At 71.2% G+C, this 56,223-nt stretch carries 57 protein-coding genes (1 of these 57 only partly in view); 39 read left to right on the forward strand and 18 right to left on the reverse strand.

What is annotated here, in order from left to right:
* The 8 genes from rho to ABD211_RS15585 all read left to right on the forward strand — a co-directional run.
* A partial coding sequence (rho, locus tag ABD211_RS15550) for a transcription termination factor Rho (protein ID WP_344131460.1) occupies nt 1-1,500 on the forward strand: 1,500 nt, incomplete at its 5' end.
* 68 nt (nt 1,501-1,568) lie between these two features.
* A complete protein-coding gene (locus ABD211_RS15555; protein WP_344131463.1) occupies nt 1,569-2,063 on the forward strand; it encodes an NUDIX domain-containing protein in 495 nt (164 codons plus the stop codon).
* Between the two features lie 131 nt (nt 2,064-2,194).
* Nucleotides 2,195-2,413 (forward strand): 50S ribosomal protein L31, encoded by a 219-nt coding sequence (rpmE, locus tag ABD211_RS15560; RefSeq protein WP_344131466.1) that lies wholly within the window; start codon nt 2,195-2,197, stop codon nt 2,411-2,413.
* A gap of 91 nt (nt 2,414-2,504) precedes the next feature.
* Nucleotides 2,505-3,593, forward strand: coding sequence for a peptide chain release factor 1 (gene prfA / locus ABD211_RS15565; protein ID WP_344131469.1), 1,089 nt, complete (start codon nt 2,505-2,507; stop codon nt 3,591-3,593).
* Nucleotides 3,594-3,769: 176 nt separating this feature from the next.
* Entirely contained in the window at nt 3,770-3,991 is a 222-nt protein-coding gene (locus ABD211_RS15570; RefSeq protein WP_344131472.1) for a hypothetical protein, read from the forward strand.
* A gap of 119 nt (nt 3,992-4,110) precedes the next feature.
* The gene (gene prmC, locus ABD211_RS15575) at nt 4,111-4,980 is read left to right on the forward strand and encodes a peptide chain release factor N(5)-glutamine methyltransferase (RefSeq protein ID WP_344131475.1); all 870 of its coding nucleotides are present in this window, start codon (nt 4,111-4,113) and stop codon (nt 4,978-4,980) included.
* Nucleotides 4,959-5,624: an L-threonylcarbamoyladenylate synthase gene (locus ABD211_RS15580; RefSeq protein WP_344131478.1), complete on the forward strand. Its 666-nt coding sequence runs from the start codon at nt 4,959-4,961 to the stop codon at nt 5,622-5,624. The genes prmC and ABD211_RS15580 overlap by 22 nt, the downstream gene beginning before the upstream one ends.
* A gap of 5 nt (nt 5,625-5,629) precedes the next feature.
* Nucleotides 5,630-6,253 carry an arsenate reductase/protein-tyrosine-phosphatase family protein gene (locus ABD211_RS15585; protein ID WP_344131481.1) on the forward strand — a complete coding sequence of 208 codons (624 nt, stop codon included), beginning with the start codon at nt 5,630-5,632 and terminating at the stop codon, nt 6,251-6,253.
* Nucleotides 6,254-6,256: 3 nt separating this feature from the next.
* Here ABD211_RS15585 and ABD211_RS15590 read toward each other — a convergent pair whose 3' ends face one another.
* The gene (locus ABD211_RS15590; protein WP_344131484.1) at nt 6,257-7,741 is read right to left on the reverse strand and encodes an SDR family oxidoreductase; all 1,485 of its coding nucleotides are present in this window, start codon (nt 7,739-7,741) and stop codon (nt 6,257-6,259) included.
* 72 nt (nt 7,742-7,813) lie between these two features.
* Between ABD211_RS15590 and ABD211_RS15595 the strand changes: the two genes are divergently transcribed.
* From ABD211_RS15595 to ABD211_RS15655, 13 genes are all read left to right on the forward strand, one after another.
* The gene (locus ABD211_RS15595) at nt 7,814-9,121 is read left to right on the forward strand and encodes a serine hydroxymethyltransferase (RefSeq protein ID WP_344131487.1); all 1,308 of its coding nucleotides are present in this window, start codon (nt 7,814-7,816) and stop codon (nt 9,119-9,121) included.
* A gap of 187 nt (nt 9,122-9,308) precedes the next feature.
* Entirely contained in the window at nt 9,309-9,740 is a 432-nt protein-coding gene (locus ABD211_RS15600; protein ID WP_344131490.1) for a hypothetical protein, read from the forward strand.
* Between the two features lie 1,167 nt (nt 9,741-10,907).
* The gene (locus ABD211_RS33920) at nt 10,908-11,045 is read left to right on the forward strand and encodes an AtpZ/AtpI family protein (protein WP_425560419.1); all 138 of its coding nucleotides are present in this window, start codon (nt 10,908-10,910) and stop codon (nt 11,043-11,045) included.
* A gap of 12 nt (nt 11,046-11,057) precedes the next feature.
* The gene (gene atpB, locus ABD211_RS15610) at nt 11,058-11,837 is read left to right on the forward strand and encodes a F0F1 ATP synthase subunit A (RefSeq protein ID WP_344131496.1); all 780 of its coding nucleotides are present in this window, start codon (nt 11,058-11,060) and stop codon (nt 11,835-11,837) included.
* Nucleotides 11,838-11,918: 81 nt separating this feature from the next.
* Nucleotides 11,919-12,137 (forward strand): F0F1 ATP synthase subunit C, encoded by a 219-nt coding sequence (locus tag ABD211_RS15615; RefSeq protein WP_344131499.1) that lies wholly within the window; start codon nt 11,919-11,921, stop codon nt 12,135-12,137.
* Nucleotides 12,138-12,173: 36 nt separating this feature from the next.
* Nucleotides 12,174-12,725 carry a F0F1 ATP synthase subunit B gene (locus tag ABD211_RS15620; protein WP_344131502.1) on the forward strand — a complete coding sequence of 184 codons (552 nt, stop codon included), beginning with the start codon at nt 12,174-12,176 and terminating at the stop codon, nt 12,723-12,725.
* The gene (locus ABD211_RS15625; RefSeq protein ID WP_344131505.1) at nt 12,725-13,540 is read left to right on the forward strand and encodes a F0F1 ATP synthase subunit delta; all 816 of its coding nucleotides are present in this window, start codon (nt 12,725-12,727) and stop codon (nt 13,538-13,540) included. The genes ABD211_RS15620 and ABD211_RS15625 overlap by 1 nt, the downstream gene beginning before the upstream one ends.
* Nucleotides 13,541-13,619: 79 nt before the next feature.
* The gene (atpA, locus tag ABD211_RS15630) at nt 13,620-15,257 is read left to right on the forward strand and encodes a F0F1 ATP synthase subunit alpha (protein WP_344131508.1); all 1,638 of its coding nucleotides are present in this window, start codon (nt 13,620-13,622) and stop codon (nt 15,255-15,257) included.
* 4 nt (nt 15,258-15,261) lie between these two features.
* Nucleotides 15,262-16,209 carry a F0F1 ATP synthase subunit gamma gene (locus ABD211_RS15635; RefSeq protein WP_344131511.1) on the forward strand — a complete coding sequence of 316 codons (948 nt, stop codon included), beginning with the start codon at nt 15,262-15,264 and terminating at the stop codon, nt 16,207-16,209.
* A 1-nt stretch (nt 16,210) separates the two neighbouring features.
* Nucleotides 16,211-17,647 carry a F0F1 ATP synthase subunit beta gene (gene atpD / locus ABD211_RS15640; protein WP_344131514.1) on the forward strand — a complete coding sequence of 479 codons (1,437 nt, stop codon included), beginning with the start codon at nt 16,211-16,213 and terminating at the stop codon, nt 17,645-17,647.
* A 168-nt stretch (nt 17,648-17,815) separates the two neighbouring features.
* Complete coding sequence (locus ABD211_RS15645; RefSeq protein ID WP_344131517.1) at nt 17,816-18,913, forward strand: LCP family protein; 1,098 nt, start codon at nt 17,816-17,818, stop codon at nt 18,911-18,913.
* 69 nt (nt 18,914-18,982) lie between these two features.
* Entirely contained in the window at nt 18,983-19,267 is a 285-nt protein-coding gene (locus ABD211_RS15650) for a F0F1 ATP synthase subunit epsilon (protein ID WP_344131519.1), read from the forward strand.
* A gap of 11 nt (nt 19,268-19,278) precedes the next feature.
* Nucleotides 19,279-19,698, forward strand: coding sequence for a DUF2550 domain-containing protein (locus tag ABD211_RS15655; RefSeq protein ID WP_344131522.1), 420 nt, complete (start codon nt 19,279-19,281; stop codon nt 19,696-19,698).
* On the opposite strand, the gene ABD211_RS15660 is transcribed toward ABD211_RS15655, so the two are convergent.
* Nucleotides 19,699-20,271 (reverse strand): cob(I)yrinic acid a,c-diamide adenosyltransferase, encoded by a 573-nt coding sequence (locus ABD211_RS15660; RefSeq protein WP_344131525.1) that lies wholly within the window; start codon nt 20,269-20,271, stop codon nt 19,699-19,701. It abuts the gene before it with no gap.
* Between the two features lie 73 nt (nt 20,272-20,344).
* Here ABD211_RS15660 and murA point away from each other — a divergent pair, with 73 nt between their 5' ends.
* Entirely contained in the window at nt 20,345-21,649 is a 1,305-nt protein-coding gene (gene murA / locus ABD211_RS15665; RefSeq protein ID WP_344131686.1) for a UDP-N-acetylglucosamine 1-carboxyvinyltransferase, read from the forward strand.
* Nucleotides 21,650-21,653: 4 nt separating this feature from the next.
* Here murA and ABD211_RS15670 read toward each other — a convergent pair whose 3' ends face one another.
* Nucleotides 21,654-22,151: a hypothetical protein gene (locus ABD211_RS15670; RefSeq protein ID WP_344131528.1), complete on the reverse strand. Its 498-nt coding sequence runs from the start codon at nt 22,149-22,151 to the stop codon at nt 21,654-21,656.
* A gap of 123 nt (nt 22,152-22,274) precedes the next feature.
* Here ABD211_RS15670 and ABD211_RS15675 point away from each other — a divergent pair, with 123 nt between their 5' ends.
* Nucleotides 22,275-23,126, forward strand: coding sequence for a 3-hydroxyacyl-CoA dehydrogenase family protein (locus tag ABD211_RS15675; RefSeq protein ID WP_344131531.1), 852 nt, complete (start codon nt 22,275-22,277; stop codon nt 23,124-23,126).
* Nucleotides 23,127-23,363: 237 nt separating this feature from the next.
* On the opposite strand, the gene kduD is transcribed toward ABD211_RS15675, so the two are convergent.
* The 8 genes from kduD to ABD211_RS15715 form a co-directional block, all read right to left on the reverse strand.
* The gene (gene kduD, locus ABD211_RS15680) at nt 23,364-24,128 is read right to left on the reverse strand and encodes a 2-dehydro-3-deoxy-D-gluconate 5-dehydrogenase KduD (protein ID WP_344131689.1); all 765 of its coding nucleotides are present in this window, start codon (nt 24,126-24,128) and stop codon (nt 23,364-23,366) included.
* Nucleotides 24,128-24,952, reverse strand: coding sequence for a 5-deoxy-glucuronate isomerase (gene iolB, locus ABD211_RS15685; protein WP_344131534.1), 825 nt, complete (start codon nt 24,950-24,952; stop codon nt 24,128-24,130). The genes kduD and iolB overlap by 1 nt, the downstream gene beginning before the upstream one ends.
* A 20-nt stretch (nt 24,953-24,972) precedes the next feature.
* The gene (locus tag ABD211_RS15690; RefSeq protein WP_344131537.1) at nt 24,973-26,148 is read right to left on the reverse strand and encodes a glycoside hydrolase family 88 protein; all 1,176 of its coding nucleotides are present in this window, start codon (nt 26,146-26,148) and stop codon (nt 24,973-24,975) included.
* Between the two features lie 39 nt (nt 26,149-26,187).
* Nucleotides 26,188-26,856, reverse strand: a complete 669-nt coding sequence (locus ABD211_RS15695) for a hypothetical protein (RefSeq protein WP_344131540.1) — start codon at nt 26,854-26,856, stop codon at nt 26,188-26,190.
* 3 nt (nt 26,857-26,859) lie between these two features.
* Nucleotides 26,860-27,678, reverse strand: coding sequence for a carbohydrate ABC transporter permease (locus tag ABD211_RS15700; protein ID WP_344131543.1), 819 nt, complete (start codon nt 27,676-27,678; stop codon nt 26,860-26,862).
* A complete protein-coding gene (locus ABD211_RS15705) occupies nt 27,678-28,583 on the reverse strand; it encodes a carbohydrate ABC transporter permease (protein ID WP_344131545.1) in 906 nt (301 codons plus the stop codon). Before ABD211_RS15705 ends, ABD211_RS15700 begins: the two co-directional genes overlap by 1 nt.
* 62 nt (nt 28,584-28,645) lie before the next feature.
* Nucleotides 28,646-29,947: an ABC transporter substrate-binding protein gene (locus tag ABD211_RS15710; RefSeq protein WP_344131547.1), complete on the reverse strand. Its 1,302-nt coding sequence runs from the start codon at nt 29,945-29,947 to the stop codon at nt 28,646-28,648.
* A 40-nt stretch (nt 29,948-29,987) separates the two neighbouring features.
* Nucleotides 29,988-31,907, reverse strand: coding sequence for a DUF2264 domain-containing protein (locus ABD211_RS15715; RefSeq protein WP_344131549.1), 1,920 nt, complete (start codon nt 31,905-31,907; stop codon nt 29,988-29,990).
* A gap of 351 nt (nt 31,908-32,258) precedes the next feature.
* On the opposite strand from ABD211_RS15715, the gene ABD211_RS15720 reads away from it, so the two are divergent.
* Genes ABD211_RS15720 through ABD211_RS15730 form a run of 3 tightly spaced genes read left to right on the forward strand, consistent with a single transcriptional unit; the run spans nt 32,259 to nt 36,406 of the window.
* A complete protein-coding gene (locus tag ABD211_RS15720) occupies nt 32,259-34,163 on the forward strand; it encodes a heparinase II/III domain-containing protein (RefSeq protein ID WP_344131551.1) in 1,905 nt (634 codons plus the stop codon).
* Nucleotides 34,156-35,259, forward strand: coding sequence for a substrate-binding domain-containing protein (locus ABD211_RS15725; protein WP_344131554.1), 1,104 nt, complete (start codon nt 34,156-34,158; stop codon nt 35,257-35,259). Before ABD211_RS15720 ends, ABD211_RS15725 begins: the two co-directional genes overlap by 8 nt.
* A gap of 49 nt (nt 35,260-35,308) precedes the next feature.
* Nucleotides 35,309-36,406, forward strand: coding sequence for a LacI family DNA-binding transcriptional regulator (locus ABD211_RS15730; RefSeq protein WP_344131557.1), 1,098 nt, complete (start codon nt 35,309-35,311; stop codon nt 36,404-36,406).
* A 3-nt stretch (nt 36,407-36,409) separates the two neighbouring features.
* Here ABD211_RS15730 and ABD211_RS15735 read toward each other — a convergent pair whose 3' ends face one another.
* The 3 genes from ABD211_RS15735 to ABD211_RS15745 are packed head-to-tail and all read right to left on the reverse strand — an operon-like array spanning nt 36,410 to nt 38,771.
* The gene (locus tag ABD211_RS15735; protein ID WP_344131561.1) at nt 36,410-37,225 is read right to left on the reverse strand and encodes an ABC transporter permease; all 816 of its coding nucleotides are present in this window, start codon (nt 37,223-37,225) and stop codon (nt 36,410-36,412) included.
* Nucleotides 37,222-38,073 carry an ABC transporter ATP-binding protein gene (locus ABD211_RS15740; protein WP_344131564.1) on the reverse strand — a complete coding sequence of 284 codons (852 nt, stop codon included), beginning with the start codon at nt 38,071-38,073 and terminating at the stop codon, nt 37,222-37,224. Before ABD211_RS15740 ends, ABD211_RS15735 begins: the two co-directional genes overlap by 4 nt.
* Before the next feature lie 53 nt (nt 38,074-38,126).
* Nucleotides 38,127-38,771, reverse strand: coding sequence for a DUF4126 domain-containing protein (locus ABD211_RS15745; RefSeq protein ID WP_344131566.1), 645 nt, complete (start codon nt 38,769-38,771; stop codon nt 38,127-38,129).
* A 76-nt stretch (nt 38,772-38,847) separates the two neighbouring features.
* Here ABD211_RS15745 and nucS point away from each other — a divergent pair, with 76 nt between their 5' ends.
* Nucleotides 38,848-39,507: an endonuclease NucS gene (gene nucS, locus ABD211_RS15750; RefSeq protein WP_344131569.1), complete on the forward strand. Its 660-nt coding sequence runs from the start codon at nt 38,848-38,850 to the stop codon at nt 39,505-39,507.
* Between the two features lie 185 nt (nt 39,508-39,692).
* Here nucS and ABD211_RS15755 read toward each other — a convergent pair whose 3' ends face one another.
* Together ABD211_RS15755 and ABD211_RS15760 are read right to left on the reverse strand one after the other, a co-directional pair.
* Nucleotides 39,693-41,198: an aldehyde dehydrogenase family protein gene (locus ABD211_RS15755; RefSeq protein ID WP_344131572.1), complete on the reverse strand. Its 1,506-nt coding sequence runs from the start codon at nt 41,196-41,198 to the stop codon at nt 39,693-39,695.
* A 28-nt stretch (nt 41,199-41,226) separates the two neighbouring features.
* Nucleotides 41,227-41,958 carry an SDR family NAD(P)-dependent oxidoreductase gene (locus ABD211_RS15760; RefSeq protein WP_344131575.1) on the reverse strand — a complete coding sequence of 244 codons (732 nt, stop codon included), beginning with the start codon at nt 41,956-41,958 and terminating at the stop codon, nt 41,227-41,229.
* A gap of 92 nt (nt 41,959-42,050) precedes the next feature.
* On the opposite strand from ABD211_RS15760, the gene ABD211_RS15765 reads away from it, so the two are divergent.
* The 5 genes from ABD211_RS15765 (at nt 42,051) to ABD211_RS15785 (ending at nt 46,526) form a co-directional block, all read left to right on the forward strand.
* Complete coding sequence (locus ABD211_RS15765) at nt 42,051-43,235, forward strand: phosphotransferase family protein (RefSeq protein WP_344131578.1); 1,185 nt, start codon at nt 42,051-42,053, stop codon at nt 43,233-43,235.
* Nucleotides 43,232-43,693, forward strand: a complete 462-nt coding sequence (locus ABD211_RS15770) for an SAM-dependent methyltransferase (protein WP_344131580.1) — start codon at nt 43,232-43,234, stop codon at nt 43,691-43,693. The genes ABD211_RS15765 and ABD211_RS15770 overlap by 4 nt, the downstream gene beginning before the upstream one ends.
* Nucleotides 43,694-43,757: 64 nt before the next feature.
* Nucleotides 43,758-45,404, forward strand: a complete 1,647-nt coding sequence (locus ABD211_RS15775) for a 3-hydroxyacyl-CoA dehydrogenase family protein (RefSeq protein WP_344131583.1) — start codon at nt 43,758-43,760, stop codon at nt 45,402-45,404.
* A 10-nt stretch (nt 45,405-45,414) separates the two neighbouring features.
* Nucleotides 45,415-45,741, forward strand: a complete 327-nt coding sequence (locus ABD211_RS15780) for a hypothetical protein (RefSeq protein WP_344131586.1) — start codon at nt 45,415-45,417, stop codon at nt 45,739-45,741.
* Nucleotides 45,738-46,526 carry an alpha/beta hydrolase gene (locus tag ABD211_RS15785; RefSeq protein WP_425560421.1) on the forward strand — a complete coding sequence of 263 codons (789 nt, stop codon included), beginning with the start codon at nt 45,738-45,740 and terminating at the stop codon, nt 46,524-46,526. Before ABD211_RS15780 ends, ABD211_RS15785 begins: the two co-directional genes overlap by 4 nt.
* 220 nt (nt 46,527-46,746) lie before the next feature.
* On the opposite strand, the gene ABD211_RS15790 is transcribed toward ABD211_RS15785, so the two are convergent.
* Nucleotides 46,747-47,799: a WecB/TagA/CpsF family glycosyltransferase gene (locus ABD211_RS15790; RefSeq protein WP_344131592.1), complete on the reverse strand. Its 1,053-nt coding sequence runs from the start codon at nt 47,797-47,799 to the stop codon at nt 46,747-46,749.
* A gap of 168 nt (nt 47,800-47,967) precedes the next feature.
* Here ABD211_RS15790 and ABD211_RS15795 point away from each other — a divergent pair, with 168 nt between their 5' ends.
* The 4 genes from ABD211_RS15795 (at nt 47,968) to ABD211_RS15810 (ending at nt 52,727) form a co-directional block, all read left to right on the forward strand.
* Entirely contained in the window at nt 47,968-48,849 is an 882-nt protein-coding gene (locus ABD211_RS15795) for a glycosyltransferase family 2 protein (RefSeq protein ID WP_344131595.1), read from the forward strand.
* 187 nt (nt 48,850-49,036) lie between these two features.
* Nucleotides 49,037-49,975, forward strand: a complete 939-nt coding sequence (locus ABD211_RS15800; RefSeq protein WP_344131598.1) for a YveK family protein — start codon at nt 49,037-49,039, stop codon at nt 49,973-49,975.
* 71 nt (nt 49,976-50,046) lie between these two features.
* Nucleotides 50,047-51,345 (forward strand): O-antigen ligase family protein, encoded by a 1,299-nt coding sequence (locus ABD211_RS15805; protein WP_344131601.1) that lies wholly within the window; start codon nt 50,047-50,049, stop codon nt 51,343-51,345.
* A gap of 77 nt (nt 51,346-51,422) precedes the next feature.
* Nucleotides 51,423-52,727 carry a hypothetical protein gene (locus tag ABD211_RS15810; protein ID WP_344131604.1) on the forward strand — a complete coding sequence of 435 codons (1,305 nt, stop codon included), beginning with the start codon at nt 51,423-51,425 and terminating at the stop codon, nt 52,725-52,727.
* A gap of 45 nt (nt 52,728-52,772) precedes the next feature.
* Here the strand turns inward: ABD211_RS15810 and ABD211_RS15815 are convergent, their stop codons facing one another.
* Nucleotides 52,773-53,396 (reverse strand): acyltransferase, encoded by a 624-nt coding sequence (locus ABD211_RS15815; RefSeq protein ID WP_344131692.1) that lies wholly within the window; start codon nt 53,394-53,396, stop codon nt 52,773-52,775.
* Between the two features lie 220 nt (nt 53,397-53,616).
* Here ABD211_RS15815 and ABD211_RS15820 point away from each other — a divergent pair, with 220 nt between their 5' ends.
* The 3 genes in view from ABD211_RS15820 to ABD211_RS15830 are tightly spaced (each overlapping or abutting the next) and all read left to right on the forward strand, a layout consistent with a single transcriptional unit that may run on beyond the window.
* Nucleotides 53,617-54,741: a Gfo/Idh/MocA family protein gene (locus ABD211_RS15820; protein WP_344131607.1), complete on the forward strand. Its 1,125-nt coding sequence runs from the start codon at nt 53,617-53,619 to the stop codon at nt 54,739-54,741.
* Nucleotides 54,738-55,733, forward strand: coding sequence for an NAD-dependent epimerase/dehydratase family protein (locus ABD211_RS15825; protein WP_344131610.1), 996 nt, complete (start codon nt 54,738-54,740; stop codon nt 55,731-55,733). Before ABD211_RS15820 ends, ABD211_RS15825 begins: the two co-directional genes overlap by 4 nt.
* Nucleotides 55,730-56,223 carry the beginning of a DegT/DnrJ/EryC1/StrS family aminotransferase gene (locus tag ABD211_RS15830; RefSeq protein ID WP_344131613.1) on the forward strand. The gene runs 646 nt beyond the window's last position, so the window shows 494 of its 1,140 coding nt (coding positions 1-494); it begins with the start codon at nt 55,730-55,732; its stop codon lies beyond the right edge, outside the window. The genes ABD211_RS15825 and ABD211_RS15830 overlap by 4 nt, the downstream gene beginning before the upstream one ends.

Genomic DNA, 56,223 nt, shown 5'->3' on the forward strand with positions numbered 1-56,223 from the left:
GCCGCCGACGAGGCCCGCGAGAACGGCGGCCGCACGGCCGTCCGCGAAGACCCCGACCGTGGTGAGGGCCGCGCTGAGCGCGCCGAGCGGGGCGAGCGCCCCGAGCGCGGCGACCGGCGTGAGCGCGGCAACCGTGGCGACCGGAGCGACCGTGGCGAGCGCGGGGAGCGGGACAACCGCGACAACCGCAACGAACGGGACACCCGCGGCGAGCGGGACAACCGCGACAACCGCGGCGCCAACGACGACGATGACGACGAGGGCGGTCGTCGCGGTCGGCGCAGCCGGTTCCGCGACCGTCGTCGTGGCCGGGGCGAGCGCGGCGAGTCGACCGGTGGCGGCGGCGCCGAGCCGCAGGTCAGCGACGACGACGTGCTCGTGCAGGTCGCCGGCATCGTCGACGTGCTCGACAACTACGCGTTCGTGCGCACGTCCGGCTACCTCGCCGGCCCCAACGACGTCTACGTCTCGATGTCGCAGATCAAGAAGTACGGTCTGCGCCGCGGCGACGCCGTGACCGGTGCCGTGCGCGCGCCCCGCGAGGGCGAGCAGCGCCGCGACAAGTACAACCCCCTGGTCCGCCTCGACACCATCAACGGCATGGACCCGGAGGAGGCGCGTCGCCGCCCCGAGTTCTACAAGCTCACGCCGCTCTACCCCCAGGAGCGGCTGCGCCTGGAGACCGAGCCGCACATCCTCACCACCCGGATCATCGACCTGGTGATGCCGATCGGTAAGGGTCAGCGCGCGCTCATCGTCTCGCCGCCGAAGGCCGGTAAGACGATGATCCAGCAGGCCATCGCGAACGCGATCAGCCAGAACAACCCCGAGTGCCACCTCATGGTCGTCCTCGTCGACGAGCGGCCGGAGGAGGTCACCGACATGCAGCGGTCGGTGAAGGGCGAGGTCATCGCCTCGACGTTCGACCGCCCGCCGCAGGACCACACCACCGTCGCCGAGCTGGCGATCGAGCGGGCCAAGCGCCTGGTCGAGCTGGGTCACGACGTGGTCGTCCTGCTGGACTCGATCACCCGCCTGGGCCGGGCGTACAACCTGGCCGCCCCGGCGTCGGGTCGCATCCTGTCCGGCGGTATCGACTCCACGGCGCTGTACCCGCCCAAGCGCTTCCTCGGCGCCGCCCGCAACATCGAGAACGGCGGCTCGCTCACCATCATCGCCAACGCGCTGGTGGAGACCGGTTCGATGATGGACACGGTCATCTTCGAGGAGTTCAAGGGCACGGGCAACGCCGAGCTCAAGCTCGACCGGAAGATCGCCGACAAGCGCATCTTCCCGGCGGTGGACATCGACCCGTCGAGCACGCGTAAGGACGAGATCCTGCTCGCGCCCGAGGAGTACGCCATCACCCTCAAGCTGCGCAAGGTGCTCCACTCGCTGGACTCGCAGGCCGCCATCGAGCTGCTGCTCGACCGGCTCAAGCAGTCCCGCACCAACGTCGAGTTCCTCATGCAGATCGCCAAGAGCACGCCGGGCGAGTAATCACCCGTCACACCGAGGGGGCGCGCCGACCGGCGCGCCCCCTCGGTGTTTTCTCTAGGGTGGGGCGCATGTCGAGCATCTCGTGGGCGGAGTCGTACCTGGGTCAGCTGCGGGCGATCGCGGGGGAGCGGATCCTCATGTTCATCGGCGCCCGCGCCGTCATCCGCGACGACGCCGGCCGGGTGCTGCTGATCAAACGGTCGGACAACGGGCACTGGTCGCTGCCGGCGGGCGCGATGGAGCTGGGCGAGTCGATCACCGAGTGCGCCGTCCGCGAGGTGTTCGAGGAGACCGGGCTGACCGCCGGTGAGGTCGAGCCGTTCGCCCTCTACACGGGTGTGGACTACACGTTCACGAACCAGTGGGGCCACACGTACCAGCTGTTCGTCACCGCGTTCCGGGTGCCGCGCTGGTCGGGGGAGCTGATCAGGGTCACCGACGAGACCACCGACGCGGTGTTCTACGACCCGGGCGAGCTCCCGGAGCCGCTGTCGGCGACCGTCCGGGAGGCGCTGGCGGACCTCGCGACGTTCGAGACCAGCGGCCGCCTGGTCATGAAGTAGCACCCCGTTCACCCGGGAACAACACCGCGTGGCAGACTGTTAAGTCGGCCAGGTACCGGTTCACGCCCAGACATCGCGTCGAGCTGACGCGAGGCGACCCGGCGACCTTCATGAGAGGACCAAGGCAGCACATGAAGCCCGACATTCACCCGCAGTACTCCGTGACCAACGTCACCTGCTCCTGCGGCAACACGTTCACCACGCGCAGCACCGCCAAGAGCGGCGCGATCCACGTCGAGACCTGCAACGTGTGCCACCCGTTCTACACGGGCAAGCAGCGCGTCCTCGACACCGCCGGCCGCGTGGCGAAGTTCCAGCAGAAGTACGCCAAGGTCAACAAGGCCAAGTAGCCGCGCCAACGGCGTCCGCCACCGCGCCCATGTCGGCGCGGGGCGGGCGCCGTTTGTGATGTCGTAGGAAGATCAGGAGAGGGGGTACAGCATGAGCACTGATCGTTTGGCGACGCTGCTGGACGAGTACGCGGACCTGGAGAAGCGGCTCGCCGATCCGGCGATCCACGCCGACCAGGCGACGGCGCGGCAGGTCGGCCGGCGTTTCGCGGAGCTGACCCCCATCCACAAGACCGCCGCCGAGCTGACCCAGGCCCGCTCCGACCTGGCCGCCGCGCGTGAGCTGGCCGCCGAGGACGCCGAGTTCGCGGCCGAGGCCGACGCCCTGGCCGAGCGCATCCCCGGGATCGAGGAGAAGCTCGCCGAGCTGCTCATGCCGCGCGACCCCAACGACGGCAAGGACGTGATCCTGGAGATCAAGGCGGGCGAGGGCGGCGAGGAGTCGGCCCTGTTCGCCGGCGACCTGCTGCGGATGTACCTGCGCTACGCCGAGCGGCGCGGCTGGGTCACCGAGGTGCTCGACTCGCAGGAGTCGGACCTGGGCGGCATGAAGGACGTCGCCGTCGCGATCAAGACCAAGGGCGTCCCCGACGGCGGGTACGGCGTCTGGTCGCGGCTGAAGTGGGAGGGCGGGGTGCACCGCGTGCAGCGCGTGCCCGCCACCGAGTCGCAGGGCCGCATCCACACCTCGGCCGTCGGCGTGCTGGTCACCCCGGAGGCCGAGGAGGCCGAGGTCGAGATCGACCAGAACGACCTGCGCGTCGACGTGTTCCGGTCCAGCGGCCCGGGCGGCCAGTCGGTCAACACCACCGACTCGGCGGTGCGCATCACCCACCTGCCCACGGGCGTGGTGGTGAGCTGCCAGAACGAGCGTTCGCAGCTGCAGAACAAGGACCGCGCGATGCGGATGTTGCGGGCGAAACTGGCCCAGCTCGCCGAGGAGCAGGCGGCCGCCGCGGCCTCCGACGCCCGGCGCGCGCAGGTCCGCACGGTGGACCGCTCGGAGCGCATCCGCACATACAACTTCCCCCAGAACCGCATTTCGGACCACCGGATCAACTTCACGGCGTACAACTTGGATTTGGTGCTCGCGGGTGACGCGGACGGGGTGCTCGACGCCCTGACCGAGGCGGACCGGGCGGCGCGCCTGGCTGGCGAGACGGAGCTGTCCCGCCGCTGATGTGCCTGTTGAGGCACGTGTAATCAGTGTGGCGAAATAGGGTGTTACGGAAGAAGACACCGGAATCTGACCTGCCGTTGACGCCAGGGACACGGACTCGAAACACCCATCCCCGAACATTTGTGGCGGGTAACCGTTCACGCCCGCTGGGACCGGAAGCCACTGGGGGCCGAACCATGAGCACACCTCTGGGTATGCAGACCAGGACCGTCGACATCACGGCGCCGCCCCGCGCGGTGCTGAGCGCGACGGTCCGGGTGCTCTACCGGGTGCTGGGCGAGGAGCGGTTGGGCACGTCGCGCGGCAACGCGTGGGAGGCGGTCTGCGCCGACCGCGAGCGCGCGGTCGCCCGGGCTGACGTGCAACGCATGCTCGCCGCCGCGCGCGCACTCCGCTGACCGGTGCGGTCAGCCGAGCACGCGGCGGTGTGGGGGACTCGTCAGGACGGCCAACGTCGTCCGGCCTGACGATCTCCGCACGGGGGCCGGTGGTCATCACCGGCGTGCATGATGGGAGGGTGTCCGTCTCCGCCACGATCGCGCACGCCACCGCCGCACTTGCCGAGGCCGGGGTGGTGTCCGCGCGCACCGACGCGGAGCTGCTGGCCGCACACGTGCTGGCCACAACCAGGGGTCGGTTGCTGCTCGCGCCGGACCTCACCGAGGAACAACACCGCGAGTACGCGTCGCTGATCGCGGCGCGCGAGTCACGCGTACCCCTCCAGCACCTCACCGGCCGGGCTGCCTTCCGGCACCTCGATCTGGCTGTGGGACCCGGCGTGTTCGTCCCCCGGCCCGAGACGGAGCTGCTCGTCGAGTGGGGGCTGGCGTGGCTGCGCGGGCACACCGCGGATCCCGTCGTGGTGGACCTCTGCGCCGGCTCCGGCGCGATCGCGCTGTCCGTCGCGACGGAGCACCCGGGCGCCGACGTGTACGCCGTCGAACGCGACCCGGCAGCGCTGGCATGGTTGCGGCGTAATGCCGCCGAAGCGCCGGTGACGGTCCTGGCGGGCGACGTCATCGACCCGGCGACGCTCGCCGACCTCGACGGTCGGGTCGACCTGGTGCTCTGCAACCCGCCCTACGTGCCGCTCACCGCGGCCGGCCAACTGTCGGTCGAGGTGACCGAGCACGACCCCGCGGTCGCCGTGTTCGGCGGGCCGGACGGGCTCGACCTGATCCGCCCCCTGGTGGGCCGGGTGGCCGCGCTGCTCGCGCCGGGCGGCGCGTTCGGTGTCGAGCACGACGACACGCACGGCGGGGCGGTTCCCGCGCTGCTGCGCGCCGACGGGCGCTTCGAGCGCGTACGGCTGCACCACGATCTCGCGGGACGCCCCCGGTTCACCACCGCGCGACGCGCCGGCGGATGGCAGGATGGCGCACCGTGAACCTCTACGACTGCCGCACCCTCGCCTGGCGCGACCAGGGGGTGACCGCCGCGGCCGAGGCCGTCCGCCGCGGCGACCTCGTCGTGCTGCCCACCGACACCGTCTACGGCATCGGCGCGGACGCCTTCAAACCGTGGGCGGTCACCGCGCTGCTCAACGCCAAGGGACGCGGGCGGCACATGCCCCCGCCGGTCCTCATCGGCTCCCGGCACACCCTCGACGGCCTCACGCTGAACCTGCCCGCCGTGGCCCGCGACCTCGTCGAGGCGTTCTGGCCGGGGGCGCTCACCATCGTGGTCGAGCAGGCGCCCAGCCTGCAGTGGGACCTCGGCGACACGGGCGGCACCGTGGCCGTGCGGATGCCCGCGCACCCGGTGGCGCTGGAGGTGCTGCGCGAGACCGGCCCGATGGCCGTGTCCAGCGCCAACAAGACCGGCGAGCCGGCCGCGCTGACCGCCAAGGCGGCCCAGGACCAGTTTCAGTACGCCGTCTCCGTGTACCTGGAGGCGGGGGAGAGCGTCGACCAGACGCCATCTACGATTGTGAATTGCGTAACACCGGTTCCGACGGTGCTGCGCGAGGGCGCGCTGCCGATCGAGAAGCTGCGCGAGGTGGTCCCGAACATCAAGCTGCCGGGGGAGTAGACGACGTGGCGCCGTTCACCGTCCTGCACGTATGCGTCGGCAACATCTGCCGCTCGCCGATGGCGGAGCGACTGTTCGAGCTGGCCGTACGCAAGGAGATCGGTGACCGGGCCGCGGAGCTCTACCGCAGCCACGGGGCCGGTACGGGCTCGTGGCACGTCGGCGAGCCGATGAACGCCCCGGCCGAGCGGGAGCTGCTGGCCCGCGGCGGCGACCCGTCCGGCTTCGTCGCCCGCCGGATGACCAAGGCGATGATCGACGAGTCGGACCTCATCCTGTGCGCCACCGCCGAGCAGGTCTACCACGCCGTCGAGCTGCGCCCCGACGCCGCCGGCAAGGTCTTCGTGCTCGGCGAGTTCGGGCGCCTCATGCGCGGTGTCCACCTTGACCGGTTGCCGCCCAACGACGGCACCGCCGAGGCCGCCTACGACCGCGCGTACGCCCTCGTCGTGGCCGTGGACGCGGCCCGCGGCGGCGGCGCGGTGTGGGGCGGCGACGGCCGGCGCGCCAGCTCGCGCCCCAGCGACGACCTCGACGATCCGTGGGGTCTCGCGCCGGCGGAGTTCGCCCGGGTCGCCGACGAGATCGAGGAGACCGTGCTCCCGCTCGCGGCCATCCTCACGAGCTGACCCTCACTCGTCCGGCGGCTCGCGCTCGGCGGCGGTCGCGATGTTGCGGGCCATGCCGCCGAACACGACGGCGTGGAACGGCCACACCATCGCCCAGTACGCGTGCCCGGCCAGCCCGTGCGGCAGGAACACGGCGCGCTGGCGGTAGCGGGCGCGGCCGTTCTCCGGCTCGGCGCGCATCTCCAACCAGGCGCGGCCGGGCAGGCGCATCTCGGCCCGCAGCCGCAACAGGCTGCCCGGCACGATCTCCTCGACCCGCCAGAAGTCCAGCGCCTCGCCGACCATGAGCCGCTGCGGGTCGCGCCGGCCCCGGCGCAGGCCGACACCGCCCGCGAGCCGGTCCAGCCAGCCGCGCGCCGACCAGGCCAGCGGGAACGAGTACCAGCCGTGCTCGCCGCCGATGGCCTCGATGACCCGCCACAGGGCCGCGGGCGGGGCGGCGACCGCCCGGTCCCGCGCGTCGGTGTAGACGGTGCCGCCCGACCAGTCCGGGTCGCTCGGCAGCGGGTCGCTGGGCAGCGGCGCGGCCGGCGCCCACGGCCAGCTCGCGTCCGACCAGCGGGTCTCGACGTCGGCGTCGCGCACCTTGGCCAGCGCCAGCCGGACCGCCTCCGCGAAGCCGGTGAGCCCTTCCGGCGGGTCCGGCACGTACTCGCGGATGTTGTGTTCCTTGGCGATCGCCTCGTGGATGAGGCTCGCCACCAGGGGACGGGCGATCGCGCTCGGCACGGGGGTGACCAGGCCGACCCACAGCGCGGACAGCTCGGGGGTGAGCGCGGGGACGTCGAGGACCAGGCGGGGCGGCAGGTCGGCCACCTCGGCGTACCGGCGCATCATGTCGGCGTAGGTCAGCACGTCGGGGCCGCCGATGTCGAAGGCGCGGTTGACGTCCTCGGGGATCCGCGTCGGGCATTCCACCAGGTAGCGCAGCACATCGCGGATGGCGATCGGCTGCACCCGGTTGCGCACCCAGCGCGGGGTGACCATGACGGGCAGGCGTTCGGTGAGGTAGCGCAGCATCTCGAAGCTGGCCGAGCCGGACCCGATGATGACCGCGGCCCGCAGCACGACCGCCGGCACCGGGCCGGCCAGCATGATCCGGGCGACCTCGTCGCGCGAGCGCAGGTGGTCGGACGCCTGCTCGCCGTGGCCCGGGTCCGGGCCGCCCAGGTAGATCAGCCGGCGCACGCCCGCGTGCGCGGCGGCGTCGGTGAACACCTCGGCACCTCGTCGGTCCAGCCGGACGAAGTCGCGGTGGCCGAGCGTGTGCACCAGGTAGTACGCGACGTCGCAGCCGCGCAGCGCGTCGACGAGGCCGTCGGGGTTGGTCACGTCGCCCTTGACGATCTCCACCTGGTCGGCCCACGGCTCGTCGCGCAGCCGGCCCGGATCACGGACCAGGCAGCGCACGTCGTGGCCCGCGGCGAGCAGGCGGGGCACCAGCCGGCCGCCCACGTAGCCCGTCGCGCCGGTGACGAGACAGCGCATACCCACGATCATGCCCGGTGCGCGGCCCCGTCGCCCGGGCATCCGAACGCTACGGGCCATAGACTTCCGAAGGTGGAGACCTTCTGGGGCCCGGACTTCGCCGCGCTCGAGGCGGAGGATCCGGAGATCGCGGCCGTGATCCTCGGCGAGCTGTCCCGCCTTCGGCGCGGCCTGCAGCTGATCGCGAGCGAGAACCTGACCTCGCCGGCCGTCCTGGCGGCGCTCGGCTCGACGCTGACCAACAAGTACGCCGAGGGGTACCCGGGCCGCCGCTACTACGGCGGCTGCGCCGAGGTCGACAAGGCCGAGGAGATCGGCATCGCGCGGGCCAAGGAGCTGTTCGGCGCCGACCACGCGAACCTGCAGCCGCACAGCGGGGCGAGCGCCAACCTCGCCGCGTACGCCGCCCTGGTGCAGCCCGGCGACACCGTCCTCGCCATGGACCTGCCCCACGGCGGGCACCTCACCCACGGCTCGAAGGTCAACTTCTCGGGCGCCTGGTTCCGCACCGTCGGCTACACCGTCCGACCCGACACCGAGCTGATCGACTACGACGAGGTCCGCGACCTCGCCCTGGCCCACCGCCCCAAGATGATCATCTGTGGCGCGACCGCCTACTCCCGCTTGATCGACTTCGGGCGGTTCCGGTCGATCGCCGACGAGGTCGGGGCGTACCTCATGGTCGACGCCGCGCACTTCATCGGCCTGGTCGCCGGCGGGGTCATCCCCTCGCCCGTGCCGCACGCCGACGTTGTCTGCGCCACTACCCACAAGGTCCTGCGCGGTCCGCGCGGCGGCATGATCCTCTGCACCCAGGAGCTGAGCACGCGGGTGGACAAGGCCGTCTTCCCGTTCACCCAGGGCGGCCCCCTGATGCACGTCGTCGCGGCCAAGGCCGTGGCCCTGCGCGAGGCGGCGCTTCCTTCCTATGCCGAGTACGCCCGACAGGTCGTCGCCAACGCGCGCGCCCTCACCGACGGGCTCGCGGAGGCCGGCATGCGCCCCGTCTCCGGCGGTACCGACACCCACCTCGCCCTCCTCGACCTGCGCGAGACGGGCGTCACCGGACGCGAGGCCGAGGAGCGCTGCGACGTCGCGATGATCACCCTCAACAAGAACGCCATCCCGTACGACCCGCAGAAGCCCATGGTCGCCTCGGGCATCCGTGTGGGCACCCCGTCGGTCACCACCCAGGGCATGCGCGAACCCCAGATGCGCGAGATCGCCACGCTCATCGCCCGGGCGGTTGGCGCGGATCCGGCCTCCTCGGGCGGGGCCCGGGAGCTGGCCGCCGTCGCGGACGATGTCGCCACGCTGGTGGCGGCCTTCCCGGCGTACCCGAAGCCGGCCGTACCCGAGCCGGCCACGGCCGCCCGGTGACCGCCGCCATGCGCGGTGGCCCCGCGGCGACGGATCCGGCCGAGGACCCCGTCAACGAGCGACGTCCGGGCTATGGCGGGTCTTTGGGCGACGGTGGGTCTTTGGGCGACGGTGGGTCTTTGGGCGACGGNGCGGGCGGTCGGCGGGCGGTGGGGCGTCGGCCGCGTCGGGCCGGGAGCGGGGGGCGGTGCGGCAGCGGATCCCGCACCTGCCCACGGCCCTGTGGGCCAGCGGCGCGCTGCTCGTCGCGTCCGTGATCATCGGGTTCGTCTACGGCGGGTCGGTCGCCGCGGCGGGCGCGGCACTGGGCGTCGCGCTGGTGGCGCTGAGCTACGTGGCGTCGACGCTCGCGATCGCCTGGGCGGACTCCGTCCGGCCCCAGCTCGTCCTCGCCGTCGGGCTGGTCACCTACACGATCAAGTTCACATACATCGGGCTGGGCATGGCGGCGCTCGCCGCCGCCGACTGGGCCGGGCTGCCGGCTATGGGCGTCTCACTCATAGTCGCGATCGTGGTCTGGAACGCGGCCCAGATCTGGTACGTCGTCCGCCACCCCGTCCTCCCCGAGCCCTCGGCGGATCCTCCGGACGCCGACCCCGACCCGCCCGCCACCACCTGACCCAGGTCCGCGCCCAGAGCAGGCCCGGAGCGGGTCGGACACCCCGAGTGGGTCGTCCGGCCTGAGCGGGTCCGCGCTGCACGCCGGGGCGCGCACGCGGTTTAGGCCGGATGTGGATCGTCGCCACCTGCGCACTGTTGGCGGGGGCGCCGCGCGGAGCAAGCCGCCAGATGTGCACATGCGCCGAGGTTCTGACGTTCGGACCTCGCCACATGTGCACTTGTGGTGGGGGGCTAGCAGTCGGACCTCGCCACATGTGCGCACTTGGCGGGGTCGAGGCGTCCGTTGGCCGCCACATGTTCACATCTGGCGGCTTGCCCCGAGCAGCGCTCCGCCAGATGTGAACATGTGGCGAGGTCGGGAGGCTCCGCGCCCGCCATCTGTGCACATCTGGCGAAGTGCCAGGCGGGGCAGGCTGCCACATGTGCACATCGGGCGGAGTTCGCCGCGACTCGGTCTGCCATGGGGTCGCCTCTGGTGAGGGTCGCCGTGACTTGGGCCGCCATGGGGTCGCAGTGAGGGTCGGGGTGGCCGGGTCCGCCATGGGGTCGCCTTTGGCGAGCCGGCCGGCGCAGTTGCTCCGCCGTTGGGTCACCTGGGGTGGGCGCCTGGTCGGTTGTGCCGTTGTCGGGTCGCACCTGTGCGGGACGGCACGGGAGGTTGGCCCGCCAAAGGTCGCCTGTAGTGGCGCCGTCGGGCGGTGGGCGGGTGCGGACGTGTAGGCGATGTGAAACCAGCCGCTGGGATGCGCGGAAGGTGCCAGTATTCACTTGAAGTTCACTTGTCAGGCTACTTTTTCAGTAAATATCGCCCATCGACCAGCGTTTACCCGGCAGGGCCACTGACCAGGGGGCCTCACATCGGCCAAAGTCAACGTAGGGAGCCGCCATGTATGTGGATACGCTCAGTCCACCGTGCGTGTTCATGACCCGACACAGCAAGTTTCGCGCGTGAGTGGACACATTGGCCCCAGTGAGGAGTAACGTATGGGTTCCCTGGTTTGGATACGGATGCCACCTCCGCGCGCAGCGCGCGGGGGTCGACGCATAGCACCGTTCAGCCGGCTGATATCTTTTCCGCGTCATGGCCGGTGACCAGACTCCCCCGGATCGCGACCCGCAAGGGGCCAGCGCGGGATGGACTGCTCTCGCTTACCTCATTGGCGGTATGACCGTCTGGGGGTTCGTGGGGTGGCTCGTCGACGTTTGGCTCAACACGGGCGGCATCGCGATCGCGGTGGGGCTCATCGCCGGTCTGGCCGGAGCGGTCTACCTGATCGCCCGACGGTTGGGCGGCATGACATGAGAGGGGCACCCGGTGCCGATCGTCGCTGAGGGCGGAGTTCCGTTCCCACCCGGCGTGGAGGAGTTCTACCTCCCGAGCCTGGTCGAGGGCGCGTACCCCTGGCTGACGAAGTTCACGCTGCTCGTCTGGCTCGCCGTCGCCGCCCTTATCGTCTTCTTCCTCTGGTCGTACCGGAACCCGCAGCTGATCCCGACGAAGCGACAGTGGATCGCCGAGTCGATCTACGGGTTCACCCGGGACGGCGTTGCGAAGGACATGATCGGTCACGATGGCGTGCGCTTCGCGCCGTATCTGACGACGTTGTTCTGCTTTATCCTGCTGACCAACCTCTTCGGCCTGATCCCGCTGATCCAGATCTCCCCGAACTCGCACATCGCCTTCCCGATCGTGCTCGCGGTCATCAGTTACGTGCTGTTCATCTGGGTCGGCATCCGCAAGCACGGCGCGGGCAGGTTCTTCAAGAACGCGCTGCTGCCGCCGGCGCCGTGGTTCGTCATGCCGCTGCTGATCCCGATCGAGTTCTTCTCGACCTTCATCGTCCGGCCGGTCACGCTGGCGCTGCGACTCTTCGCCAACATGTTCGCCGGCCACATGATCCTGCTCGTCTTCACGCTCGGCGGCTTCGCGCTGCTCGGCGCGAACTCGATCGCGATCAAGGCCGTCGCGCCGCTGTCCTGGGCCATGGCGATCGCCCTGTACTTCCTCGAGGTCATCGTGGCACTGCTGCAGGCCTACGTCTTCGTGGTGCTCACGGCCAGCTACGTCCAGGGCGCGCTCGCCGACGAACACTGAGTCGGCGGGCCAGCCCGCAGACGTCATATGTCCCACCGTCACGCGTGAGAGTCACGCGCGATATCCAGGAGGAATCAAGTAATGGTTAACGCCGAAGTGGTAGGCAGCCTCAGCGCCGTCGGCTATGGCCTCGCGGCCATCGGTCCGGGTATCGGCGTGGGCATCATCTTCGCCGCGTACATCCAGGCGACCGCCCGCCAGCCCGAGTCGTCGCGTCTGACCATCCCGTACCTGTGGATCGGTTTCGCCGTGGTCGAGGCCCTGGCCCTGCTGGGTATCGCCTTCGGCTTCGTCTTCTAGTAAGCCGGCCCGCCCCCTTACATCCCGGAGGTTTGCATGCTTCACCTCTTCGCTGAGGGAGAAGTCCCACACGAGCCGAACCCGATCATCCCGATCTGGCAGGAGATCGTTGTCGGGTCGGTGGCCTTCGCGCTGCTCTGCTTCGTACTCATGAAGTTCGTCTTCCCGCAGATGGAGAAGACGTTCAAGGCCCGGGTCGAGGCGATCGAGGGCGGCATCCGGCGCGCCGAGGAGAAGCAGGCCGAGGCCGACGAGCTGCTGGAGCAGTACAAGGCCCAGCTCGCCGAGGCCCGCACCGAGGCCGCCCGCATCCGTGACGAGGCCCGTGCCGACGCCACCGGGATCCGCGACGACATCCTCACCAAGGCACGCGAGGAGTCCGACCGGATCATCGCGGCCGGCAAGGAGCAGCTCGCGGCTGAGCGGCAGACCATCGTCCGCGAGGTGAAGGCCGAGCTCGGCACGATCGCCGTGGACCTGGCCAGCCGCATCGTGGGCGAGGCGCTCGCCGACGAGGCCCGCCGCAAGGGCACCGTCGAGCGGTTCCTCACCGAGCTTGAGACCACGCCCGCCGGAGGGTCGCGCTGATGCAGGCCGCCAGCCGGGAGTCGTACGCCGCCGCGGCGGAACAGCTCGAGTCGGTCGTCGCCGCGGCGTCGCCCGCCGAGCTGTCCGCCACCGCGGACGAGATCCTCGCCGTGGCCGACGTGCTGCGGCGCGAGCCGCGCCTGCGTCGGGCCTTCGCGGACCCGGCGCGGTCCGGCGAGGACCGGGCGGGTCTGCTCGACGCGATCCTCGCGGGCAAGGTCTCCGACCGCGCCGCGCAGCTGCTGCGCGGCCTGGTCGCCGGCCGCTGGTCGAGCCCGGGCGAGCTGCTCGACGCGACCGAGCAGCTGGGTGTGGAGGCGCTGCTGGCCAGCGCGGACAAGGCCGGCGACCTGGGCGAGGTGGAGGACGAGCTGTTCCGGTTCGGGCAGCTCATCGACGCCAACCCGGGTCTGGCCACCGTCCTCGGTGACCCGAACGCGCCCGTGGCGCAGCGCGCCGAGCTGGTCAACGACCTGCTCAAGGACAGGGCGAAGCCGGCCACGGCGCGGCTGGCGACGCTCGCGCTCGCGGGGTTCGGCGGCCGTGGCCTGGCCGGGTCGCTGACCCGACTGGTCGAGGCCGCCGCCGAGCGGCGCGACCGGCAGGTTGCCTACGTCACGACGGCGGTGCCGCTGAGCGAGGCGGACGAGAGCCGACTGGGCGCCCGTCTGGCCGCGATGTACGGTCGGGAGATCTCCCTGAAGGTCTCCGTCGACCCGTCCATCGTGGGCGGGCTGAGCGTGCAGGTCGGCAACGACCTCTACGACGGCACGGTCTCCCGCCGCCTCGCCGAGGCGCGCCACGCGCTGACCTGACCGAACCCACGAACGAAACCGATATCCGACGCAGGCTGACGGGTTCATAGCCCAGCCCCACACCATAAGGAAGTTGAGGATGGCCGAGCTGACCATCTCCTCGGATGAGATCCGGGGCGCGCTGGAGCGCTATGTCTCGTCCTACACGCCGGAGATCTCCCGCGAGGAGGTCGGCGTCGTCACCGAGGCCGGCGACGGTATCGCCAAGGTCGAGGGCCTTCCCTCGACGATGGCCAACGAGCTGCTGGAGTTCGCCGACGGCACCCTCGGCCTCGCGCTGAACCTGGACGTCCGCGAGATCGGTGTCGTCGTCCTCGGCGAGTTCGCCGGCATCGAGGAGGGCCAGCAGGTCAAGCGCACCGGCCGCGTTCTCTCCGTGCCGGTGGGCGACAAGTTCCTGGGCCGGGTCGTGGACCCGCTGGGCGCCCCGCTCGACGGTCTCGGCGACATCGAGAACGAGGGCTTCCGCGAGCTGGAGCTGCAGGCGCCCAACGTCATGGCGCGCCAGTCGGTGAACGAGCCGCTGCAGACGGGCATCAAGTCGATCGACGCGATGACCCCGATCGGCCGCGGCCAGCGCCAGCTGATCATCGGCGACCGCAAGACGGGCAAGACCACGATCGCGCTGGACACGATCCTCAACCAGCGCGCCAACTGGGCGTCGGGCGACCCGAAGAAGCAGGTCCGCTGCATCTACGTCGCCATCGGCCAGAAGGCCTCCACCATCGCCTCCATCCGGGGCACGCTGGAGGAGGCCGGCGCCATGGAGTACACGACGATCGTCGCGGCTCCGGCGTCCGACCCGGCCGGCTTCAAGTACCTGGCGCCGTACACCGGCTCGGCCATCGGCCAGCACTGGATGTACGCCGGCAAGCACGTCCTGATCGTCTTCGACGACCTGACCAAGCAGGCCGAGGCGTACCGTGCCGTGTCGCTGCTGCTGCGCCGCCCGCCGGGCCGTGAGGCGTACCCGGGTGACGTCTTCTACCTGCACTCCCGCCTGCTGGAGCGCTGCGCGAAGCTCTCGGACGAGATGGGCGCGGGCTCGATGACCGGTCTGCCGATCATCGAGACCAAGGCGAACGACATCTCGGCGTTCATCCCGACCAACGTCATCTCGATCACCGACGGCCAGATCTTCCTGGAGTCCGACCTGTTCAACCAGGGCGTCCGTCCGGCGATCAACGTCGGTACGTCGGTGTCCCGCGTCGGTGGTTCGGCCCAGGTGAAGCCGATGCGTAAGGTCGCGGGCTCGCTGCGGCTGAACCTCGCGCAGTACCGCGAGCTGGAGGCGTTCTCCGCGTTCGCCTCCGACCTGGACAAGGCCTCCCGGGCCCAGCTGGAGCGCGGTGGCCGCCTGGTCGAGCTGCTGAAGCAGCCGAACTACTCGCCGTACCCGGTCGAGGAGCAGGTCGTGTCCGTGTGGGCCGGCACCGAGGGCAAGCTGGACGACGTCCCGCTGGGCGAGGTCCGCCGCTTCGAGACCGAGTTCCTGCAGTACCTGCGGCACTCGCACAAGAACGCGCTCGACACGGTCGCCGGCGGCACCTGGGACGACGACGTGGTCGCCGCGCTCGACAAGGCCATCGTGGACTTCAAGCAGATGTTCCTCGGCAAGGACGGCCAGATCGTGATCAACGAGCCGGCCGCCGAGGCGCTGGAAGCCGGTGCGGAGACCCGCGAGACCGTCAAGCGCGTCGTTCCGCCGAAGAAGTGATGCCATGGCAGCCCAGGTAGGTGCCCTTCGCCGACGCATCCGGTCGGTGAAGTCCACCAAGAAGATCACCAAGGCGCAGGAGCTCGTCGCGACGAGCCGCATCGCCAAGGCCCAGGAGCGGGTGGCCGCGTCGCAGCCCTACGCGACCGCGATCACCAACGTGCTCACGGCCCTGGCGAGCAACGCCAACGTCGACCACCCGCTGCTCGTGCCGCGGCCGGTCGTGCGGCGGGCGGGCGTGCTTCTCATCACGAGCGACCGCGGCCTGGCCGGCGGCTACAACGCCAACGCCATCCGTACGGCCGAGCAGCTCATCGCCCGGCTCAAGGCGGACGGCAAGCAGGTCATGCTGTACACGGTGGGCCGCAAGGGCCTCACGTACTACCGGTTCCGCAACCGGCCCGTCGAGGCGAGCTGGACGGGCTTCTCGGAGCAGCCGACCTTCGCCAACGCGCGGGAGATCGGCGAGACGCTGATCAAGGCGTTCGTGGCCGGTGCGGACGACGTCGACGACGTGGACGGTCCGCACCACGGCCCGGACGGCATCTGGGGCGTGGACGAGCTGCACGTGGTGCACACGCAGTTCCGCTCGCTCATGACCCAGACGCCGCAGGCGAACTTCCTCGCGCCGCTGCAGGTCGAGACGACGGAGTCGGCGGAGCACCACGCGCTGCTGCCGGCGTACGAGTTCGAGCCGGACCCGGACGCGCTGCTCGACGCGCTCCTGCCGAAGTACATCAACACCCGCATCTACGCGGCGTTGCTGGACTCGGCGGCGAGCGAGTCGGCGGCCCGCCGGCGCGCCTGCAAGAGCGCCACGGACAACGCGGAAGAACTGATCAAGAAGTACACGCGCGAGATGAACTCCGCGCGCCAGGCCGCGATCACCCAGGAGATCAGCGAGATTGTCGGCGGGGCGAACGCGCTCGCTGCCGCGGGAAGTGAAGTGTGAGATGACTGCAGCTGTAGAGACCAAGACCGGCGTCGGCCGTGTCGTCCGGGTCATCGGCCCGGTCGTCGACGCCGAGTTCCCCCGCGACGCGATGCCGGAGATCTTCAACGCCCTGCACGTCGAGGTGACCCTCTCCGAGGGCGTCAAGACGCTGACCCTGGAGGTCGCCCAGCACCTGGGTGACAACCAGATCCGCGCGATCTCGATGCAGCCGACGGACGGCCTCGTCCGGGGCGCGGAGGTCCGCGACACGGGCAGCGCGATCTCGGTGCCGGTCGGCGACATCACGAAGGCGCACGTCTTCAACGCCATCGGCGACTGCCTCAACCTCAAGGAGGGCGAGAAGCTCGAGGTGTCCGACCGGTGGACGATCCACCGCCGGCCCCCGGCGTTCGCCGACCTCGAGCCGAAGACCGAGATGCTGGAGACCGGCGTCAAGGTGCTCGACCTGCTCGCCCCGTACGTCAAGGGCGGCAAGATCGGCCTGTTCGGCGGCGCGGGCGTGGGCAAGACGGTGCTCATCCAGGAGATGATCATCCGCGTTGCCAACAACTTCGGTGGTACGTCGGTGTTCGCCGGCGTGGGTGAGCGCACCCGCGAGGGCAACGACCTCATCCACGAGATGACCGAGACGGGCGTCATCAACCAGACCGCGCTGGTCTTCGGTCAGATGGACGAGCCGCCGGGCACCCGTCTGCGGGTCGCGCTCGCCGCGCTGACCATGGCGGAGTACTTCCGCGACGTGCAGAACCAGGAGGTGCTGCTCTTCATCGACAACATCTTCCGGTTCACCCAGGCGGGTTCCGAGGTGTCGACCCTGCTGGGCCGCATGCCGAGCGCCGTGGGTTACCAGCCGACGCTGGCCGACGAGATGGGCGAGCTGCAGGAGCGCATCACCTCCGTGCGGGGCAAGGCCATCACCTCGATGCAGGCCATCTACGTGCCGGCGGACGACTACACCGACCCGGCGCCGGCGACCACGTTCACCCACCTGGACGCCACCACGAACCTGGAGCGGTCGATCTCCGACAAGGGCATCTACCCGGCGGTTGACCCGCTGGCGTCCTCGTCCCGGATCCTCGCCCCCGAGTACGTGGGCGTCGAGCACTACGCCGTCGCGACCGAGGTGAAGCGGATCCTGCAGCGCTACAAGGACCTGCAGGACATCATCGCGATCCTCGGCATGGACGAGCTCTCCGAGGAAGACAAGATCACGGTGGGTCGCGCCCGCCGCATCGAGCGCTTCCTGTCCCAGAACACCTTCGCCGCGAAGATGTTCACGGGCGTCGAGGGCTCCTTCGTGCCGGTCAAGGACACCGTCGAGGCGTTCAAGAAGATCTCCGAGGGCGAGTACGACCACGTGCCCGAGCAGGCGTTCTTCATGTGCGGTGGCCTCGACGACCTCGAGCGCAACTACCACAAGCTGACCAACAGCTAAAGATCAATCCAGTACGGCTCAGGGCGCGCGGTCCGCGGATCGCGCGCCCTGACCCGTGTGGACGGTCACCCTTCCGGCCGGGCGCCCTCCCGGCAACCGGAGAAACCACCGACGCGGTAACCTTTCGGCTCGGTGCCGACCCCCCGGCACCGTCTGGGGAGGTTTCACGTGTCCCGTCGCGTGCGCGTCATCCTGTTCGCCGCCGCCGCACTCGTGCTCGTTGTGGCCAGCGTCTCGTTCGTGGGTTGGAAGCTGGTCGACAACGCCGACAAGGCGGTCCCGCAGACCGACCTGTTCGGGTCGGCGTCGGCGTCGGCGACCCCGCCGGCCGGCGTACCCGCGAGCCCGGCGCCCGAGCCGGGCGCCGACATCAAGGGTCCGCTGAACATCCTGCTCGTCGGCATCGACTCCCGCGAGAACATCAAGACCTGGCAGCCGCACGCCGACACGGTCATGATCATGCATGTCGCCAAGGACCTGAAGAGCGCGTACCTGACCTCGTTGCCCCGCGACCTGGTCGTCCGGGTCCCGGCGTTCAAGAAGGCCAACTTCCCCGGCGAGACCACCAAGCTCACCCACGCGATGAGCTACGGCGCCCGGGTGCCCGGCACCAGCATCCCCAAGGTCGAGCAGGGCTTCGAGCTGCTGGCCAGGACGGTCAGCGACTACACGGGCATCAAGCGGTTCGACGCCGGTGGCATCCTCACCTTCAACGGCATCAAGGACCTCGTCGACGCGCTCGGCGGCATCGACCTGTACGTCGACCAGAAGGTCACCTCGATCCACCGCAACACCAAGGGCGGGGCGCTGAGCCGGGTGGGCGGCACCCCCCAGACCTACAAGGTGGGCAAGCAGGTGATCAACGGCTGGCAGGCGCTCGACTACTCCCGCCAGCGCTACATCGCGGGCAGCGACTACGCCCGTCAGCGCCATAACCGCCAGTTGGTCAAGGCGATCATGGCCAAGCTGTTCAGCAGGGACCTGGTCACCAACCCGGCCAACCTCGACAAGGTCGTGAACGCGTTGGGCAAGACGCTCACCTTCGACGGCCGCGGCCACCGCCTGGTGGACTTCGCCTTCGCGCTGAAGAACCTCCAGCCGGAGAATGTGACGCTCGTCGGTCTGCCGGGCAACGGCGTCTACAGCGGCGGCAGCTACCGGGGCGAGGCGCTGGGCCCCATCCGCAAGGCGTACTTCGCCGCGCTGAAGTCGGACACCCTGGACGAGTTCGTTGCCGCCAACCCGAAGCTGGTCAACAAGAAGTAGGCCGATTGCAGGTCAGCACCTGGCGCCTATTAGACTTGGCCGCACCACGACAGGTTAGGGAGATCCACCGTGTCGAAGCTCTTCCACGTCGAGCTCGTCGCCGTAGAGGCGAAGGTCTGGTCCGGTGAGGCCGAAGCGGTCTTCGCCCGGACGACGGAGGGTGAGCTGGGCGTCCTCGCCGGTCACGCCCCGCTGTTCGGTCAGCTCGCGAACCCCGGCCAGGTCCGGATCAAGGTCGGCGACGGCCAGGAGCTGCGCTACGAGGTCGACGGCGGCTTCCTCTCCGTCACGGCGGACGGGGTCACCGTCCTCGCGGAGACCTGCGCCCCCGTCACCGCGGCCGCAGCGCACTGATTGCCCCGCCGATGAAGATCTTCGAATGGGTCTGCATCGGCGTCGGGATCGCCCTTGCGGCGCTGATGGTCCTGTTCATCCGTCGCGAGGTCATCTCCCGTGGCGGCGGGACCATCGACATGAGCCTGCGGCTCAACACGTTCGTCCCGGAGCGGGGCTGGTCACCCGGCCTCGCCCGGTTCGCGGGCAACGAGCTGCGGTGGTACAGGATCTTCAGCTTCGCCATCCGCCCGCGCCGGGTGCTCAGCCGGGCGCAGTTGACGGTCGAGCGCCGGCGGGCGCCCGAGGGCGAGGAACTGCTGGCCCTGCCGCCCGGCTACGTGGTCGTCCGGTGCGCCGGCGGCGCCGAGCCGGTCGAGATCGCCCTCGCGGAGTCGACCCTGACCGGCTTCCTCTCCTGGCTGGAGTCGGCGCCGCCCGTCTCCCGGTAGCTACCGGTCGCGGCCGGGCACCCAGAGGACGTCGCCGTCCGGGTTGGCCACCCGCGACAGGATGAACAAAAGGTCGGACAGCCGGTTGAGGTACGTCACCGGCAACTCGCTCGTGTGCTCCGGATCGGCCTCCCGCAGGGCCCACGCCGTCCGCTCCGCGCGGCGGGTGACCGTGCGGGCCACGTGTAGCAGGGCTGCCCCCGGGGTACCACCCGGCAGGATGAACGAATCGAGCTTGCCGACCCGGGTGTTGAACTCGTCGCACCAGCCCTCGAGCCGGTCAACGTACGTCGGGGTGATCCGCAGCGGAGGCCACTTCGGGTCCGGGGCGATCGGCGTACTTAGATCTGCCCCCACATCGAACAGATCGTTTTGTACGATCCGCAGCGGGGCGGTGACGTCCTCGGCGAGCTGGCCGATCGCGAGGGCGACACCGATCGCGGCGTTCGCCTCGTCAACATCGGCGTACGCGGCGATGCGCGGGTCGGTCTTGGCGACCCGGCTGCCGTCACCGAGCGCGGTGGTGCCGGTGTCGCCGGTTCGGGTGTAGATACGGGTGAGGTGGACGGCCATGGGCTACAGCCTAGGTGGCGTCGCGCTGGCGGGTCAGCCGCTGGGTGCGCGACCCTGGGACGACGACCCTACGATGGGCGCCGTGGACGTCATCCGGGTGACCGGCGGGACGCGCCTGGCCGGCGATGTGCCGGTCGTGGGCGCGAAGAACTCCGCCCTGAAGCTCATGGCTGCGGCGCTGCTGGCGCCGGGGCGCAGCACCTTGTCCAACGTGCCCCGGATCACCGACATCGCGCTCATGGCCGAGGTGCTGCGCAGGCTCGGCTGCCGGGTGGACGCCACGGACGCCGACGGCCTGGGCGCCGAGCTGGCCATCGAGGTGCCGGCCGAGGGCCTGGGCGCCGAGGCCGACTACGACCTGGTGCGTCGGCTGCGGGCGTCCATCTGCGTGCTGGGGCCGCTGCTGGCCCGGTGCGGGTCCGTCCGGGTGGCCCACCCCGGCGGCGACGCGATCGGCTCGCGCGGCCTGGACATGCACATCGGCGGGCTCGCCCGGATGGGTGCCGAGATCAGCGGCGAGCACGGGTTCATCATCGCCACCGCCGAGCGCCTGCGCGGCGCCACGATCTGGTTGGACTTCCCCAGCGTCGGCGCCACGGAGAACCTGCTGATGGCCGCCGTGCTCGCGAAGGGCACCACCGAGATCGACAACGCGGCCCGCGAGCCCGAGATCGTCGACCTGTGCGACATGCTGACGGCGATGGGCGCGCAGATCGAGGGCGCGGGCACGTCGACGCTGACGATCACGGGCGTCGACGAGCTGCGCCCGGTCGCCCACCGCACGATCGGCGACCGCATCGTGGCCGGGACCTGGGCCTTCGGGGCCGCGATGACCCGCGGCGACGTCACCGTGACCGGGATCAACCCCGTCTCGCTGGAGATCGCGCTGGACAAGCTGGCGACCGCCGGCGCCGTCGTGGAAACCGCAAAAGATCAATTCAGGGTACGCATGGACGAGCGGCCCACGGCGATCGACATCGTGACGCTGCCGTATCCGGGCTTCGCCACCGACCTGCTGCCCATGGCGATCGGCCTGGCGGCCGTGAGCGACGGCGCCTCCATGATCACTGAGAACATCTTCGACGGCCGCTTCATGTTCGTGCAGGAGGTCGTCCGCCTCGGCGCCGAGATCCGTACGGACGGCAAGCACGCCGTGGTCCGCGGTCGGGACCGGCTCTCCGCCGCCCCTGTGCGCGCCACCGACATCCGCGCCGGCGCGGGCCTGGTGATCGCGGGCCTGTGCGCCGACGGCGTCACCGAGGTGTCGCACGTGCACCACATCGACCGGGGTTACCCGGACTTCGTCGACGACCTGCGTCGCCTGGGCGCGCGGGTCGAGCGCGTGGCCGCGCCCCCGGAGCCCGAGTTCGGCCTGTAGGGGTTCAGGCGGGCCAGCCGACGACGCGGCGGGCCCGGAACAGGTCGTCGTGGAACACGAGCACCCGCGTCTGCCCGTCCGAGCCGGTGGCGCGCGTGGCCCGGATGTCGGCGGCCGCGAGCAGGGTGACGGCGGCATGGGCCGCCTGCTCACTCTCCACGGTGGCCACGACGCTGAGCAGGCCGTAGTCGTCATGGACGGGCGCGAGCCGGGGCGCGGCCTGATCGTCCGCGACGGTCGTCCCGTCCGCGACGGGAGCGGCGGCGAGCGGCGCCTCCGGCAGCGGCGTCTCGGTCAGTGCCGGGTCGGGCACCGGGGCCTCCGGGGCGGGGCCGCCGGTGAGCAGCCCGTCGGCGATGCCGGGCCGGGCGTCGACGTCGTCGAGATCGTCGGGCTCCGCCACGTCGGAGAAGGCCCACTTGAGGACGAGGGCGAGTACGCCGACCAGGGCCAGGGCCAGGAACGGCGCGAGGAGATAACTCCAGCCGTGCGTGAGGGGCACGCTGTCAGTGTGCCACCGCAGGTGGGGCGGGGTGCCCTGAACGGGCGTTCCGGCTGGGTCGGTAGGGTCGGCGCGAGGCCGCCGTGCTCCGGGCCGGCGACCGGGTCTGGAGGGAGAGGGCGGATGGCGGGACATGTCGCGGTCGTCGGGGCGGGTCTCATGGGTTCGGGCATCGCCCAGGTGGCGGCCCAGGCGGGCTGGCGGGTGACGCTGCGCGATCTCGACGATGCCGCCACGGCCCGCGGCCTGGCGGGTGTGCGCGCCTCGCTGGAGCGCTTCGCCGCCAAGGGCAAGATCGCCGCCGACGACGTGGACGCCGCGCTCGCCCGGATCACCACCACGACCGACCTGGACGCCGTGGCCGAGGCCGACATCGTCGTCGAGGCGGTGTTCGAGCGGCTGGAGCTCAAGCAGGAGGTCTTCCGCTCGCTGGACCGGATCTGCCGGGACGGCGCGGTGCTCGCGACCAACACGTCCGCCATCCCGGTCACCCAGATCGCCGCCGTGACGGCCCGGCCCGAGGCGGTCGTGGGCACCCACTTCTTCTCGCCCGTACCCATGATGGCTCTGTGTGAGCTGGTGCGTGGGTACAAGACGAGCGACGCGACGCTCGCGACCGCCCGCGCGTTCGCGGAGGAGATCGGCAAGACGTGCATCGTGGTCAACCGCGACATCGCCGGCTTCGTCACCACCCGCCTCATCACGGCCCTGGTGATGGAGGCGGTCAGCCTCGTCGAGAACGGCGTGGTCACCCCGGAGGACCTCGACACCGCCTGCAGGCTCGGCTTCGGCCACGCCATGGGCCCGTTGGCCACGACCGACCTGACCGGCGTCGACGTGCTGCTCAACGCGACCCGCAACATCCACACCGACACGGGCGACCCGAAGTTCTTCCCGCCGGAGCTGCTGCAGCGCATGGCCGCCGCCGGCGACCTCGGCCGCAAGACGGGCAAGGGCTTCTACGAGTACGCCTGACGTTGCGTTGGGTGACGGTGACGTCGCGTCACTTGGGTGCGCGCCACCGGCACGTCACCCTCCCCACTTTGCTCTGCTTCCTCATAGGAATCGGGTGCTGAGCTGCGTCGCTCTAGATGATCTAGAACGGCGTTCGTGACTCAGCGTGTGTGATTCCTATAGGGAAGCAGAGCAAAGTGGGTGGGAGAGCATGCCGGGATCGCTGGGCTTAGTTGCGGACGGTAATCGACCGGCCGGTCAGCGGGCGAGCCAGCCGCCGTCGACGGGGAGGACGGCGCCGTGGACGTAGCGGGCGGCGTCGGACGCGAGGAAGACCGCCGCGCCCGTGAGGTCGTCCGGGTCGCCCCAGCGGCCGGCGGGGATGCGCTCGCGGATGGCGCGCTCGCGGTCGACGTCGGCCCGCAGCGGCGCGGTGTTGTCCGTGGCGATGTAGCCGGGGGCGATCGCGTTGACGTTCACACCGCGGGCGGCCCACTCGTTCGCCAGGGCGCGGGTCAGGCCCACGACGGCGTGCTTGGCCGCCGTGTACGACGGCACCCGGATGCCGCCCTGGAAGGACAGCATCGACGCGATGTTGATGATCTTGCCGGCGCCCCGGGGGAGCATGTGGCGGCCGGCCGCGCGGGACAGGTGGAACACGGCGTCCAGGTTGACCCGGAGCACCGCGTCCCAGTCGTCGGGGGAGTGGTCGGCTGCGTCGGCGCGACGGATGGTGCCGGCGTTGTTGACGAGGATGTCGAGGCCACCGAGGTTGGCGGTGACCGTCGCGACCGCGTCCGCCAGTTCGTTCGGGGTGGCCGTGGCCAGGTCGGTGTGGACCACAAGCGTGCGCCGGCCCAGGGCCGCCACCCTGGCGACCGTCCCGCCCGGGTCGCCGCGCCCGAGCAGCGCCACGTCGGCGCCGGCCTGCGCCAGAGCCGTCGCGAGCGCCTGCCCGATGCCCCGGTTGCCGCCCGTGACCAGAGCGACCCGGCCGTCGAGCCGGAAGCTGTCCAGCACCATCACAGGCCCACGCTGCGCAGGGTGGGCACGGTCTTCCCGACCCAGGACAGGTTGACGTCCTCGTGGGCGCCCTGGGTGCGCTGCGTGCCGGCGAGGAACCAGAGGTAGTACGTCGTGTAGCCCGGCGCGCTCACCACCGTGTGGTAGCCCTCCGGCATCATGTGCATGCCGTGGTCGCGGACCGTGAAGTTCTCCTCGTACCCCTCGTCGGTGTACATCCGGCAGATGCCGAACCCGTCGGACGGGTTGACGCGGAAGTAGTACATCTCCTCGTGGGCGGCCTCGGCCGGCAGGTTGTCGTGCTTGTGCCGGTGCGGCGGGTACGTGCTCCAGTTGCCGGACGGGGTGTAGGTCTCGCCGACGATGAGCCGGTGCGCCGGCAGGTCCGGCTGGGAGATCTCGGTGAGGATCTGGTGGTAGTCGCGCCCGAAGTTGGCCGCGCCCCACCGCCCGGCGGCCACGCGGTCCGGCGCGATCACGTAGGGCCCGACTGCCAGGTCGCTGGGCGCGCTGGGCAGCGCGATCTCCACATCGGACAGGGCCGAGACGGTCACCTCCGCGCCGGCTGGGAGGTAGACCGAGTGCGGCCTGCCGTCGAAAACGTTCGCCCGGCCGCCCACGCTCTCGAAGCGGTGCCCGCCGACCGTGAAGGTCGCGGTGCCGCCCAGGATCACCGCCAGGATCTCCCGGTCGCCGGTGGCGCCCGACCAGGACTGCCCGGCGTCGAGGCGCAGCAACGTGAAGTCCAGTAGCGCGCACGGGTTGAACGGCAGCGTGTTGTGGCCGGTGCCGGCCGGAATGAAGCAGTGGTATCGGTAGTCCACGGGTCGCCTTTCAGGGTTGGTCACCACGGGCTGGTCCAGTCCGGCACGGTCGCGCGGGTCAGCGCCTCCAGGTAGAAGTAGTCGCCCCACAGGGTTCCCTCGTCCACGCCGACGTTCTTGGGCTTGTCGTACACGCCGTGCCGCAGCAGCGCCGTCGCCCCGACGCCGCCGGGCGTGGCGTAGTGGGCCATGAGCGAGTCGAGGATGCGGGCGGCCGCGGCGCGGTAGCGGTCACCGTCGTCCACGTGGTCGGCGAGTTCGGCCAGGCCGCACGCCGCGATCGCGGCGGCCGAGCTGTCGCGCTCCTCGCCGCTGCCGTCGCGGTAGACCAGATCCCAGTACGCCACGTGGTCGGCGGGCAGGTGGGCGAGGAAGTAGTCGGCGCAGGTGCGCGCCGCCGCGAGCAGCGACGCGTCGCCCGTGTGGCGGTAGTTGAGGCTGAACCCGTAGATGCCCCACGCCTGGCCGCGGGCCCAGCACGAGTCGTCGGCGGCGCCCTGTTCCGTCTCGCCGCGCAGCGGCGCGCCCGTCACGGGGTCCCAGTAGTACGTGTGGAAGGTCGTGCCGTCCGGGCGCAGGATGTGCTCGCGCAGCTGGGCGACGTGCCGCCGCGCGGCGGCCGCGTACCGTCCGTCGCCGGTCCGCTGCCCGGCCCAGAACAGCAGCGGCGTGTTCATCAGGCTGTCGATGATGGTGCGGCCGCGCTGGCGTACGTCGGACAGGTCGCCCCACGCCTGGATGATCCCGGCGGGCTCCAGGAACCGGGTCATCAGATGGTCGGCGGCGGCCAGGGCGGCGTCGCGGGCCCGCGCGTCGTCCGTGCGCCGGGCCGGGGTGACGCACGCCAGCGTGTAGAGGAACCCCAGGTCGTGCGTGTCCAGGTCGACGCCGCCGGCGACCCGGGTGGCGAAGCTGTCCACATGGGACCGGGCGGCGACCTCGAACCGGCGCTCGCCGCTCAGGTCGTGGGCGAGCCACAGCATGCCGGGCCAGAAGCTGGTGGTCCAGCCCGTGTTGGCGCCCTCGGGCTGCCCGGCGGCGGGTGGCCGCGGCGGGTAGACATCGCCCGCGGTGGTGTCCGCCGGGTACCGGTCGCCGAAGGCGCGGAGGTTCGCGTCGACGGTCCGCAACGCGACCGCCACCGCGGCCGCGACCGCCTCGGCATCAGGGCTGGGACGGACCTCGGTCGCCGTCATGAGTGCTGATCTCCCTCGTGGTACGTGCAGGTGCGAAGGTCAGGCGGGCTGGGGTGCCGGGTCGAGCGCGACCCGCAGGCAGGAGCGGCTGTTGGCCCAGACGACGTACAGCAGCGGCGCGGCGGCGAGCCCGAGCGCGAGCGCCGGCCGGGCCGTCACGAGCTGCGCGAGCAGGGCCAGCACCAGCAGTGACATGGCCGTCAGGTACCACCGGCGCACCGCCAGGTACGCGCACGCGCGGGCCACGTCGCGCAGCCGGGCGGCGGGCCGCTCGGCCAGCGTCACGAGCCCGAGCAGCCCGGTCGCCACGGTGAGGATGCCCAGCATCGCCAGCAGCGGCAGCGTGAGCGCGCCCACCCGGTGCCCCCAGGCCCAGCGCGCGTCGACGCCCAGGACGACGAGCACGGCGCTGACGCCGGCCCCCCAGAGCACGGCCCGTCGGCCGGTCGCGCGCCACGTCCGGCCGAAGGTGCGCAGCACGGCGGTGGACCGGCCGGACGAGTACGCCGACATGACGGCGAAGACGCCGCACACGCCCGGCGCGCACAGCGGCGCGAGCAGCGCGTACAGGGGCCAGGACCGGGCGGTCTCCGTGGTGAACAGCGCCGCGACGAGCGGCAGGCAGCCGAGGACGAGCAGCAGGTTGCTCATCAGGGCGACGTAGACCCCGTCGAAGATCGCGTGCAGGGTGTCGTGTCGGACGCGCATGACTCAGCCCTTCAGTCCGGTGGTGGCGATGCCCTCGACGAAGTACCGCTGCCCGAGCAGGAAGATGACCGCGATCGGCAGCACGGACAGCACCGAGCCCGTCATGATCAGGGCGGTCTCGGCGTTGTACTGCGAGATGAAGGTCCGCAGCCCCAGCTGGATCGTGCGCAGGTCCGGGCTGCGCAGGTAGATCAGCGGGCCGAGGTAGTCGTTCCAGGTGGTGACGAACGTGAGCAGGGTCAGGCTCGCCAGGGCCGGGCGCGACAGCGGCAGCATGACCCGGCGGTAGATGCCGAACTCGCTCAGCCCGTCCATCCGCGCCGACTCGCTGAGCTCCTCGGGGACGGTCTCGTAGAACTGCTTCATGAGGAACACGCCGAACGCGCCGAACGCCTGCAGCGCGATGATCGACCAGAGCGTGTCCGACAGGTGCAGCTTCGACATGAGGATGAACTGCGGGATCATGTACGACTGCCAGGGCACGGCGATCGTCCCGATGTAGGCGAGGAACAGCACGTCGCGGCCGGGGAAGCGGACGCGGGCGAAGCCGTACGCGGCGAAGCTGCCGGTGAACACCTGCAGGGCCGTGACCGCCACCGACAGCAGCAGCGTGTTGCCCAGCCACGTCGTCATATCCGACTTGTTCCAGATATCGACGTAGTTGCGCCACACCACCGGGTCGGGCAGCCACTGGATCGGGATCGTGAACACGTCGTTGTTGTGCTTCAACGACGACATCACCATCCAGTAGAACGGCAGCAGCAGCGCGACCGCCGCCGCGATGAGACCGGCGTAGCCGGCGACGCGCCAACCACGGGCCATCAGGCGTCCCTCCGCTTGTTGACCAGGAACTGGACGACGGTGATGAGGAAGCAGACCGCGAAGAGCACGATGGAGACCGCCGACGCGTAGCCGAACTGGTTCTCATGGAAGCCCTTCTGGTAGATGTACTGCGACAGCACGAGCGTCGACTGGCCCGGCCCGCCCTCGGTGAGCAGCAGGATCAGGTCGAAGACCTTGAAGCTGCCGATGGTGAGCATCACCGTGACGAAGAACGTGGTGTGCCGCAGCGACGGCAGCGTGATCCGCCGGAACCGCTGCCAGACGTTCGCGCCGTCGATCGTCGCGGCCTCGTAGAGCTGCGCCGGGATGGTCTGCAGGCCGGCGAGGAACAGCAGCATGTAGTAGCCCATCTCGCGCCAGACCCCGACGACGATGACGGCCGGCATGGACCAGTCCGCCGACGTCGTCCAGCCGGGCGGGTGGTCCACGCCGATGGCCCGCAGCAGGCCGTTGATCGGGCCGTACTCGGGGCTGAAGAGCATGTTCCAGACGGCGGCGATCGCGACGATCGCGGTGATGTACGGGAAGAACGCGACGGTCCGGAAGAACGCCACCCCGCGCAGCCGCCGGTTGAGCAGCAGCGCGAGGCCCAGCGACGCCCCCATGGTGAGCGGGATGTGCAGGGCCGAGTAGTAGACGGTGTTCCAGAACGCGGTCCAGAAGCTCGCGTCGTGCCACAGGCGCGTGAAGTTGGCCGTGCCGGTCCACTCGGCGACGCCGAACACGTTCCAGTTGGTGAACGCCAGGTAGAACAGCGCCACGACCGGGACGAGCGTGAGGACGGCGAAGCCGAGGAAGTTCGGCAGGATGAACGTCCATCCCGCCACCGTGTTGCGCCACACCAGCCGGCGGTGCCTGCGCCGCGTCCGCGGCAACGTTGTCATGCGACTCTCCAAGGGCATCGCGCCGTCCGGCGGGCCTCCTGGACCCGCCGGACGGCGTCGCGTCACTGGTTGAGGACCTCGTTCTTGGCGCGGGTCTGCGCCGCCGTGACGGCGTCGTCGACGCCCTTGCTGCCCGACATGACCGCCGAGTGCAGCTCGCCGAGGATGTTCTGCAGCCCGGCGGTGTACTTGGACACCGGGTTCTCCGGCTTCGTCTCGTGCTTGGCGAAGGCGAACTTGGACAGGTCGTCGCCCGGCACCCCGTCGAGGCCGAACAGCGCCTGCGTCACCACGTCGGAGGTGGACGCCGGGGTGATGCCGATGCCGGCCAGCGCCTTGGCGGCGTCGTCGCTCGCGGCGTACGCCAGGAACTTCTTGGCCGCGTCGAGCTTGGCCTTGCCGGCCTTCGGGTTGATGCCCAGGCCCGTCGGGTCACCGAAGGTGACGGGCGTGGCCGCGTTGCCGGTCGTCGACTTGTCGAACTGCGGCGCCGGTGCGAGGCCCCAGGTGAACTTGTCGGCGTCGCCGGTCTTGCGCTGGCTCAGCAGCGTCGCCACGTACCAGGTGCCCATGAGCATCATCGCCGACTGCTGCTTGCCGAACTGCGCCTGGTAGGTGAGCTTGTTGGTGGTCACCGTGCCGAAGTTCGGCTGCGCCCCGGCGCTCTGCAGGTCCAATGCCCGCTGGTAGTACGGCTTGAGGTAGCTGAAGTCGCCCCCCAGCAGGTCCGCGCCCGGCGTCTGCGCCAGCGCCAGGCCCTGCACGGTCGACTGCCAGCCGTGCTGGTAGACGCCCGTGGCGGTGGAGCCGGCCGCCTTGAGCCCGGCGGTGAGGCTCTTCGCCGCCGTCGCGTACTCGTCCCAGGTCCAGCTGCCGTCCGGCACGGCGACCTTCGCCTTGTCGAACAGGTCCTTGTTGTAGTACAGGACCCAGGAGTCCTGCCGGTACGGGACCGCGAACGTCTTGCCGTCGACCTGGTACGTTTTCAGCCCGGGAAGGGTGCCGAGGCCCGACGCGATGTCGGAGACGTCCACGAGCTGACCGCCGGACTGGTACGTGTAGAAGTTCTTGAGGTTCTTCAGCACGTAGACCTCGGGCGCCGTGCCGGCGGCCAGGTCAGCGGTCATCTGGGTGTCGTAGTTGGCGGCGTCGTATTCTTTGAGCTCGACCGTCACGTTGGGGTTGGCCGCGTGGAAGCCGTCGGCGAGAGTCTTGAACTCCGGTGTCGTCGACAGGCTCCAGCCCGCCAGAGTGATCTTCACCGGGGCGTTCGGGTCGGTCGTCTCGTCCTCGCCGCCGCAACCGGCGAGGACGAGCGTGACCGCCGTCGCGATGCTGATCATGGCGGGGAAGGCGCGTTTCATCCTTTCTCCTTCGGGTTTGGGGCCTGTGGGGCCCGCGCTGCTAACGGGTCGCCCAGGCGGCGCGCCCGGGGAGGTGCGATGCGAGGCGGGTGGCGGTCCTGACGCCGTCGGGCCAGTCGACGTCCACGCGCAGGCCGTGCGCGTCGTCGTCGAGGTCGGCCCGGCAGTTCCGCCGATCCGGCGGCGTGGTGCCCCCGGAAAGCTCGATGAGGCAGGCGACCCACTGCCCGACGCGGGTCGCGTAGTCCAGCCACGGCACCACCAGCGGGCCGGCCAGCGGGCCGCCGTCGGGGAAGGTGGTGGCGCCGTCGGTGGCGGCGCCGTGGAGGCTGGCGAGCCGGCTGGTCAGCCCGGGCCCCGCGGCCCAGCCGCCGATGCGTAGCCGCAGCCCGGCCGGGTCCAGGCGCCATGCGAGGCCGTCCGCGAGGTCGTCGACGCGCGCGAGGCGGACCTCCCAGGGACCACGGACCAGGGAGTACACCGTGAGGTGGCCGGCCGGCGTCACGGCGCCCGCGCGCCCGCTGCCGTGGTCGCGCTGGCCCGGGTACGGCTCGACCCAGTGGGCCAGCGTCCGGGACCCGGCGACCCCAACGCCATCGACGACCTCCGCTGTGAACGTGAACATCCCGGCCCGGTGGGTGGCGCGGCCCGCCGCGTCGACCAGGGTCACGGACTGGTCCAGCGGCGTGGTCCAGCCGCTCTCGTCGAGGACCGGGCAGGTCGCGGTCGAGTACCCCAGGCGGGCGTACAGGGGGGAGTCGCCGACCCGGGCGCCCGCCTCCGCGTGGTCGGTGCCGTGGTTGATGACGCGCACGATGCCGTCGGCGCGGGTGCCGGACACGAGCCAGCCCGGGGCGCGCACCGCGCGGACCGAGTCGCCCGCCTCGACCGGCAGCGGCATCTCGTCGGCCGTCCACACCGGATGGTCGGCCGGCAGCGCGATGCCGAGCATCCCCTTGGCCGCCCAGTACGGCGAGCCGGGCCCGGAGTACGCCTGGGCCAGCCGGGGCCACGGCGCGTGCCAGCCGAGGGTGAGCAGGCCGCGCTCGTCCGGGGCGCCGTGGTCGACGAAGTGGCGCACGATGCCGGTGGCCGCGCGGCGCAGCTGCCCGGGCGCGACCGACGGCACCCCCGCCATCGCCCCGACCCAGAACGGCGCGGCGGCCGCGAACCGGTAGATGAGGCTGCGGCCCTGGATGAGCGGCGACCCGTCGGCCCCGACGAGGGCGACCGCGTCGCGCAGGAACCGGTCGAGCGCGGCGACGTCGCGCCCACGCCGGTCGGCGGCGAGGTCGGCCGCGCCGGCCATGCGCGCCCACAGCGTCGGGTACAGGTGCAGGGCCCAGCCGACGTAGTGGTCGTAGGCGCGCTCGGCGCCGTCGGCGAGCCAGCCGTCGGCGCGGGCGAACGTGTCGTGGGTGGCGAGGTCCTCGGCCATCTCGGTGAGCGAGTGCGGCCCGCCGACCGAGCGCAGGAACGTCTGCACGACCAGCCGGAACCACACCCAGTTGATGCGCGGGTAGGTGTCGTCGCCGACCGCGGGGGACAGGTACTCCACCACGCGCTCCTGGGCGGTGGCCGGGAGCCGGTCCCAGATCCAGGGGCGGGTCAGGTCGAGGATCAGCGCGAGGGAGGCGGCCTCGACCTTCGCCTGGCCGTGCTCGTCGAGGCGGACCCAGCGCTCGGGCGAGTCGGGGTCGGTGCCGGTGACGATGCCCTGGGCGTACCAGTCGGCGAGCTCGTCGACGCCCTCGCCGCGCGCGCCGGCGATGCGGAACCCGGCCAGCAGGAACGTGCGGGCGAACCCCTCCAGGCCGTCGACCGCGCGCCCGTAGCCGCCCTCGGGGCCGGGGAACGTGACGCGGGCGTGGCCGGGCGACGCGAACGGGCGCGCGGCGGCGAGCAACCGGTCGGCGAGCGCCACCCAGTCCCGGCGGTCCCAGCGCGCGCTCGTATCCATGGTCGACTCCGATCGAGGGGGAGCGGAGGAGCGATTGTGTCGGCTACGCAACGGCCGAGTTTCCGAAGTAAAACGCTCACAACAGAGCAAGTCAATGCCGTTATCAAACCGAGACGACCACGTTCGACAAAAACGCTCACATCAGCTCTCGCATAGATCTATCTCTGCAGGTCATTGTGTTATCACCGACGATGTCAATACGATCAGATCCGGGAGTACGGGAGCCGGACGTCACGCCGGCCGTGACGCGAGGCTGGGTCCAGCCGCGATTTTGAGGGCTCCCACGACGGAAAACGATCTGATACGGTCGCAACCGTTCACGCTCGATCTGACGATCGTTGAAGGACCCCGATGCCGTCCACCGACCGCTTCACCGGCCCGCTCGCGGCGGCCTGGCCGGGCCTCGACGCCGCGAAGCTCGCCGGGATCCTGCTCCCGCCGGAGCGGTCCCTGCCCGTGCCGACCGCGCTGGAACGCGACGTCTGGGCCGACGCGCACGCCCCGACGCTGCGCGTGCTGCGGGCGCGGGCCGAGGCCGACCGGTCGCAACCGTGGCCGCAGCCGCTCGCCCACCAGTACGCGCGGTACTTCCGCGACGGCGACCGGGACACGTACGAGCAGCTGCTCTGGGCGCGGCAGCGGCGGTTCACCCGCGCGGCCGTGCTCGCCGCCGTCACGCTCGACCCGGCCTGGCTGGACGAGGCCATCGACGGCGCGATGCTGCTGTGCGAGCAGAGCACCTGGTGCTGGCCCGCCCACGACGACACCCGCACGGCGCACGGCGCGGTCGTGCCGACCGTGACCGACCCCTACCTCGACCTCGGCGCCGGCCACGTGGCGGCTGAGCTGGCCTGGCTCGACCACCTGCTCGGCGAGCAGTTCGACGGGTACGCGCCCGGCGTGCGCGCCCGCATCCGGCACGAGGTCGACGTGCGCGTCCTGACGCCGTTCGAGCGGCGCCGCGACTGGCACTGGCTCGGCCTCGACGGCAACGCCCACAACTGGACCGCGTGGATCCACGGCAATGTCCTGGTCGCGGCCCTGCGCCTGGTCGAGCACCCGGGGCGGCGCGCGCGTCTGGTCGACCTGGCCGTCGAGGGCCTCGACCGTTACGTCGCCTCGCTGCCCGCCGACGGCGCGATCGACGAGGGCTACTCGTACTGGTGGAACGGGGCCTGCCGGGCGCTGGAGGCGCTCGACGTGCTGACCCATGCCACCGACGGGGTCCTCGGCGGCGTGCCGGGTGAGGCGCTGCGCGCGACCGTCGCGTTCCCGCACCGCGTGCACCTGGGCGGGCCGTGGTATCTGAACCTGGCCGATGGCTGGGCCCGGCCGCCCTCCGGCGATCCGTGGCACGCGCTGCACCGGGCGGCCCGGCGGGTCGGCGACGCCGACGCCGCGGCGCACGCCGCCGCCCAGCGCGACCCGGACGCGCCGCTGGCCGACGAGCACCTGGGCCTCGGTCGGATGCTGCGCGCGCTGACCGACCCGGATTGGGCCACCGCGTCGGGCACGTCGCCGCTGCCGCGCGACGTGTGGTTCGGATCCACCGAGGTGCTGGTGGCCCGGGTCGCGGACGGCGACGCGGCCGGGCTGACGCTGGCCGTCAAGGGCGGCCACAACGGCGAGCACCACAACCACAACGACGTCGGCAGCGTCGTCGTCGCCCTCGGCGGGGTGCCGGTGCTGGTCGACGCCGGCCGACCGACGTACACGGCCCGGACCTTCGGGCCGGACCGGTACGGGATCTGGACGATGCGCAGCGACTGGCACAACGTGCCCGGGATCCGGGGCACGACGCAGGCGCCGGGACGGCGGTTCGCGGCGCGCGACGTGGCGGTCATCGACGACGGCGCGGGCCTCACGCTGGATCTCGCGGCCGCCTACCCGCTCACCGACGTGGGCACCTGGCGACGCACCGCGCGCCTCGACCGGGCACGTGGATGTGTCGTGGTCACCGACGTGTGGGAGCTGGCACCGGCCACAGTGGAGGAGCCGACTACGCTTCGCTGGCTGATCGCCGGCGAGGTGCGCCTCCACGAGGGTCGCGCCGAGGTTACGGCCCTGGAAGGGGCCGGCCGCGTGGCCCTGATCTGGGAACCCGCGTCGGCGCCCGGCACGGTGACGGTACGGGTGCTCGACGACCCCATGCTCGTCGACGTATGGGGTGATCGACTCACCCGACTGGAGATCGATGTCACGTCGATCGGAGCGGTCGGCACGCTGACGCTGACCGTGGAGGTGATCCATGAGTGAGGCCCGGGGACCACTTCAAGTGGCGCGGCGGCAGCAACTGCTCGCGGCGCTGCAGCGCGACGGGTCGTTGCGGATCTCCGACCTGACCGAGGCGCTGGGTGCCGCGGCCGTCACGATCCGCCGCGACATCGCCCAGCTCGCCGCCGAGGGCCTCGTGCGGCGCGTGCACGGCGGCGTCGCGCTCATCACGCCAGACGACGCCACCGAGGAGATGCCGGCCACGGGGCTGGACTCGCTCAGCGGCCGTACGCTCGGCATGCTCGTCCCGTCGCTGGACTACTACTGGCCCGACGTGGCCCGGGGCGCCGAGGAGGCCGCCCGGGAGCTGGACATGCGGGTGGTCCTGCGCGGCTCGAGCTACGAGACCGAGGACGAGCTGCCGCAGCTGACCCGCCTCGTCGAGAAGATGGGCGTCGACGGCCTGATCATCGCGCCGCGGCTGGACGCGCCGACGGCCGGGCGCACCATCGACTGGCTCGCCGACACCGGCATCCCGGTGGTGCTGCTGGAGCGTACGGCCGTCGCGGGCCAGCACGAGGCGGTGCTGGAGTCGGTGGTGAGCGACCACGCGCTCGGCGCCGCGATGGCGGTACGGCACCTGATCTCCCTCGGCCACCGCAAGGTCGGCCTCGTCCTCGCGGGCAACAGCCCGCACCGGGCGCACCTGCGTCGGGGCTGGCTGGAGGCCTCGGCGGCGTACGGGCTGGACCCGGACGCCACGGTGCAGGCGCTGCTGCCGGACGCGCGCTCGCCCGACCGGGACGCGGCCCTGGACGACGTCCTCGACCGGTGCCAGGCCACCGGGACGACGGCGCTGCTGGTCCACGCGGACCCGGAGGCCGTCGCCCTCGTCCAGCACTGCGAGGAACGCCACCTGGCGGTGCCCGGTGACCTGTCCGTCGTGGCGTACGACGACGAGGTCGCGGGCCTGTTCACGCCGCCGCTCACGGCCGTGCGGCCGCCCCGGCGCTCGATCGGCCGGGCCGCCGTCCGCCTCGTCGCCGACCGGTTGGCGGACCCGGACCGGCCCGCGCACCGGGTCGTGATCAGCCCGGCGCTGCGCATCCGGGAGTCGACGGCACCACCGCGCGCCTAGCTGCGGTAACATCTGCGTCCGTCGATATTCGGTCCGGGTGGGGCGTCTCGTGACGGCAGGGCGGCTGTTCAGTACCCAGCGGCAGGAGCGCCTGCTGGCGGAACTGCGTGGGCAGGGCGCCGTGCGGGTGCGCGACCTGGCCCGCGAGCTAGGGGTCAGTGAGCTGACCATCCGCCGCGACATCGCGGCCCTCGCCGAGCGTGGCCTCGTGGCCAAGGTGCACGGCGGGGCGACCCTGCCGCTGCAGGCCGGCGCCGCGCACCGGCCGCGCCGCGCCACGACCCGGTTCACCATCGGCATGGTGGTGCCGTCGCTGGACTTCTACTGGCCGCCGATCGTGGCCGGCGCCCGGGCCGCGGCGGCGGCGCTCGGGGTGAACGTCCAGCTGCGCGGGTCGAGCTACGACCCGGACGAGGATCGCCGGCAGATCGGCCGGCTCGTCGACGACGGCCAGGTGCAGGGCCTGCTGCTCGCACCCAGCGTGGACGGCGAACGGTCGGACGAGCTGCTCGACTGGATCGGCCAGCTGCCCGTACCCGTGATCCTGGTCGAGCGGCAGCCGCGGCGGTGGACGCCGACGGCCCTGGAATGGGTGCGCAGCGACCACGCGCTCGGCATGGAGATCGCCGTCCATCACCTGCGGCGGCAGGGCCACCGGCGCATCGGGCTCGTCCTGTCGCGGGGCAGCCCCACCTCGGCGCACCTGCTGCAGGGCTGGCACACGGCGGCCGCCGACCTCGGCATGTCCGACACCCTGGTGGTGCGCGAGTCCGTGGCGCTGGACCGGCCCGGCCATCGGGAGATCATCGCCGGCATCCTCGCCGACTGCCGGCGCGGCGGCATCACGGCGCTGATCGTGCACAGCGACCCGGACGCGCTGTCGGTCGCGCAGTACTGCGCGGAGCACGGCGTGGTCATCCCGGACGACCTGGCCGTCGTGTCGTACGACGACGAGGTCGCGCAGCTGGCCGACCCGGCGCTGACGGCCGTGCGGCCGCCGAAGAGCCACGTCGGGCGGCTCGCCGTGGAACTCATGGTGTCGCGCCTGCTCGACGGCAACCGGCGGCCCGCGCAGCGGGTGCTCGTCGCGCCCGAGCTGGTCGTGCGCGCGTCGTCGCTGGGGCGTACCCGAAATGTTCGATTTTGATTCTCAGCCGTCGCGCTTCGTCGTCCAGCGGAAGGTGGTCAGGCACAGGACCAGGCCGAGGAGGCACCAGGCGACCAGGACCATCGCGACCCGGTCGAGCTCCCACGAGCCGGCCGGCTCCTCGGCGGCCATGCCCGCCGGGAGGAAGACCGAGCGCAGGCCCTGACAGATCCACTTCAGCGGGAACAGTGCGGCGATCTGCTGCATCCAGTCCGGCAGCTGGGTGAACTTGATGAACACGCCCGAGATGAACTGCAGCACGAGCGCGATCGGGGTGGCCACGGCCGGGGCACTGCGCGCCGTGCGGGCCACGGACGAGAACGCGACGCCGCACAGCGTGCAGGAGGCGACCCCGAGCAGGCTCACCCAGGCGAAGGTGAGCCACTTCGTCACCTCGGTCGGCAGGGTCACGCCGTAGAACGCGACCGCGAAGACCAGCAGCAGGACGGTCTCCGCCGCGGCGACCGCCAGGACCATGAGCACCTTGCCGATGAAGTAGACCGCGGGCGGCATGGGGGTGCCGCGCAGCCGCTTCAGCTCGCCCCGGTCACGCTCGCTGGGGATCTGGATGGCGAGGTTCTGGAAGCCCGTCGCCATGAGGCCCGCGCCGATCATGCCGACCACGAAGTACTGGGAGAACTGGACGCCCGGGTAGATCTCCCACGTGAAGATCGAACCGAAGATGACGATCATCAGAACCGGGAACAGCATCGTGAACACGACGGCCTCGCGGCTGCGCAGGAACCGCGTGAGCTCCGAGCGCCCCTGCCGCAGGCCCAGCGTGAGCAGGCCCGGCCGGGCGGCGGTGATCTCGGTCATCGTTCCTCGCCGATCATCTTCAGGTAGATCTCCTCCAGGGTGGGCCGGGTGACGCTCAGCCCCGGGATCTCCGCGCCGCCGAACCGCGACACGAGCTGACGTACGAAGGCTGTGGGGGTGTCGGTCTGCGCGGACCTCGGCCCGTCGGGCTCCACCCACGACACCGTCGCGGCCGCCTGGGACCGCCCGCCCAGCTCGGCCGGCGTCGCGACCTCGACCACCTGACCCGCGGTGATGACGCCGACCCGGTCGGCGAGCTCCTCCGCCTCGTCCAGGTAGTGGGTGGTGAGCAGGATCGTCGTGCCGGCGGCGGCCAGGTTGCGGACCAGCCCCCAGAACTCGCGGCGCGCCTGCGGGTCGAACCCGGTCGTCGGCTCGTCGAGGAAGAGCAGCTCGGGGCGGCCGATGATGCCGAGCGCCACATCGAGGCGGCGGCGCTGGCCGCCGGAGAGCGTGTGCACCGCCGCGCCGGCCTTGGCCGTCAGGCCGACCCGCTCGACAACGACGGCCGGGTCCTCGGCGTCCGGGTAGTAACCCGCGAACAGCCGCACGACCTCGCCGACCCTGAGGTTGTCGAACTGGTTGGTGCTCTGCAGCACGATGCCGATGCGGGCGCGCCAGGCGGCGTCGGCCTTCGCCGGGTCGACGCCGAGGACGCTCACCTCGCCGGCGTCGCGCCTGCGGTAGCCCTCAAGGATCTCCACCGTGGTGGTCTTGCCGGCGCCGTTCGGGCCGAGCAGCGCGAACACCTCGCCCTTGTCGACCCGCAGGTCGACCCCGGCGACTGCCTGGTGGTCGCCGTAGGCCTTGCGCAGCCCCACCACCTCGATGGCGGCCTCAGAACTCATGGGGTCCACTATGTCGAATCCCGCCGACAGAATCGCCGGCACCCTCGACTTCGTTACCGCGGCGGTAGCACCAGTGTCGGGTCCAGGTCGCGGTCCTTGGTTTTCCGCGTCTTCCGTTCGGCCCGCCACCGCCGCAGCTTGCGGAACATGACCCAGAAAAACCAGAAAAATCCAACAATGAACACAATCACGAGTACGGGCAGCAGGATCGCGACCAGCGACAGCGAGGCGCTCGCCACGTCCTCGGCGGTGCTCACCACCGGCGCGCCGACCCCGCCCGTCGACACGTTCACGACCGGCCGGATCGCGGCCTTGGCGCTGTGCACGACGAGCGAGATGACGATGCCGGCGACGATCGGCACCCACTGGTTGCCCGAGAAGAACGTGTCCGGGTTGTCCACGGTGACCGTCTGCGCCCCCGACGCGGCCCCGAAGGCCAGGCCGCCCGCGGTGGGCCGGACCACCGTCTGGATCACGTCGTTGACGTGGTCAACCACGGGGATCTTGTCGGCGACGAACTCGATGAGCAGCAGGACCGTCAGGATGCTCAGCACCCAGCCGTTCTCCAGCCAGTTCCACGAGCCGGGCAGGCTGATCAGGTTGGTGTAGCGACCGAGGAGGCCGACGGCGAGCAGGGGGATGTACGCGTTCAGTCCGGCCGAGGTCGCCAGACCGATCCCCGTCAAAGTCTCCAGCACCCGGTAAGCATGACACTTGCTCGCAAATCGTGCCCAGGCGCGTAACGACGCGGGACGGCTCGCGTAGGCTGCTGCGGTGCGTCTGGTTATCGCTCGGTGCTCGGTGGACTATGTCGGACGACTCACCGCGCATCTTCCCCTCGCCACGCGGCTGCTCATGGTCAAGGCCGACGGCTCGATCTCGATCCACGCCGACGACAAGGCGTACAAGCCGCTGAACTGGATGAGCCCGCCCTGCCGTCTCGAAGAGGCGCCGGGCGTGTGGCGGGTGGTGAACAAGGCCGGCGAGGAGCTGCGTATCACCCTCGACGAGATCCTCCACGACACCACCCACGAGCTGGGCGTCGACCCGGGCCTGCGCAAGGACGGCGTGGAGGCGCACCTGCAGGAGCTGCTGGCCGCGTCCCCGTCGGCGCTGGGCGTCGGCTTCACCCTCGTGCGCCGCGAGCACATGACCGCGATCGGCCCCGTCGACCTGCTGTGCCGCGACGCGACCGGCGCGCACGTCGCCGTCGAGGTGAAGCGGCGCGGCGACATCGACGGCGTCGAGCAGCTCACCCGCTACCTGGACCTGCTGGCCCGCGACCCGCTGATCGCCCCCGTGACCGGCATCTTCGCCGCCCAGGAGATCAAGCCCCAGGCCCGCGTCCTGGCGACGGACCGCGGCATCCGCTGCGTCGTCGTCGACTACGACGCCCTCCGCGGCATCACCCGCGACGACCTCACCCTCTTCTAACCCGCGCCCTCCGCCGGCACGCGTGGGATGCGGTTGCGTGTTCGCACGCCGATCGCACTTTTCCGAGATGTCCCCGCTAATCGATCAGTTCAAATAATCTTGGGACGAAACACGCGGATATCCGCGTGTTTCGTCCCAAGATTGATTCCGAAGACCGGCGGGGCGGGAAGTGCCGCGCGGGTGGGTCAGCGGTGGCGGTGGAGGAGGCGGACGATCTTGACGATGCGGGACGTGTCCGTGGGGGTGCGGTCGAACGTCGTCGAGGGGATCAGGGACGGGGCGCGGCGTTTCGTGATGGCCTTGGGGCGGGCGAACTCGCGCAGGCCGTCGGCGCCGTGGATGCGCCCGATGCCGGAGTCGCCCGTACCGCCGAAGGGCAGCGAGCCCATGCCGGCGAACGACAGCGTGCCGTTGACGGCGGTCATGCCCGAGCGCATGCGGCGGGCCAGCGACAGCGCCCGTGCCCTGCCGAACACGGCGCCGCCCAGGCCGTAGGACGTCGCGTTGGCCAGGCGCACCGCCTCGTCCGCGTCCGCCACCTTCGTGACCGTCAGCGTCGGCCCGAACGTCTCCTCCGTGATGGCCGTCGAGTCCTGCGGGACGTCGACCAGGATCGTCGGGTGCACGAACGGCGGCTGGACCGCCTCGCGTCCGCCGACGACGGCCCGCCCGCCGCGCGACAGCGCGTCGTCGATGTGCCGGGCGATGATGTCGATCTGCCCGGGCATGGTGATCGGGCCGAGGTCCGCGTCGGCGTCGCCGCCGACCCGCAGCTTCGACACGCGCCCGACGAGCTTGTCGAGGAACGCGTCGTAGACCGGGGCCACCACGTACGCCCGCTCGATGCTCACGCATGCCTGGCCCGCGTTGGTGAGTGCGCCCCAGCAGCAGGCGTCGGCGGCGGCGTCCAGGTCGGCGTCGCTGTCGACGATCATCGCGTCCTTGCCGCCGCACTCCAGCAGCACCGGCGTCAGCGTCTCGGCGCAGGCCGCCATGATCTTCTTGCCGGTGGCGGTGGACCCGGTGAACGCGACCTTGTCGACCCCCGAGGCCACGAGCGCGGCGCCGGTCTCCCCGCCGCCGAAGACAATCTGGAGTACGGGCTGCTCCGGCACCACCTCGGCGAAGCGCTGCACGTACCAGTCGGCGATCGCCGGGGTGTACTCGCTGGGTTTGAAGACGACCGCGTTGCCGGCGGCGAGCGCGTAGGCCAGCGACCCCATGGGGGTGTGGATGGGGTAGTTCCACGGGCCGATGACGCCGACGACCCCGTACGGCTGGTATTCGAGCCAGGCCGAGAACTCGGCGAGCATGATGGAGCCGCGCTGGCGGCGCAGCCGCAGCACGCGCCGGGCGTTCTTCGCCGCCCACGCCAGGTGCTCCAGCGCCGCGGCCGCCTCGACGGTGGCGTCGGCGACCGGCTTGCCGCCCTCGGCGTGCATGAGCGCGGTGAGTTCCGGCAGCCGGCGGGCGATCGCGCCGGCCCAGCGCAGCAGGCGCTCGCGCCGGCCGTCGAAGCCCAGCCTGCGCCACCACGCGCCGGCCTCGCGCGCGCCGGCGACCGCGGCCGCGAGGTCCTCGGCGCCGGCTACGGGGAATGTGCCGACGACGGCGCCGGTGACCGGGTTGGTGGAGGTCAGCGTGCCGTCTTCGATGACGGGCACGCCGGGGATGAGGGGGACGGCGCTCATAGCCCGGATGCTACCGATCGGTAGGCCCTCAGTGCAGGGTGTCCGCGATGATCTTTCGGGCCACTTCGAGCGGGTGCGGGAGCTCGCGGTGGGTGTGCAGGCTCACGAAGCGCTCGCCGTCGGGGAAGTACACCCCGCTTTTGGCGTACTCGCGAAGTTGTTCCTGCATCTCGGTGTCCATGACGCCGGGGTTGATGTTGATGACGCGCACCCGGCCGTCCTCGGCGTGCTGCGCGCTCAGGCCGTCGAAGAACGCCTCGGCGCCGCGCTTGGTGGCGGCGTAGACCGCCCAGCCGCCGACCGGCCGGTGCGCGGCGGCGGACGAGATGAACAGCACGGTCAGCGGCACCGCGGCCGCGCCGGCGCCCTCGCCCGTCGGGCGGATCACCCCGGTGGCCAGCAGCGCGTTCGTCAGCAGGATCGGCGCCACGAAGTTGACCGACGCGGCGTAGGCGACCTGGTCGGGCGGCAGCGTGCCGATCGCGCCGATGGGGCGCACCGTGGCCGCGTTGTGGATCAGGATGATCTCCGACGCCCCGTGCACGAACGAGGCGAGCTCGGCGGCGGTGGGCAACGAGGCCGGGTACGCCAGGTCGGTCACGCGCAGCCGGATACGCTGCGGCTCGGCGCGCTCGCGCGCGTACTGGTTCTCGGTGAAGCGCCGGCCGATGGCCAGCACCCGGTCCCCGGCGCCGACGAACTCCTCGAAGAAGGCCGAGCCCAGGCCCTTCGAAACCCCCGTGATCAGAACTGACCGCACGCCGTGACTGTAAGAGATCAATAGACGTGAGACGTCACCGCCCCCGGCCCCCGGCACCCGTGACCGGCGCGGATCGCCTAATGTCGGTCACCGTGTCCCGTACCGTCACGCTGATCGTTATCGATGAGGAAGGCCACCTCCTCGGGGAGCTGCCGGCCTTCGACGTGTCCGTTCCGTTCTGGCCGGAAACATCCGAGATCCAGACCGCCGCGCGCGACCGCTTCGGCCTGGACCTCGCGGTCCTGCGCCTGCTGCGGGCCGACGACGGCGCGGACGCCGCCGGCGGCCAGGTCACCTACCTGGGCCAGCTGCTGTCGCCCGCGCCCGCGGTGACCTTCGCCCCCGCCCAGGTGGACCTCGCCCCGCACCCGCTGCGCGCCGCCTACGCCCACCCCGGCGGCCCGGCCGAGACCCTCGCCTGGGCGGCCCGCGCGCTAGACGAGCGCGGCCGGGGCCCGGTGACCGGGGCCGTCCAGCAGCGCACCTGGAACCTGTCGACCGTCTGGCGGCTGTCCACCCCCACCGGGCCCTACTGGCTCAAGCAGGTGCCGAGCTTCTTCGCCCACGAGCCGGCCGTGCTCACCTGGGCCGCCGGCAGCAAGCGGGTGACGCCGCTGCTCGTCGCGGAGGACGCCCGCATGCTGCTCGCCCACGTCGAGGGCGACGACCTCTACGGCGCGGGCGTCGAGACCCGCCGCCAGATCGCCGACGACCTGCACTATCTGCAGCTCGCCGCCATCGACAGCGTGCCCCACCTGCTGGCGGACGGCGTGCCCGACCGGCGCCGGCCGCAGTTGCTCGCCTACCTCACCAGGGTCGTCGAGTCCTACGGCACGCCGGACCCGCGGCTGCGCGCCCTCGTCGACGGCCTGGCTGACCGGCTGGACCGGGTGGCGGCGTGCGGCCTGCCCGACACGCTCGTCCACGGCGACCTGCACCCGGGCAACGTCATCGGCGGCGACGCGCGCACGATCATCGACTGGGGCGACTCGTTCATCGGGCAGCCCGGGTTCGATGTGCTCCGGCTGACCGACCGCATGGCGGCCGACGAGGCGGCCATCGTGATCGACGAGTGGGCCGCGCGCTGGCGGGCCGAGGTGCCGGGCAGCGACCCGCGCACCAGCGTCGAGCTGCTGCGGCCGGTGGAGGCGCTGCGGCTCGCCGCCGTCTACGCCGACTTCCTCGCGGGCATCGAGCCGGACGAGCACCCGTACCACGCCGACGACGTCGGCCGCTGGCTGACCCGCGCCGCGGAGCTGTTCGAGGTGTCGCCGTGAGCATCAGTGTGGAGCCCGTCGGGCAGGTGATCGGCGGGCGCACCGAGCCCTACAACGACCACTGGGCGCCCGAGACCGCGATCATCCGCATTCGGTCCGACCGTTTCACCGCGGACGCGACCGCCGGGCTGAGCGACTTCTCGCACCTGGAGGTCGTGTACTTCTTTGACCGGGTCGACCCGGACACCATCGAGTACGGCGCCCGCCGGCCGCGCGGCAACCCCGACTGGCCGCTCGTGGGCATCTTCGCGCAGCGGGGTCGCCAGCGACCCAACCGCATCGGCGTCTCGCGCTGCAACCTGCTCGCGGTCAACGGGCTCGACCTGGTCGTGGGCGGGCTCGACGCGATCGACGGCACGCCGGTGCTCGACGTCAAGCCGTACATGGCCGGCTTCGGTCCGCGCGGGGACCTGCGGGAACCTGCCTGGGTCGAGGACCTGATGCGCGATTATTACTGACAAGTAGGGATGGCAGACTCACGTCGGGGCCCGCTGGGCGGGCGGTGACGACGGGAGGCGCGGCGTGGCGCACGAGATCAACAAGGTGGGCGTGGTCGGCCTCGGCACCATGGGGGCCGGGATCGTCGAGGTGCTCGCGCGCAGCGGGCTCGACGTGGTCGCCGTCGAGGTGTCCGACGAGGCGCTCGAGCGCGGCCGGGCGATCCTGTCGCGGTCCACCGAGCGGGCCGTCGCGCGCGGCCGGCTGTCCGCCGGGGACCGGGACGCGCTGCTGGGCCGGGTCACCTTCGCCGTCGGCCTGGACGGGCTGGCCGACGCGGATCTCGTCGTCGAGGCCGTACCCGAGCGTCTGGATCTGAAGCGGAGGATCTTCGCGGACCTGGACCGGGTCTGCGCGCCCGGCACGATCCTCGCCACCAACACCAGCTCGCTGTCGGTCACCGACGTGGGGGCGGCGACGGGCCGGGGCGCCCGCGTCATCGGCGTGCACTTCTTCAACCCCGCGCCGGTGATGCGCCTGGTCGAGGTCGTGTCCACAGTGGTCACCGACCCGGCCGTCACCGCCGCCGTGGTGGGCCTGTGCGAGCGGCTCGGCAAGACGGCCGTGAGCGTCACCGACCGGGCCGGCTTCGTGGCGAACTGGCTGCTCTTCGGCTACCTCAACGACGCCGTGCGGATGTACGCGGACGGGTACGCCTCCCGGGAGGACATCGACGTCGCCATGAGCGTGAGCGGCGGGCTGCCGATGGGGCCGTTGGAGCTGCTGGACCTCATCGGGCTCGACACCGCCGTCGAGGTGCTCGACACCATGTGGGAGCGCGGCGGTCGGCACCGCCGGCACGCGGCCGCGCCGATGCTGCGCCAGCTCGTCACAGCCGGTCGGCTGGGCCGCAAGAGCGGCCAGGGCTTCTATGCGTACGAGCGGGCCGGGTCGGGCACGGTGGTGGCCGACGAGCTGACGCCCCTGCCCCAGCCGGACGCCGAGCCCTTCGCCGGCACGGTGGGCGTGGTCGGGTCGGGCGCCATGGCGACGGGCATCGCCGCCACGCTGCGCGACGCCGGGCTGACCGTGGTCACGACGGCGGGGCGCGGCGGCTATGCCGGCTTCTCCGAAGTGGACGTCGTCATCGAGGCGGTGACCGAGGACCCGGCGGTCAAGCGCGCCGTCTTCGCGGAGCTGGACTCCGTATGCCGGCCGGGCACGGTGCTCGCGACCACGACGGCCAGCCTGTCCGTGCTCGACTGCGCGATGGCGACCAAGCGGCCGGGGGACGTGGTCGGCCTGCACTTCATGCACCCGGCCAGCGCGCCGGTGATCGAGGTGGTCCGCACCGTGCGCACCTGGCCGGGCGTCGTGGCGGTCGCGCGGTCGCTGGGGCGCACGCTGGGCAAACGCGTCGTCGAGTGCGGCGACCGGGCCGGGTTCATCACGAACGGCCTGCTCTTCCCGTACCTCAACGACGCCGTCGCCATGCTGGAGGCCGGTTACGCCACCGCCGACGACATCGACCACGCGATGACGCTCGGCTGCGGGTACCCGCTCGGGCCGATCGCGCTGCTCGACGCCGTCGGCCTCGACACGTCGCTGACGATCCAGAACAACATCTACTCCTACGCCAGGGATCCGGACCTTTCGCCCGCCCCGCTGCTGCGCCAGCTCGTGACGGCCGGTCGTCTGGGTCACAAGTCAGGTGGCGGCCTGCGCGGTTAACCTTGGCGGCATGCCCCGTCGACATCGCCGGATTGACGACACCGGCCCGCTCGACGAGGAGCGGGCCCGGCGCGGCCTGCCCGCCGTCCAGCAGTGGACCGACGGCGAGTGGGCGGTTCGCACGGTGCCGGCGGGCGCGGCCGTGAAGGCGTACCGGTGCCCGGGCTGTGACCACGAGATCGCCCCCGGGGTGGCGCACGTCGTGGCCTGGCCGGCCGACGGGCGCGGCGACCTGGGTGACCGACGTCACTGGCACACGGCCTGCTGGCGGGCCCGGGACCGGCGCGGACCCACCCGACGCGACGGCCGGGGGACTGCGGGATCATGGCGGACGTGACGACGATCCGCGCGAACTCCATCCTGCCCGCCCGGCGCGAGGACATCGAGCTGCACACGGCCGACGGCCTGACCCTCGTGGGCGAGCTGGCGCTGCCGGCCGACAGGCCGCCGGTGGCGACGCTGGTCTGCCTGCACCCGCTGCCCACCCACGGCGGCATGATGGACAGCCACGTGCTGCGCAAGGCCGCCTGGCGGTTGCCAGCGCTAGCCGACCTGGCCGTGCTGCGGTTCAACACCCGGGGCACGACCAGCGTGCGCGGCACCTCGCAGGGCGCCTTCGACGGCGGCGTGGGGGAGCGCTTCGACGTCGCCGCCGCGATCGAGTACGCGGAGTTCGCCGACCTGCCGTCCGTGTGGCTGCTGGGCTGGTCGTTCGGCACGGACCTGACCCTGCGCTACGGCTGCGAGCCCGGCGTGGTGGGCGCGATCCTGCTCTCCCCGCCCCTGCGCTCGGCCGTCGACGCCGACCTCGCCGTCTGGGCGTCGTCGGGCAAACCGGTGGTGGCGCTGGTGCCCGAGTTCGACGACTACCTGCGGCCGGCGGAGGCGACCACGCGGTTCGCGGCCATCCCGCAGGCCGAGGTCATCGGCGTACCGGGGGCGAAGCACCTGTGGGTCGGCGACGCGGAGACGGTGCTCGACGAGGTCGTGCGCCGGGTGGCACCGGGTCGCGCGCCGTTGCCGCGCGAGTGGGACGGCCCCATGGAGGCGGGCGACGCCAGCGCGTACGCCGACCGTACGGTCGCGGCCTTCACCGACGTTACGTTGCCACCGGCGGGCTGAGGCCTACCACCACGTGAGCGTGGGGTTACTGAGTCGCAGCGATGGGTCACCGCACGAATGCTGAAATGCTGTGGAACCTATGCCGCACGTTTTGCGCACTGCCGGAATGTGACGTGACGGCGGACGGGCCGGAGCAGCCGACCTTTGGGTCATTGCGCGTGTTCCGGGGCACTGAGTTCCGCACGTAACAGTCCATACGTCGGCGGGTCCACAGTGGGTTCTACGGGGTGGGCCCATCGGACGGTGGGGCCACCCGGATGACGCCTCTCGCCCGTGTGGTGTCACCGTCGGCGGGCGGCGCGGTCAGGTAGGGCCGCGCGATGCCGACCGCCTCACCCCGCTGCCGGGGCACTGGCACCGGCGGTGGCGTCGGCACGCTGACGGCCCCGCTCGCGTGGCCGGCGGGTGCCGGCGCCGAACGTGGCGTCGGCACCGGACGTGGCGTCGGCGTCTTCGCGCCGTCGCCGCGGATGAGTCGTTCCACGAGACTGCGGCTGAGCAGGCGGACGGCGAACGGGGTGTCGTGCAACAGGTAGCGGCGAGCGAGCCGGCGCGGCTCCCGGCCCAACCGGTGGACCCACTCCAGCCCGCTGCGCTGCATCCACCCGGGCGCCCGCGAGTGCACGCCCGCGACGAAGCCGATGGCCGCGCCGCAGCCCATGAACCACGTCTGCGGCAGGCTCTCCCGTAGCCGGGCGATGACCCGCTCCTGCTTCGGGAAGCCCAACCCGACAAAGATGATGTCCGGCTGGGTGGCGGCCACGTCGGCGCAGATCTGCGCGTACTCCTCGGGGCGGGTGTCGAAGCCGAAGGGTGGGCTCATGTGGCCGGCGATGCGGATGCCGGCGAAGCGGCGCCGCAGCACCTCGACAGCGATCTCGGCGGTGCCCGGCTCACCGCCGAGCAGGTAGACCGATCGCCCGTCCAGCGCGGCGGCCTCGTTGAGGCTCCAGATGAGATCGGAGCCGGGAACCCGGGCGGGTAGTGCCTTGCCCGCGAGGCGGGCTGCCCAGATGAGCGGCGTGCCGTCGGCGACGACGACGGTGGAGGCCTCGATGTGGGCACGTGCCTCGGGCTCTTTCGCGGCGCGCCGCAGAATGTCCACATTGGGCGTGATGATGCGGCCGCCCCGCCCCTGGGACAGGTCAGCCCGCACCATCGCGATGACATCGCCTTCGGTGACGGCGTCGAACTGCACGCCGTAGAGGTTGACGCGGCGTCGTGGCGGCGTCGTCTGGACCATCGCGCTTCCCGCGCCCGTCACGTCCCGCATCCGATCACCCTACCGGGCTGATCGGTGCTGCTGGCAGGCCAGTTCAGGCGGGATGTGAACCGATGCGGTGTCGGCTACTCGATAGAGCCCGTGGCCGTTCGTCGGGTTGTCGCTCCGGCGCGGATGCGGTGAACATGAGCATCGCTCCGATCGACCCCCGGGACGGACATGCCTATCACTGTGATCATCCCTGCCTACAACGAAGAGGCCGGGATCGCCGAGACGTTGCGGGCTCTCGTGCACGCACCTGACTTCGGCCCTGACATCGAGGTGATCGTCGCGGCGAACGGCTGCCGCGACCGCACGGCCGATGTCGCCCGTGGCTTCGGCGTCAAAGTCGTGGAGATCGAGAAGGCGTCCAAGACCGCGGCCATCAACGCCGCCGAAGAGGTCGCGACCGGCTGGCCGCGCATCTACCTCGACGCCGACATCGCGCTCGCGCCGCAGGCCGTCCGCGCACTCGGCGAGGCGCTCGCCACGCCCGGCGTGCACGCCGCGGTGCCGCGCCCCGTGGTGGACGTCGACCACAGCTCCTGGCTGGTGCGGGCCTACTACGACGTCAACGCGCAGCTGCCGGTCTTCCGGGGTCGACTGTTCGGGCGCGGCGTCATCGCCATCTCGCGGTCCGTCCGTGAGCGCTTCGACGAGTTCCCGGACATCATCGCGGACGACCTCTTCCTGGACGCGGTCGTCGCGGCGGACGCCAAGCGCGAAGTGGACGTGCCGGTCCGGGTGCCCGCGCCGCGCAGCGCCAACGACCTGGTCAACCGGCTGGCCCGGGCCCGCGAGGGCAACGAGCAGTTCCAGGCCTGGGCGCGGGCGGAAGGCGAGCCGCAGCAACTTCTCGCCGATCCGGTCAAGGGCTCGTCGTCGACGTCCTGGCTGCGCGATGTCGTGCTGCCGGCGCCCAGGCTGTGGCCGGCCGCCGTCTGCTACGTCGCGATGACGGCGCTGGCCGCCCGGCGCCGACGGTCGCCGAACTGGACACCGCGAGCCGGATGGGGTAGGCCGGAGAGTGGCGCGCCCGAACCGGCAGGCGAGGTGCGCTGAGCTGTCGGGATGCCGACCCGCCGACCCGATCGGATCAGCATCCTTACGTCGTATCGTTGTCGCAGGTCATTGGCGTCAACGGGGCAGTCTGTGCTGGCTTGCGCAGGGTTGACGGGTCATTGGAGACTCAGGCGGCCCGTAGCGTATTGCGGCAGAGATGTTTGCACGTCAGTGGAGAGGAAAGACAGTGGACTTCTGGGACCTGGCTAAGCTTCTGGCCAGACGGTGGTCGATCACCGCGCCGTTGCTGGTCATCACCGGACTAGCCACGGTGTTCATTCTGCAGGACGTCAAGCCCGACTACATCGCGACGACGAGCGTGCAGCTGATTCCGCCGAACCCCGCACCGAGCAACATCCTGCCCTCGCAGGAGAAGAACTACCAGAACCCGTATGTCGATCTGGGTCTCGACGCCCTGATGCGGGCCGCCTCGCTGAGCCTGCAGGGCAAGGCGACCGAGGACGGCCTCAAGGCCGCAGGGCTCAGCAAGACCTACACCGTCACGAACAGCGACTTCGCGCCCCTCGTCACCATCGAGGTGGTCGGCGACTCCCCGACCAAGGCGAACGCGACAGTGGACCAGCTCGCGAACCTGCTCAACCAGCGGATCGCGGACATGCAGCGCAGCCGCGGGGTGAAGGCCCAGGGTATGATCAGCAGCGAGCGTCTCGTGTCCGGTGACACATTGGTCAAGAGCAACACGAAGGTCGTCCGCGCCGGCGTGGTCATCGGCGTCGCGGGCATTCTGCTCACCATCGCACTCACCGTCGCGTTCGACGCCCTCCTGCGCCGCCGCGCGGCCGCGAACATCGAGCGTGTCGCCCCGCACGCGCCGACGCTGGGCGCGATGCCCGGCGGGGTGGCGCTGCCGGCCCTCTCGGCGCCCCAGCCGCAGACATACGCCCTGCCCGGCGCGGACGCCGCGGCCCGGGCGGCGGATGAGACCTCGGTCCTCAACCTGCAGTATGTCTCCGTCGACAAGCCGCCGGCGTCCAGCGTCCCGGTCATGCTGGACGTTGACCCGACCGCTGACCACGACAGCAGCGCGCGGGCGCCGGAGGACGAGACGATCGTGCTGCCGCTCGCGGGCGGGCGTTGGGCCGCCGGAAAAGGGAAAGATCAGTGACCTCTGCGGCGGTGCATCCAGTCGATCTGGAGCCGTCGCGGCTTTCTGATCGGACGTACCGGACGCGTCGGATGCGTACGCGTCTCGGCACGGGGTTGCTGCTGATCGTCACGTTCGCTCTGCTGTCGTTGTTCCCGGCCCGGCTCATCGTGCCGGGCCTCACGGACGTCGGCCGGCCGGCCACTGTCGTCGGCATGCTCCTGTTCGTCTGGTGGGTGCTGACCCGGCTCAATCCGCATCTGGTGCAGGTGGGGCCACAACCCATCCGGTGGGTCGTCCTGTTCTTCTTCGTCGTCGTGCTCATCGGCTACGCGGTCGGCTCGCTGCGCGGACTGACCACGGTCGAGAGCAACTCGGCCGACCGGTGGCTCCTGCTCGACGCGGCCTTTCTCGGCCTGATCCTGGTCGCCGCCGACGGCATCCCCAACTGGGGGCAGCTGCGGGCCGTGCTGCGGGCCTTCATCTGGTGCTGCGGCTTCATCGCGCTGGTCGGCCTCATCCAGTACGCGACGTTCACGGACGTCACCCAGTATCTGATCGTGCCCGGCCTGCAGGAGAAGGGCTGGGTGCCCGACCTGACCGGCCGCGGCGACGGCCTCCGGGTGGCGAGCACCACCGGCCACTACATCGAGTTCGGCACGCTGATGGCGATGGCGTTGCCCGTCGCCGTCTGTTTCCTGCGCCTGGCGAAGACCCGCAACGAGAAGCTGCGCATGGGCCTGCTCACGCTGGTGATCGGCGCGGGCATCCCGACGACGGTGTCGCGCACCGCGATCGTCGCGGCCGGCATGGTGTTCATCTTCATGATGCTGGTCTGGGACTGGCGCACGCGGTGGAACATGCTGGTGCTCGGCATCGGCGCGATCGCGGCCGCCGTCGCCGCCAAACCCGAGCTGATGCGGACGCTGGTGGAGATGTTCACCCAGGCGGGGCAGGACACCAGCATCAGCTCGCGCACCGACCGGTACGACATGGTCGCTGAGTACTTCGTGGAGCGGCCCTGGCTCGGTCGCGGCACCGGCACCTGGGTCTCTCCCATGTACCAGTACCTGGACAATCAATGGTTCTCCACCGCGTTGACCAATGGCCTGGCCGGCGTCGCCGCCATGCTCGCGTTGCACGCGGTAGCGGCCTGGATGGCCTACAAGGCCCTGCGGCGTGCGGCGACGCAGGCCGACCGCGAGCTGTGCGCGGCCCTGCTGTCGATCCAGTTCGTGGCCCTGTTCGCGGCGTTCACGTTCGACTCGCTGAGCTTTACGACGTACTCATCGATGCTCGCCATTCTTATCGGTTTCTGCGGGACCGTCTGGCGACTGACCCACCCCCGTCGGGCAGTGCGTACGGCTGGTGTGCTGCAGCAGGGTCAGTAGCGCGGCGGTTGGTGGAACCGTTCCAATAGGAGGTTTGTCGAATGCTGGGGCGACACCCACGCCGCGCCAAAGCACGTGTGACCATCGGGATTCTCCTGCTGTTCGTCGTGGCCGCGTGCGGCTCCGAGCCGAAGAAGCCGGGGTCGACACCCAACGACGGCCGGGCGCAGCCCGGCGGCTCGGGCGCGGTTCTGGTCCCGGTCGATGGCGGTCCGGACTACTACGCCAAGTTCTCGCCCGGGCTGCCGACCGATCCGGGCTTCTTCCCGATCGCGGTCTGGTACGAGAGCGTCGCCAGCGCCGACGACGTGCGGGTCGACAAGGAGGCGGGCCTCAACTCCTATGTCGAACTGACCGCGGACTCCAACTTCCAGGCCATCGCGGACGGCAAGATGTACGCCATCCCCAGCGAGGCCGGCGACGATCACGGCAAGGAGACCGTCGGCTGGCTGCTCGCCGACGAGGTCGACATGTGGGCGGGCGGCGGCAACGGCAAGTGGACCGGCAACTTCCCGGGCGAGGGCGACATCTGCGTGTCGGGACAGACCGACTGCGGCTACAGCCTGCTCAACAAGCAGCGCGCGGAGCTGCCGAAGGACAAGCGGTTGCGCTTCGCGAACTACGGCAAGGGCGTGCTGTTCTGGCTCGACGAGGGCGAGGCCGAGCACTTCGTCAACACCTTCTCCGATGTCGTCTCCACGGACATCTACTGGTTCACCGACCAGAACGTCTGCGGTCACGGGGAGGGCGGGACGATCTTCGAAGGCCAGGACCTGGACAAGGCGACCTGCCGGCGCGCCGCCAACTACGGATTCGTCGTGGAGAAGGTCCGGTCCATGATCAAGCCGGCGAACAGCAAGCCGGTGTGGGGCTTCGTCGAGGTCGGGCAGCCGAGCGAAGGCGCTCCCATGATCAAGCCGGAGCAGATCACGGCCGCGGTGTGGAGCATGATCATAAACGGCGCCCGGGGCATCATGTACTTCAACCACAGTTTCTACGGTGACTGCCGCAGCCAGCATGCCCTGCGCGAGCCCTGCTACGCGGCCAACCGGGCGGCCGTGACCGCCGTCAACAAGCGCATCGCGGCGCTGGCGCCGGTGCTCAACGCGCCCTTCGCCGACGGCGTGCTGAACGCGCCGAACGGCGTCGACGCCTCGGTGAAGTGGCACGACGGGCACTTCTACATCCTGGCCGGTTCCGCCGAAGCCGCCGGGGGCAAGGCGACGCTCTCGCTGCCCTGCGTCGGCAACGCCACCGTCACGGTGCTCGACGAGAACCGCACGCTCCAGATGATCACCGGGATGTTCACCGACGACTTCGCCGATGGCAACGCGGTGCACATCTACCGCGTCGACGGCGGGTCCAGCTGCGGCCTCACGTGACCGTGGACGGCGGCCGGCTGTGCGGGCCGGCCGCCGTCCCGCACGTCAGGCCTCGGCGAGCTGTCCGTCCGTATCGACGTACTCGGCGCCGGTGGTCGGGCAGCGGAAGCGGCCCTCGCCGGTGGCCTCCAGCGGCACGCCCGCCCGGCCGACCCAACCCACGCGGCGCGCGGGCACGCCGACGACGAGCGCGTAGTCCGGGACGTCCTTGGTGACCACCGCGCCCGCGGCGACGAGCGCCCACCGCCCGACCCGCACCGGAGCCACGCAGACGGCGCGGGCACCGATCGCGGCGCCCTCGCCCACCAGCACGCCGACGGCGTGCCAGTCGGCACCGGACTTGAGCCGCCCGTCCGGCGTGACAGCGCGGGGGTACTCGTCGTTGGTGAGCACGGCCGCCGGCCCGATGAACACGCCGTCGCCGAGCTGCGCCGGCTCGTAGACCAGGGCGTAGTTCTGTAGCTTCACATTGCTGCCGAGGCGCACCCCGGGGCCGACGTACGCGCCGCGGCCGATGTTGCAGTTCTCGCCGACCTCGGCGTCCTCGCGGATCTGTGCCAGATGCCACACCGACGTGCCGGCGCCGACCGAGGCCCGTTCGTCAACATCCGCGCTGGGGGCGATCCGCACTGTGGGGGCGTGGGTCATGGCCGTACTCCAGGGTCTCATGGTCACGTCGTGTCGTCGGCACGCTACCTGAACGGCAACGAATTCCCTGTTGGGCGGGGCCTGTCTGCCGCAAATCCGTCATCCGCTTCGTCGCGCGTGTGGCGGGCGGTAGCTTGCCAGAGTCGGGCGCCACTGCGCCCGGCCACGCGCGTTTGCCGCGGTCGTCCGGAAGACCCGCCACGGCGTCGCCGCTGCCACCCCCGATTTCCTGCGAGGATCAGTGACTTCTCCGTCTGCCGACCGCGAGCCGATCGGCATCGCCGTCGTCGGCGCCGGCTACTGGGGCCCGAACCTGGTGCGCAACTTCTCCGGCTCGGCCGCATTCCGGCTCACCTCGGTCGTCGACCTCGACGTGGCGCGCGCCCGCAAGGTGCTCGGCGCGTACTCGACGGTCGAGGCGACCAACGACCTGGATGCCGTGCTGGCGGACCCACGCGTGGGCGCTGTGGCGATCGCCACCCCGGCGGGCACGCATCTGGAGGTGGCGCTGAAGGCGCTGCGCGCCGGCAAGCACGTGCTCGTGGAGAAGCCGCTCGCCGCGACGTACGCCGACGGCTTGAAGCTGGTCACCGAGGCGGAGGACCGCGGCCTGACGGTCATGTGCGACCACACGTACTGCTACACGCCCGCGGTGACGCGCATCCGCGAGGCGCTGCACTCGGGCGAGCTGGGCGAGCTGCACTACCTCGACTCGGTCCGCATCAACCTCGGCCTCGTGCAGCGCGACATCGACGTCATCTGGGACCTCGCGCCGCACGACCTGTCCATCATCGACTTCGTGCTGCCCGACGGCGTCCACCCGGTGTCGGTGAGCGCGCACGGCGCCGACCCGATCGGGGCCGGGAACTCCTGCGTGGGATATCTCACGCTGGCGCTCAACACCGGTGCCATCGCCCACATCCACGTGAACTGGCTGTCGCCGATCAAGGTGCGCACGACGATCGTCGGCGGCTCCAAGCGGACGCTGGTCTGGGACGACCTCAACCCGACCCAGCGCATCGGCATCTACGACCGGGGCGTCGACGTCGCCACCCCCGATGAGCTGGGCGTGGACGAGCGCCGCTCGATGCAGGTCTCCTACCGCTCGGGCGACATGATCGCGCCGGCGCTGGTGGAGAAGGAGGCGCTCGGCCAGATGGTCAACGCGTTCGCGGAGGCCATCCACACCGGCATCCCCTCGCTCACCGACGGCCGCGCTGGCCTGCGGGTTCTGGAGATCCTCGAAGCCGCGTCGCGTAGTCTCGCCGACGGTGGTGCCGCTATACCGCTTAGTCGCGGATTTTCCTCCGAAGAAAAGCGCTTCTCCGGAAAACTCGCGACGACCCCCCTGGAGAGTGCCCGATGACCGCTGCTGTTCCCATTTCCGGCTCCCGCGCCCTGGTCACCGGTGGCGCCGGCACGATCGGCTCGCACGTGGTGGACCTGCTGGTCCGCGGCGGTGCGGCCGAGGTCGTCGTCCTGGACAACTTCGTCCGCGGCCGGCAGGCCAACATCGCGTGGGCCGTCGAGAACGGTCCGGTGCGCGTCGTCGAGGGCGACATCCGCGACGCCGCCCTGGTGCGCGAGCTGACCGAGGGCAAGGACCTGGTCTTCCACCTCGCCGCGATCCGTATCACCCAGTGCGCGGAGGAGCCGCGGCTGGCCAACGAGGTGCTCGTCGACGGCACGTTCAACGTGCTGGAGGCGGCCCAGCAGGCCGGTGTGAAGAAGGTCATCGCGTCCTCGTCGGCGTCGGTCTACGGCCTGGCCGAGGAGTTCCCGACCACCGAGCGCCACCACCCGTACAACAACGACACGTTCTACGGCGCGGCGAAGGCGTTCAACGAGGGCATGCTGCGCAGCTTCAAGTCGATGTACGACCTGGACTACGTCGCGCTGCGCTACTTCAACGTGTACGGCCCCCGGATGGACATCTACGGCCTCTACACCGAGGTGCTCATCCGCTGGATGGAGCGCATCGAGTCGGGCACCCCGCCGCTGATCCTCGGCGACGGCCTGCAGACGATGGACTTCGTCAACGTCATCGACATCGCCCGCGCCAACATCCTGGCGGCCGAGGCCGACCTCACCGACGAGGTGTTCAACATCGCCAGCGGCGAGGAGACCAGCCTCAAGGAGCTGGCCGCCGCGCTGTCCGAGGTGATGAAGTCCGACCTGGCGCCCGAGCACGGCCCGGCCCGCGCCGTCAACGGCGTCACCCGCCGCCTGGCCTCCACCGACGCGGCCGCCGAGAAGCTCGGCTTCCGCGCCGAGCTCGGCCTGCACGAGGGCCTGCAAAGCCTGGTCGACTGGTGGCGCGCGGAGCGCGCGGCCGGCGTTGAGCAGGTCGGAGCATGAGCGAGCGCAAGATCCCGGTGATGATCCCCCTCCTCGGTGAGGAGGAGGCGCAGGCGGCCGCCGAGGCGGTCCGCTCCGGTTGGGTCGCGCAGGGTCCCCGGGTCGCCGAGTTCGAGAAGCGGTTCGCCGCCCTCGTGGGCGCCGAGCACGGCGTGGCCGTCAGCTCCTGCACCACCGGTCTGCACCTCGCGCTCATCGCGGCTGGCGTGCAGGCCGGTGACGAGGTCATCGTGCCGTCGCTGTCGTTCATCGCGACCGCCAACGCCGCCCGCTACGTGGGCGCCGTCCCGGTCTTCGCCGACGTCGAGCTGGCCACCGGCAACCTGAGCGTCGAGACGACCGACGCGGTGCGCACCGGGCGCACCCGCGCGATCGTCGCGGTGCACCAGGGCGGCGTGCCGTTCGACACCCGCGCGCTGCGCGCGGCGGCCGCGGAGTGGGGCATCCCGCTCGTCGAGGACGCCGCCTGCGGCGCCGGCTCCACCGCGTA

Origin of the sequence: Luedemannella flava (assembly GCF_039528515.1) — a bacterium.
In the GTDB taxonomy this organism is placed as follows: domain Bacteria; phylum Actinomycetota; class Actinomycetes; order Mycobacteriales; family Micromonosporaceae; genus Luedemannella; species Luedemannella flava.

Bases quoted from the DNA above. Each gene is read 5' to 3' on its own strand.
- ABD211_RS15555 (WP_344131463.1), top strand. From the start codon at position 1,569: ATGTCGAGCATCTCGTGGGCGGAGTCGTACCTGGGTCAGCTGCGGGCG.
- rpmE (WP_344131466.1), top strand. From the start codon at position 2,195: ATGAAGCCCGACATTCACCCGCAGTACTCCGTGACCAACGTCACCTGC.
- prfA (WP_344131469.1), top strand. From the start codon at position 2,505: ATGAGCACTGATCGTTTGGCGACGCTGCTGGACGAGTACGCGGACCTG.
- ABD211_RS15570 (WP_344131472.1), top strand. From the start codon at position 3,770: ATGAGCACACCTCTGGGTATGCAGACCAGGACCGTCGACATCACGGCG.
- ABD211_RS15580 (WP_344131478.1), top strand. From the start codon at position 4,959: ATGGCAGGATGGCGCACCGTGAACCTCTACGACTGCCGCACCCTCGCC.
- ABD211_RS15590 (WP_344131484.1), bottom strand. From the start codon at position 7,741: ATGCGCTGTCTCGTCACCGGCGCGACGGGCTACGTGGGCGGCCGGCTG.
- ABD211_RS33920 (WP_425560419.1), top strand. From the start codon at position 10,908: ATGACCGTCTGGGGGTTCGTGGGGTGGCTCGTCGACGTTTGGCTCAAC.
- ABD211_RS15615 (WP_344131499.1), top strand. From the start codon at position 11,919: ATGGTTAACGCCGAAGTGGTAGGCAGCCTCAGCGCCGTCGGCTATGGC.
- ABD211_RS15620 (WP_344131502.1), top strand. From the start codon at position 12,174: ATGCTTCACCTCTTCGCTGAGGGAGAAGTCCCACACGAGCCGAACCCG.
- ABD211_RS15625 (WP_344131505.1), top strand. From the start codon at position 12,725: ATGCAGGCCGCCAGCCGGGAGTCGTACGCCGCCGCGGCGGAACAGCTC.
- atpA (WP_344131508.1), top strand. From the start codon at position 13,620: ATGGCCGAGCTGACCATCTCCTCGGATGAGATCCGGGGCGCGCTGGAG.
- ABD211_RS15635 (WP_344131511.1), top strand. From the start codon at position 15,262: ATGGCAGCCCAGGTAGGTGCCCTTCGCCGACGCATCCGGTCGGTGAAG.
- atpD (WP_344131514.1), top strand. From the start codon at position 16,211: ATGACTGCAGCTGTAGAGACCAAGACCGGCGTCGGCCGTGTCGTCCGG.
- ABD211_RS15655 (WP_344131522.1), top strand. From the start codon at position 19,279: ATGAAGATCTTCGAATGGGTCTGCATCGGCGTCGGGATCGCCCTTGCG.
- ABD211_RS15660 (WP_344131525.1), bottom strand. From the start codon at position 20,271: ATGGCCGTCCACCTCACCCGTATCTACACCCGAACCGGCGACACCGGC.
- murA (WP_344131686.1), top strand. From the start codon at position 20,345: ATGGGCGCCGTGGACGTCATCCGGGTGACCGGCGGGACGCGCCTGGCC.
- ABD211_RS15675 (WP_344131531.1), top strand. From the start codon at position 22,275: ATGGCGGGACATGTCGCGGTCGTCGGGGCGGGTCTCATGGGTTCGGGC.
- kduD (WP_344131689.1), bottom strand. From the start codon at position 24,128: ATGGTGCTGGACAGCTTCCGGCTCGACGGCCGGGTCGCTCTGGTCACG.
- ABD211_RS15690 (WP_344131537.1), bottom strand. From the start codon at position 26,148: ATGACGGCGACCGAGGTCCGTCCCAGCCCTGATGCCGAGGCGGTCGCG.
- ABD211_RS15695 (WP_344131540.1), bottom strand. From the start codon at position 26,856: ATGCGCGTCCGACACGACACCCTGCACGCGATCTTCGACGGGGTCTAC.
- ABD211_RS15700 (WP_344131543.1), bottom strand. From the start codon at position 27,678: ATGGCCCGTGGTTGGCGCGTCGCCGGCTACGCCGGTCTCATCGCGGCG.
- ABD211_RS15705 (WP_344131545.1), bottom strand. From the start codon at position 28,583: ATGACAACGTTGCCGCGGACGCGGCGCAGGCACCGCCGGCTGGTGTGG.
- ABD211_RS15710 (WP_344131547.1), bottom strand. From the start codon at position 29,947: ATGAAACGCGCCTTCCCCGCCATGATCAGCATCGCGACGGCGGTCACG.
- ABD211_RS15715 (WP_344131549.1), bottom strand. From the start codon at position 31,907: ATGGATACGAGCGCGCGCTGGGACCGCCGGGACTGGGTGGCGCTCGCC.
- ABD211_RS15720 (WP_344131551.1), top strand. From the start codon at position 32,259: ATGCCGTCCACCGACCGCTTCACCGGCCCGCTCGCGGCGGCCTGGCCG.
- ABD211_RS15725 (WP_344131554.1), top strand. From the start codon at position 34,156: ATGAGTGAGGCCCGGGGACCACTTCAAGTGGCGCGGCGGCAGCAACTG.
- ABD211_RS15735 (WP_344131561.1), bottom strand. From the start codon at position 37,225: ATGACCGAGATCACCGCCGCCCGGCCGGGCCTGCTCACGCTGGGCCTG.
- ABD211_RS15740 (WP_344131564.1), bottom strand. From the start codon at position 38,073: ATGAGTTCTGAGGCCGCCATCGAGGTGGTGGGGCTGCGCAAGGCCTAC.
- ABD211_RS15755 (WP_344131572.1), bottom strand. From the start codon at position 41,198: ATGAGCGCCGTCCCCCTCATCCCCGGCGTGCCCGTCATCGAAGACGGC.
- ABD211_RS15780 (WP_344131586.1), top strand. From the start codon at position 45,415: ATGCCCCGTCGACATCGCCGGATTGACGACACCGGCCCGCTCGACGAG.
- ABD211_RS15790 (WP_344131592.1), bottom strand. From the start codon at position 47,799: ATGCGGGACGTGACGGGCGCGGGAAGCGCGATGGTCCAGACGACGCCG.
- ABD211_RS15795 (WP_344131595.1), top strand. From the start codon at position 47,968: ATGCCTATCACTGTGATCATCCCTGCCTACAACGAAGAGGCCGGGATC.
- ABD211_RS15805 (WP_344131601.1), top strand. From the start codon at position 50,047: ATGCGTACGCGTCTCGGCACGGGGTTGCTGCTGATCGTCACGTTCGCT.
- ABD211_RS15815 (WP_344131692.1), bottom strand. From the start codon at position 53,396: ATGAGACCCTGGAGTACGGCCATGACCCACGCCCCCACAGTGCGGATC.
- ABD211_RS15825 (WP_344131610.1), top strand. From the start codon at position 54,738: ATGACCGCTGCTGTTCCCATTTCCGGCTCCCGCGCCCTGGTCACCGGT.